A 47,914-nucleotide genomic window follows, 5' to 3' on the forward strand; every position below is an offset into this window, starting at 1 on the left:
TGCTCGGCTTCGGCTGGAGCGCCTTCGCCGCTGTCGTCTTCGGGCTGACCGCCTACAACATGGCCATCATCGCCGAGATCCTCCGGGCCGGTCTCGCGGCTCTGCCCGCGGGCCAGACCGAGGCGGCGTACGCCGTCGGCCTCACGCGCTTCCAGACGCTCTTCTCGATCCTGCTGCCACAAGCCGTGCGCACGATGCTGCCCAGCCTCATCGCCCAGCTCGTCGTCCTGCTCAAGGACTCCTCGCTCGGCTTCATCGTCGGCTACCCCGAGCTGCTGAAGGCCGTGCAGAACAACGCGCAGTACTTCGGCAACGCGTACTACGTCGCCCTGTTCGTCGTCGGTGCCGGCACCTACCTCGCTGTCAACATCTCGTTGTCACGGGTGGCGCTGCGCCTGCAGGGAACAACGGGTCGCACCTCCGCGCCGCCACCTCAGGTCCCGGGTGGGCCGCTGCTCCCCGCCGCGGCGACGCGAGCGCTGCCCGGCCACCCGTAGGTCTCAGCCGGCAGTCGCGCTGGCCCGCAGCTCGCGGACGACCGTCACCTTGATCTCACCGGGGTAGGTCAGGTCGGCCTCGATGTGCTTCGCGATCGCGACGGCCAGCTGCGGGAGGGCGAAGTCGTCCACCTCGGTCGGCTCGACCACGACCCGGACCTCGCGCCCCGCTGACATCGCGAGTGCGCGACGAACCCCCGGATGGGCTGCCACGAGCTGTTCGAGCTTGTCCATGCGCTCGACGTACTGGTCGAGCTCCTCGCGCCGGGCCCCTGGGCGCGCGGCCGACGCTGCGTCAGCCGCCTGCACCAGGACCGCCTCGACGGTGTCCGGCGGTACCTCGTCGTGATGAGAAGCGATCGCGTTCACGACGACCGCTGACTCGCCGAACCGCCGTGCGAGCTCACCACCGACCAGGGCGTGCGTCCCCGGCACGTCGGCGCTCATCGCCTTGCCGATGTCATGGAGGAAGGCCCCGCGACGCGCGACGTCGATGTCGGCTCCGACCTCCGCTGCCATGGCGGCCGCAAGCAGTGCGCTCTCGACCAGGTGCTCGAGGACGTTCTGACCGTAGGACGTCCGCAGGCGCAGTCGACCGATGGTGCGGACGAGCTCGGGGTGCAGGTTGGTGACGCCTGCACGTTCCGCCGCGTCGTGCCCCGCAGCGTCGGTGCGGTCGTCTGCCCCGGCGACCGCGTCGGCGTACGCCGCCTCGATCCGCTGCGGATGGATGCGACCGTCGGCCATGAGCGCCTCGAGTGCCGACTGCGCGATCTCACGACGCTCGGGGTCGAAGCACGAGAGGACCACTGCGTCGGGGGTGTCGTCGATGAGGACGTTCACACCGGTGAGGGCCTCGAACAGCCGGATGTTGCGCCCCTCCTTGCCGATGATCCGCCCCTTCATCTCGTCCGACGGCAGCGGCAGGATCGTCACGGCGGACTGCGAGCTCGTCGCGACGACCGTGCGCTGCACAGCGGTGACGACGATCCGCTTGGCACGCGCGTCGGCTGTCCGACGCGCCTGCACCTCGGCACGCCGCACCTGGGCTGCCCCCGCGTTGACCGCATCGGCCACCAGGCCGGCGATGAGCTGCGTCCGTGCCTCGTCGGCCGTCAGGCCCGCGAGGGCCTCGAGCCGGCCGCGGGCCTCGCGGTCGGCGGACGCGAGCCGCTCCGCTGCCTCCCGTTCGGCGTCGGCCGCACGACGGGCGACTGAGCGGTCGGTCTCGGCGACCGCGTCCTCCCGCGCACGCACCGCACGTTCGCGGTCGGTCAGGACGTGCTGCTCGGCGGAGAGCTCATCCTCACGCGCAGCGGCCCGTGCCTCGCGCCGCTGCGCGTCGGTGAGGAGCGAGCGTGCCTCGTCCTTGATTGACGCCACGTCGTCGGCAGCCCGCGCACGCTGCGCGTCGGCCTCGCGGCGGGCCACGAGCACCAGGAGCAGCGCGACCAGGCACGCCACGAGCAGGCCCACGATCGTTGCGATGTCGCCGACAGTCACATGCACCTCCCGCGCCAGGCTGTGAAGTGTTCGCGCGAAGCTGCGCCCCCGGTCACGTGCCGTGCCCATTCTGGCGCACCTGCGGTGGTTCGTCCGCCAGGGCGCGCACGTCGAGCTCGCCCGACGGCCGCGTCCTGGTCGTGCACCTCACAGGGAGTCGAGGCCGCTATCGAGGTCGTCCGCCTCGACGCCCTCGGCGGCCAGCTCCTCGCGCACCAGGCGGCTGATGAGCGTGCCGCCGTAGCCACGGCGGCCCAGTGCGGCGAAGATCCGCCGCGTCCGCGTCTGCGCGTCGAGCCCCCGTGTCGCCACGAGCCTGCGGCGCACGAGCGCCCGCGCCGCGCGCTCCTCGTCCTCGTCGTCGACCTCGCCCAGCGCCTCGCCTGCCACCTCGTCGTCGACACCGCGCCTGCGCAGCTCGGCGCCGATCGCGCGTCGGGCCAGACCTCGCTCACCCTGGCGGGTGCGCACGAGCATCCGGGCGTACTCGGCATCGTCCAGCAGCCCGACCTCGGTGAACCGGTCCAGCACGGCGTCCGACACCTCGGAGGGCACGTCCTTGCGCGCCATCGCCGCGGCGAGCTCAGCGCGGCTGCGCGGGGCGCCGGCCAGCATCCGCAGACCGATGGCGCGCGCGATCGACTCGTGATCGGGCTCGCGATCGGTCTCAGCCGAGGGACCAGGTGGCGGCTCCTGCCCGAAGCCGCCACCCGACCTTCCCCCCGCGCGCTTGGCCGGCGAGCTCCCGGTGCGCGACCGCGACTGCCCACCCGGGCGCCCGAAGGTCACGTCGCCGCCGCCACAGCGACCGCGGTGGCGACCACCACGTCGATCACCATGACGCGGCTCGCCCTCGTGCCGTCACCTGGTCGCCGGCTCAGAACTCGACCTTCGCTGCGTCCTCGGCAGGAGCGTCGACCACGGCTCCCACACCGAGCTTCTCCTTGACCCGCTTCTCGATCTCGTTGGCCAGATCCGGGTTGTCGCGCAGGAACCCGCGCGAGTTCTCCTTGCCCTGGCCCAGCTGGTCGCCCTCGTAGGTGAACCAGGAGCCCGACTTGCGGACGATCCCGTGCTCCACGCCCATGTCGATCAGGCTGCCCTCGCGGGAGATGCCGACGCCGTAGAGGATGTCGAACTCGGCCTGCTTGAAGGGCGGGGCCATCTTGTTCTTGACGACCTTCACGCGCGTGCGGTTGCCGACGGCCTCGGTGCCCTCCTTGAGGGTCTCGATGCGCCGGATGTCCAGACGGATCGACGCGTAGAACTTCAGCGCCTTGCCACCCGTCGTCGTCTCCGGGGAACCGAAGAACACACCGATCTTCTCGCGCAGCTGGTTGATGAAGATCGCTGTGGTGCCTGACGAGTTGAGCGCGCCGGTGATCTTGCGCAGCGCCTGCGACATCAGACGGGCCTGCAGACCGACGTGGCTGTCCCCCATCTCGCCCTCGATCTCGGCCTTGGGGACGAGCGCCGCGACGGAGTCGATGACGACGATGTCGATCGCGTTGGACCGGATCAGCATGTCCATGATCTCGAGCGCCTGCTCGCCGGTGTCGGGCTGCGACACGAGCAGGTTGTCGGTGTCGACGCCCAGCTTCTTCGCGTACTCCGGGTCCAGCGCGTGCTCCGCGTCGATGAACGCCGCGATGCCACCGGCACGCTGCGCGTTCGCGACGGCGTGCAGCGCGAGGGTCGTCTTGCCCGAGGACTCCGGGCCGTAGATCTCCACGACCCGGCCGCGCGGGAGCCCGCCGATGCCGAGCGCGATGTCGAGGGCGAGCGAGCCGGTCGGGATCACCGCGACAGGGGAACGACCCTCGTCGCCGAGTCGCATGATCGATCCCTTGCCGAACTGACGGTCGATCTGGCCGAGCGCGGCCTCGAGGGCCTTCGTACGGTCCTGCGGAGCTGCCATGTCACACCTCGTCGTCTCAGGCAGCGGATCGCTGCACGTTCTGGGGCTGGTCTCTGGTTTCGGGTGACGCTATGCCTGACCACCGACATCCGTCTGTGCTCTGTCCACAGGGCTCTGCCGCAGGGCGCTGCCCGTGGGCATGCGCTGATCCGACAGGTGCCTCGGACGTCCGCACCGAGGGCCACATTACCCGAACACGTGTTCGATCGCTGCGACACGCCGAACACCGCCCCCGTACGGTGCGGTCATCCGGCCGAGCCGCGCGCGACCACCTCGACGGCCTCGCCCGGCTCGAGCACCAGGGCCCGGCAGTCGGGGGCGAACCGCTCGAGCGCGACCTCGAACGCCGCTCCCGCCCGGTCCATCCACCCGGGCGGCAGGCGCCGCGACGCGGGGGCGTGGAGCGTCCCCCAGTGCACCGGGACCGCGGCCAGAGCGCCGGAGACGGCGCACGCGTGTGCCGCCTGCACGGGATCCATGTGCCCTCCCGACAGCCGCGGGCCCCAGCCACCCACAGGCACGAGGGCGAGATCGATCGGTCCGTCCGCGAGCTCGTGCAGGTGCGCCATCGCGGGGAACGGTGCCGTGTCTCCTGCGAACCAGATCCGCAGCCCTGGCGCCGCGACGACGAAGCCGTTGGCGGCGTTGGGACGCCGCCGCATCGGGCGGTCGCCGTGCACGGCGTGCGTCAGCCGCACCCGGACGTCGGAGCCCGGCACGGTCCACCACGCGTCTGCGTGCAGACCGACCGCGGCCTCGAACCCGCGCGTGTGCAGCCACCGGACGTTCGCCGGTGCCGACAGGACCGGGATGTGGTCGAGGAGCTCGAGCGAGCCGATCTCGGCGTGGTCGTAGTGCAGGTGCGAGATCAGCACCGCAGCTGCGCCCTGCCACGCCGCGACGTCGGGCGCGCCGCCGCGCCGCCGCAGCAGGCCGGCGTGGCGCTGCAGCAGAGGGTCCGTCAGCAGGCGGACGCCGCCGAGGTCGAGGACGACGCTCGCATGACCGAGCCACCGCACCGCGACGGAGCTCCGACGCGGGGTACTCATGGCCGCAGCCCCAGGGCGGCCGACCAGCGCAGGAGCTGGACGTGGAGCTGCTCCGCCCCGACGAGCATCGCGGTGCCGTCGACGTCGCCGAGCAGGTCGGCGTCGACCACGAGCCCGCTGGGGTGCAGCAGCAGGGCGCGGTTCTGGTCGCCGCCGAGCCCGCCGTGCGAGCCGACCTGTCCCTCGAACGCATGCACGTGACCTCCAGGTGTGATGGCAGAGATGACGAGCAGGTCGCCGGTGTGCTCGAGCCGGCCCGCCCGGGCGAGGTCGGCTCGCGCCTGCGAGCCCCATCCCGCGAGCGGATCCTCGCCCTCCGGTGCGACGTCGAGCTCGAGCAGCACGAGACCGCGCGCGCCGACGGCGACCAGTCCGCGCGACGCCGTGTCCACGACGACTGCTCCGACCCCGGGCCGCGCGGCCAGTCCCGCGACCAGTCCGGGCCACCGCTCCTGGAGGTCCTCGAGCGCGAGCCGGGCGGGGGCGGACGGGAACCACACGAGTCCGAGGTTGCCGGACGCGGTGACGACCACATCAGGAATGCCGACCCGCTCAGGTCGTCCGGCGCGCGACGGGGCGTCCGGACCGAGCAGCACGGTTCCACGCGGCCGTGAGATCGAGAAGGCGGAGGTCAGGAGCGAGTTGAGGGGCCCCCACTCCTCGCCCGCCACGGCCTGCACCCCGTCGACGTCCGGATCGGCCATGAGGGAGCGCACCACCTCGAGCAGGCTGCGGCCCTCGACCTGCTCGAACGTCGCGCCGAGCGACTGCCCGTGGTCCGACAGGACGACCACCTGATAGTCGCGCGCAGCGACCGGCAGGACCTCCTCGAGGACATGCAGCACGCCGTCGAGCCCCTCGAGGGCCCGCAGCGCCTCGGGACGGGTCGGGCCGGCGTGGTGCGCGATCTCGTCGTAGTCGACGAGATCGACGAAGATCATCGGGGTGCCGCGTACGAGGTGCTCGGCAACGAGCGAGGTCGTGAGGTCGCGCATCAGGGCGTTGGTCATGCCGCGCAGCACGACGAACCAGCCGCCGCGCGACACCCGGGGCTCGACCCCCCGCACCCGCTGCAGACGCGCCTGGTAGAGCTCCTTGGCCATCTCCGCGACGCTGCGCGCGACGGCGCGGGTGAAGACGAACGGGCTCGCGAAGAACCGCAGGTAGGCGGGACCGGGGCCGAAGCCGCCGCGCGAACCGTCGGGCGCCCGCACGCTCCGGCTCATGACGAGCAGGTTCGTTGCCGCACCGCCGCTGAACATGGTCGAGATGGCCGCACCGTCCGGCGCGAGCAGACCGTGCTCGGTGGGCAGCGTCGACTCCACGAAGGCTGCGTCGGTCGGGTGGTTCGTCACGACGAGGCGGCCGAGGTCGCGGTCCCACCAGCGGAACGCCGGGATCCCGCTCGAGTCGCCGTGCAGCAGGGCCGCCTGGCTCGACGGCGTCGTCGCGGGGACGCGCGACCACCACGGGTCCAGACGGTGGCTGCCCGACGCCAGCCAGCGCGCGACGGTGGGCGCGAGGCCGGCCTCCACGGCCATGGCGAGGACGGGAGCCGCCACCCCGTCGAGCTGGACGACGAGCAGTCCCGGTGGGCGCCCACCCTCGGCACGCGTCCCCGATGACGCCGCTGCACCCGGCACGGCTGACGCGCCTTCCGGCACGAGCCCCGCACGCCGCGCCCGGGACCGCGCGCGGCGGATCACGTCGCCCAGCACGTACTCCGTGTCGTTGACCCCCCAGAGCCACCGGCCGACCGCCATGACGACCGACGCGATGAGCAGGACGGCGAGGACCGAGACGCCGGAGTCGACGACGATCCCCGGCACGTGCGTCAGCGCGACCCACGCCACGAGGACCTGCGCCGCCAGGCCCGCGACGAGGGCGCCCATGGCACCGGCGGCGCGGGCGAACAGCCGCAGGGGCGCGCGCAGCACGAGGTCCCCGACGGCGACCACCAGGGCGGCGGCCAGGATCGCCGGCGGGTGGCTCGCGCGCGCCCCGTCGACGATCGCGATCCCCGCCCCGAGCCCGAGCGCCGTGGTCGCGAGCGAACCCGCGGCGTCCCACGCGTCGGCGAGGGTCGGCCGCCCGGCGCGCGCCCGACGGACGGTCGGGGCCAGGCTCGCGGGCACGCCTCCAGCCTGCCACGGGTCTATCGGCGGGGTGGTGCCTGCCGGTGGCTCGCGCCGAAACGTCGCGTGTCCGAGACGTCCATCGCATCGCACAGCGCGTGCCAGACGGTGCGCGGCTCCTCACCGTCCTCGAGCGCGGCCGCCGCCGTCCGGCCGTCGAGCGCGGTCAGGACGAGGTCGTTCGTCAGGGCGCGTCCGTGCACCCGGCCGAAGACCTCGTCGACCAGCTGCCAGAACTCGCGTAAGCGCACCCGCACAGCCTGCCATCCGTCGACGACGCGCTCAGCCATCGGCGCCGACCGCGAGCGGCGCGGTGTGGGTGCGGACGGCAACAATGGTCCGGTGGACGACGACGCGGAGGTGCTCGCGCGCTTCTCGGCGCCTACCCGGGACTGGTTCACGGGCGCCTTCGCCGGGCCGACGTCCGCACAGGCGGGCGCCTGGTCCGCGATCGCGTCAGGTGAGCATGCGCTGGTCGTCGCCCCGACCGGCTCGGGCAAGACCCTCGCGGCCTTCCTGTGGGCCATCGACAGCCTCCTGGCGCCCGGACGCGACGGCACGCCGGTCGCGTCCGTCCCCGCGATCGAGCGCTGCAGGGTGCTGTACGTCTCACCGCTCAAGGCCCTGGCGGCCGACGTGGAACGGAACCTGCGCTCTCCGCTCGTCGGGATCCGGCAGGCGGCGACGCGCGCCGGGCTCGAGCTCCCGGACGTGCAGGTGGGCGTGCGCACCGGCGACACCCCCCCGGCCGAGCGTCGAGCGTTTGCGACCCGCCCGCCCGACATCCTCATCACGACCCCCGAGTCGCTCTTCCTGATCCTGACGTCCGCGGCCCGCGCCGGCCTGGCGGGGGTCCGGACGGTCATCCTCGACGAGATCCACGCGGTCGCCGGCACGAAGCGCGGCGCGCACCTGGCCGTCTCGCTCGAACGGCTCGACGCGTTGCTCGACCACCCGGGTGGACCGGGTCCGGCGCAGCGGGTCGGCCTGTCCGCGACCGTCCGACCGGTCGACGCGGTCGCGCGATTCCTCGGTGGCGCACGGTCGACGGTCGACGGCGGGCGGCGTGTCGTCGTCGTGCAGCCCCCGTCGACCAAGCGGATCGAGGTGTCCGTCGTCGTCCCCGTGCCAGATCTCTCCGACCTCGGTGCCACCCCCGGGGTGCGCGGCGGTGGCCCGACCGGCGTCCCCCCGCTCCCACCGGGCGAGGTCGACCTCACCGGTCCGGCAGCGGGCCCCGTCGCACGCCCGTCGATCTGGCCGCACGTCGAGGAGCGCGTCGTCGACCTCGTCGCGGACCACCGCACGACGCTCGTCTTCACGAACTCGCGCCGCGGCGCCGAGCGGCTGACCGCACGGATGAACGAGGTGTGGGCCGAGCGCCGCGGGGAGCTCGTCCCCGACCCCGGCACGCTGCGCCCCGCGCAGTCGCCCGGCGAGTCCGGCACGTCGGTGGGCATCGACACGCGCGACGCGTCGACGATCCTCGCGCGCGCCCACCACGGGTCGATGAGCCGGGCGGAACGCACCCGCACCGAGACCGAGCTCAAGGCGGGGCGACTTCCCGCCGTCGTCGCGACGAGCTCGCTCGAGCTGGGCATCGACATGGGGGCGATCGACCTCGTCGTGCAGGTCGGTACGCCACCGTCGGTCGCGAGCGGTCTTCAGCGCGTCGGCCGCGCTGGTCACCAGGTCGGTGCGGTCTCCCGCGGCATCGTGTTCCCGACGTTCCGCGGCGAGCTCGTCCCCGCCGCCGTCACCGCGGCCCGCATGCGCAGCGGCGAGCTCGAGGAGCTGTCGGTCCTGTCGAACCCGCTCGACGTCCTCGCGCAGCAGGTCGTCGCGATGGTCGCCGTCGAGGACTGGTCGGTCGCCGAGCTCGCGACCCTCGTGCGCCGGTCCGCACCGTTCGCGACGGTCGGCGACGCGACCCTGCGCGCCGTGCTCGACATGCTCGCCGGTCGCTACCCGAGCGAGGAGTTCGCCGAGCTGCGGCCGCGCATCGTCTGGGAGCGCACGCTCGACGTGCTCTCGGCGCGGCCGGGCGCCCTGCGACTCGCGGTCACGAGCGGCGGCACGATCCCCGACCGCGGACTGTACGGCGTGTTCCTGGCCGGCGCGTCGGCCGCGAGCGACGTCGCCGCCGACGACGAGCGCGTCGCGGGGCGCCCGCGCGGCGGCAAGCGCGTGGGCGAGCTCGACGAGGAGATGGTCTACGAGTCGCGCGTCGGTGACACGTTCACGCTGGGGTCGAGCACGTGGCGCATCGAGGAGATCACGTCCGACCGCGTCGTGGTGACACCGGCACCGGGGCTCCCGGGCCGGTTGCCGTTCTGGAAGGGCGACTCCCCGGGCCGTCCCGCCGAGCTGGGCCGGGCGATGGGCGCCTGGGTCCGTGAGCTGCTGGCGCTGCCCGACGACGAGGCCCGCGCGACCGTCGAGCGCGCAGGGCTCGATGCGTGGGCGGCCGACAACCTGCTCGCCTACGTCCACGAGCAGCGCACCGCGACCGGCGAGGTGCCGACCGACGCCACGCTCGTCGTCGAGCGCTTCCGTGACGAGATCGGCGACTGGCGCATCGTCGTCCACTCGCCCTACGGCGCCCGCGTCCACGGTCCGTGGGCACTCGTCGTGGCCGCACGCCTGCGCGAACGGTTCGGGGTCGACGTCGCGGCCATGCACGCCGACGACGGCATCGTGCTGCGCCTCCCGGACCTGATGGCCACGGACGCCGCGGCAGGCGGTGACGCCGGAGCCCGATGGTCCGACGACGGGCCGGCCATCGAGGCCGCGGACCTGCTCATCGACGCGGACGACGTGGCTGACGCGGTCCGCGCCGAGCTCGGTGGCTCGGCGATGTTCGGGGCCCGCTTCCGGGAGGCGGCGGCCCGCGCGCTGCTGCTGCCGCGCCGCCGCCCGGACAAGCGACAGCCGCTGTGGCAGCAGCGCCAGAGGTCGGCACAGCTCCTGAGCGTCGCCGCGCAGTACCACGACTTCCCGATCCTTCTCGAGGCCGTCCGCGAGTGCCTCCAGGACGACTTCGACATCGCCGCACTGACCACCCTGATGCGTGACGTCGCCGCCCGCCGCGTGCGCGTCGTCGAGGTCACCACACCCACACCCTCGCCGTACGCGCAGTCGCTCCTGTTCGGGTACACCGCCCAGTTCCTGTACGACGGCGACGCCCCGCTCGCCGAGCGTCGCGCCGCCGCGCTCACTCTCGACCCGACGCTCCTCGCCGAGCTGCTCGGCAGCGGGCAGTCCCAGCTCGCCGACCTGCTCGACCCCGTCGCTGTCGTGCGGACCGAGGCGGAGATCGGCGGGTTCGCCCCGGACCGGCAGGCGCGCTCGCTCGAGCAGGTCGCGGACGTCGTGCGACGTCACGGTCCCCTGCCCGTCGCCGAGATCGAGCGCCGAACCCGCGAGGACGTGCGCCCACAGGTGGCGGGATGGCTCAGCGAGCTCGAGGACGCTCGACGCCTCATCCCCGTCCGCCTCGCCGGCGTCCAGGCGGCGTCGACGGAGCAGTGGGCGGCCGTCGAGGACGCCGGACGCCTCCGGGACGCCCTCGGCGTCGCACTCCCCGTGGGCGTCCCCGAGGTCTTCACCGACGTGCTGCCCGATCCGCTCGGGGACCTCGTGCGCCGGCACGCCCGCACGCACGGACCGTTCCCCGCGGCAGACGTCGCTGTGCGCTTCGGACTGGGGGTCGCGGTCGTGACCGACGTGCTGCGCCGCCTCGAGCAGTCCGGCGCCCTCGTCCAGGGACGGCTGCGGCCCGACGTGCTGGGCGGGGTCGGCGACGAGTTCTGCGACGCCGACGTCCTGCGGACGCTGCGCCGACGGTCGCTGGCAGCGCTCCGCTCCGAGGTCGAGCCGGTCGACCCCCGCGTGCTCGGGGTCTTCCTGCCGCGCTGGCAAGGCATCGATCCCGCACCGGTCACGGCAGGGGCCTCCCACAGGTCCGGCATGCTCCACGGCCTGGACGGCCTGGCTCGCGCGGTCGAGCAGCTCGCTGGTGCCGTCGTGCCCGCCTCCGCACTCGAGACCCTCGTCCTGCCCGCGCGGGTCGCGGACTACTCCCCCGCGCTGCTCGACGAGCTCACCGCGGCGGGCGAGGTGCTGTGGGCGGGCCACGGCGCGCTGGCGGGCAACGACGGGCTCGTGAGCCTCCACCCGGCCGCGGTCGCCGACCTGACCCTTCCGGCCGTCGACCCGGTCGAGCCGGGAGGCCCAGCGGACTCTCCCCTGCACCGCGCGGTCCTCGACGCGCTCGACGCTGGCGGCGCCTACTTCCTCGGCGGTCTCGTGGGACGCGTCGGGCAGCTCCTGGCCGGTCCCGACGACGACCCGGCCGAACCCCACCGGACCGCGACGCAGGCCGAGGTGACGGCCGCTCTGTGGGACCTGGTGTGGGCCGGTCTCGTGACGAACGACGGACTGGCGCCGCTGCGCGCCCGACTCGGTGCCGGACGGACGGCGCACCGGACACCTCCGGCACCCGGGCGCAGCCACTCGCTCGCGCGCGGCTCCCGCCTCGGTCTGCGCGGCGGCCTCGCGCGTCCGGACCGGCTGATGTCCACCGCCGTCGGCCAGGAGTCGGGCGGGCGCTGGTCGCTGCTGCCTGCGCGCGAACCGGACCCGACGCTGCGCGCGCACGCCCTCGCGGCCCAGCTCCTCGACCGCCACGGCGTGCTGACGCGGGCCGTGGCGCCGGCGGAGGGCATCGCGGGCCAGTTCGGTCCCGTCTACCGGGTCCTGGCGGCCCTCGAGCAGGCGGGCCAGGTGCGCCGCGGCTACTTCGTCGAGCATCTGGGCGGTTCCCAGTTCGCCCTTCCGGGGGCCGTCGACCGCCTGCGTGCGGACGCCCGCAGCGTCGAACGCGCAGTGGCGCGGTCCACCGACCCGGGAGGAGGCCCCCGGGGGGACGGGGCCATCGAGCCGTCCTTCGTCATCGCCCTCGCGGCGACGGACCCCGCCAACCCCTACGGCGCCGCCCTCGCGTGGCCGGCGCCGAGCAGCGCACCCGCCGCGGAGGCGTCGGCCGGTCACCACCGACCAGGTCGCAAGGCAGGGGCCGTCGTCGTGCTCGTGGACGGGGCGCTCGTCCTGTACGTCGAGCGCGGCGGCCGCACGGTGCTGACGTTCACGGCCGACGACGCGCTCCTCGCGCCCGCTGCCGCGCGGCTCGCCGAGATGATCCGGGCGGGCCGGCTCGGGCGGATGACGCTGGCCCGCGCCGACGGTGCCGAGCTGCTCGCAGGTGACGCGCTACGGGGACCCCTCGGTCGCGCACTCGCCGGTGCGGGCTTCGCCCCGACCCCCCGGGGTCTGCGACTCCGCGGTCAGCAGTGAGGCCGACCACGGTGGGAGCGGCCGATGCCCGAGGGTGACGTGCTGCGGCGCACGGCGGCCCGCCTGGACCAGGCGTTGGCCGGGCGCGTGCTGATCCGGTCAGAGCTGCGCTGGCCGACGGTTGCCGCCGTGGACCTCGTCGGCCGCACCGTCCTGCGCACCGCGCCGTACGGCAAGCACCTGCTGACCCGTTTCGACGACGGGCGCACCCTGCACACGCACCTGCGCATGGAGGGCTCGTGGCGTATCGAGCGGACCGGGGCACCCGGTGCGCGCGCCGGTGGGCAGCATGTCCGGGCGGTGCTGGGGGCGCAGACCTGGACCGCGATCGGCGACGGGCTCGGCATGGTCGACGTCGTCGCCACGCGCGACGAGCACACCCTGATCGGTCACCTCGGGCCCGACCTGCTGGCTGACGACTTCCCGGGACCGGGGCTCACGGAGGCGCTGCGACGGTGGGGCGCGGGGGGTGCGGAACCGGTGTGCGACGTCCTGCTCGACCAGGAGGTCGTGGCGGGGATCGGCACGATCTGGATGGCGGAGTCGCTCTTCGCACAGCGGCTGTGGCCGTGGACCCCGGCGGATCGCGTGGACGCCTCGGCGGTCCTCATGACGGCCCGGACCTTGATGGGCCGCTCAGCCGCGGCGTTCGCGACGGCCGGCGCGCACCGCGGCGTGGCCGACCTCAGCCGCCAGGTTCACGGCCGCCACCGTCAGCACTGCCGACGCTGCGGCACGCCCATCGCCGTGGGAACGGCGCGCAGACCCCCGCAGGAGCGGCCGGTGTTCTACTGCCCGACCTGCCAGCACGTCTGAGGACTGATCGCCGCACGGCCACGGACCAGCCGACGACCCAGGAGCGAACGGACCGGTACCGGTCAGCCGATGGGGGTGAGCTCCGCCCGGGCGCGCGCCCAGCCGGCGTCGACACCCCTGTCGAGCGACTCGGTCAGCTCGAACGGGATCGTGTCCGGGATCAGGAGACGCTCGGCGATGGCGATCCGGTCGCTGACCTCGCGGAGCACGAGCGACATCGGGACGTCGAGCGCGTCGCAGATGCTGCCCAGCAGCTCGGACGACGCCTCCTTCTGCCCGCGTTCGACCTCGCTCAGGTACCCGAGGGACACCCGCGCGGCGGACGACACCTCGCGCAGGGTGCGACGCTGGCGCTGGCGGGCATCCCGCAGCACATCACCGATCTCGCGGCGTAGTACGACCATCTGGCGTCCCCCTCTCGCGTCTCGTTCGACCTCGTGCCCGGTTCCGGTACGCGTCCCGATCGGCCTCGCGTGAACTGCGACCGATACGTCCGTTCGTCCCTTGACGGGGATAGCCCCACCGTACCGTGCACCGCTGACCCTCGCGGCGGCAGGACGTGTCGGGGGCCTGGTGCTCATCACGTCAGACCCAACGTCCGGCCTGGCCCCGGTGTTCCCGGACGCGTCCCGATGCGCCCGGCCGACGCTCAAAGATCACCCGTGCGCTCCCACGACCTCGAGCGCGAGCTCGAGCACGGCGGCGCGTGCGCCGGCCCGGACCTCGCCACGTCCGCCCGTGAGCAGCAGCGATCGCACCTCGGTCGTCGTCGGCGCGGCGACCGCAAGGTGCACCGTTCCCGGCACGTGGCCGCCCTGGGGGTCCGGACCGGCGACACCGGTCGTCGCGAGCCCGACGTCGGCGCCCAGCAGGTGTCGCACCCCCTGTGCCATCGCCATCGCGACGTCGGGGTCCACCGGTCCGCGCGCCGCCAGCAGCTCGGGGTCGACCCCCAGCAGCGTCGCCTTGAGATCCGTCGCGTAGGCGACCACGCCGCCGCGGACCACGCTCGAAGCGCCCGGGACGTCGACCAGGCACGCGATCACCAGTCCGCCCGTGAGCGACTCGGCCACAGCGACGCTCCACCCCCGCGCGGCGAGCGCATCGAGGAGCGCGGCGGCAGCGAAGGTCTCCGGGCCGAGACCCTCCGAGACCGTCGGTGCGTCGGTCATGCGGTCGCCGACGGCGGGCGGTGCTCCTCGCGACGGATCCTGGCGGCCGTCCTCACGTAGTCGGCACCCGTGACGAGCGTGACCACCACGGCCGCTGCCATCAGCACGCCCGCCACGACCGTGACGAACGCCGGCAGGTGGCTCAGCGGCAGCAGGTAGACACCGATCGCGACCGACTGAAGGACCGTCTTGACCTTGCCGCCGCGCGAGGCCGGCAGCACCAGGTAGCGCAGGAGGAAGAACCGCATCACGGTGATCCCCAGCTCGCGCACCAGGACGACGACCGTCACCCACCACCACAGGTCGCCCAGGACCGAGAGCAGCACGAGGGCTGTCCCGATGAGCAGCTTGTCGGCGATCGGGTCGAGCAGCTTGCCGAGGTCGGTGACCTGCCCGGACCGCCGCGCGATGAGCCCGTCGACCCGGTCGGTCGCGGCGGCGACGGCGAAGATCACCGTCGCGACGAGCCGCCACCGCACCGTGTGACCGCCGTCGGCCAGGAGCGCGACGGCGAAGAACGGGACCATGGCGATCCGTAGGACCGTGACGGCGTTGGCAAGATTCAGGCGGGACGGGACGGTGGGGACCACTCGGACAGCCTAGAGGCGCCCCGCAGCGTCGCTGTCCATCGCCGCCCGCCCGGCGCGCCTGGACCGTCGCACAGACCGCGTGCACGAGGGCCACATGCGAGGCGCTAAGGTCCGACGCGTGACCCGTCATGCCCGTGCCGACACCCCCGGCACCCGGCGTCGGGTCGTGGCACTGGCCATCGGCCTGCTGCTCACCGCGGCGGCCGCGCTCGCGCCCCTCGTCGCGCGCTCGCCCGGCGCCGAGGTCGCCGCGGCCGAGGGCCCGTCGGCTGCCGTCTCGCCTGTCGCCCAGGCGACCACTCCGACGCCCACGCCGACACCCGACCCCGACGCCCAGTTCACGATCGTGGCAGCCGGCGACGTCCTGCCACACCTCCCGGTGCTGTCCTCGGCGCGGGCCGCGGGCGGCGGCTACGACTTCTCCTCCGTGCTCGCGGGTCTCGACCCGTGGGTGCAGGGAGCCGACCTCGCGCTGTGCCACCTCGAGGTGCCGGTCGCCCCGCCCGGCACCGCGCCGAGCGGCTACCCGATGTTCGCCACCCCGGCCGAGATCGCGGCGGCGCTGCGGACCCAGGGCTGGGACGGCTGCTCCACCGCGTCCAACCACTCGGTCGACCGCGGCTTCAAGGGCGTCACGGCGACCCTCGACGCCCTCGATGCCGCAGGGATCGGACACGTGGGGACGGCGCGCTCCGCGATCGAGCAGAGCCAGCCGCAGCTCTACACGCTCGAACGCGCCGGCCAGCAGATCACGGTCGCCCAGATCGCGGCCGCGTACGGCACCAACGGGATGCCGATCGACGCCGACAAGCCGTGGTCGGTCAACCTCATCGACGTGCCCGCACTCGTGGCCCAGGCGACGGCTGCCCGGACGGCCGGCGCCGATCTCGTCGTCGCGAGCGTGCACTGCTGCGTCGAGTACGTCACCGAGCCGACCGCCGAACAGGTGGCGATCGACCAGCAGCTCGCCGACTCCGGCGTCATCGACCTCGTCATCGGGCACCATGCGCACGTCCCGCAGCCCGTCGCGAAGCTCACCGGTGGGCCGCGCGGGGAGGGCATGTGGGTCGCGTACGGGCTCGGCAACTACGTCTCGAACCAGGACGGCGCGTGCTGCTCCGTCAAGACCGACTCGGGACTGATGCTCACCGCACATGTCGAGGCCACCGGCGCGTTCGCCGCTGAGGGTCGCGCCGCAGGACCGGCACGGGTGACGGGTGTCGAGTGGACCCCGATCACCGTCGACCGGCGCAGCGGCCACCAGGTGCACGCGCTCGTGGACATCGCGGGCGGCACCGCCACGCTCTCGGCGGCCGACGTCGCCGCGCGCACCGCGCGCGTGGTCGAGGCAGCGGGGTCCGGCGCGCCCGAGCGCACGACGCCGCCGACACCCACCGGGACCGCCCCCGTCGTCGTCCCTCGCACGACCGGCTGACGCGGCCCTGCGGTCACCCGCGTGCGGCAGCCCCTGCGGCCGCACCCTCCGGCTGCGCGCTGCCGAACAGCCAGCCCTGCCCGTACCGCCAGCCGTTGCGGTGCAGGTACGCGGCCTGCTCCTCGCTCTCGATGCCCTCAGCGATGGTGACCATCGCGAGCTCGCGCGCGAGCGCACCCAGAGCCCGGGTGACCTTCGCAGCGACCGGGTCGTCCGGTATCCCGGACGTGAAGGACATGTCGAGCTTGACGCCGTTGACCGGCAGGTCCCGCAGGTAGGACAACGGCGAGATGCCCGTCCCGAAGTCGTCCAGCAGGATGGGGACGCCCGCGGCGCTCAGCTGGGTCAGCTCGTGGCGGATGCGGGTGCCCGAGGCCACCAGCGTCGTCTCGGTCAGCTCGACCACGAGGCGGCCCGGTGCGAGCCGATGACGGGAGATCTCGGCGAGCAGGCGGGCGGCGAACTCTCCGTCACCCAGCTGGTCGGCCGAGACGTTGATCGAGACCCATCGGCTCTGGTCGGCGCACCGGGCGAGGTAGCCGGCGGCCTCGGTCGCGACGAACGTCCCGAGGGCACCGGCGAGGCCGACCTCCTGGACGCTGCCCAGGAACGAGCCGGGCAGCAGCAGGCCGCGGTCCGGGTGCTGCCAGCGCACGAGCGCCTCATGCCCCATCACCCGGCCGTCCGACAGGTCGACGATCGGCTGGTAGTGCAGGACGAGCTGGTTCTTCGCCATGGCGTCGGCGAGCTCGGCCTGCAGGCTGCCCGCGGCGCCCTGGACGGCCATCGACGCGTCGTAGACCTCGGTCCGACCCCGTCCGGCGGCCTTCGCGCGGTACAGCGCCGCGTCCGCCGCGGCCAGGAGTGCGGGCGCGCCTCCCGCGATCGCGTCAGGGTCGGCCAGCGCGATCCCGATGGACGCGTTCACGGTGAGCCGGCGCCGTTGGACGCGGGCGGGCTCAGCCAGCATCGCCAGGATCGACGCGGCGATGTCGAACACGGCCTTGGCAGCGTCGGGATCCTGGACGACGACGACGAACTCGTCCCCGCCGAGTCGGGCGACGGTGCCGCGCCCGGCGGTCGCGGCACGCAGCACGCCCGCGACGTGGACCAGCACCTCGTCGCCCGCTGCGTGGCCGTAACGGTCGTTGATGGCCTTGAAACCGTCGAGGTCACACGCCAGCACCGCGACACGGTCTACGACACCGGGCTGCTCGAGGACGGACTGCAGGACCTCCTGGAGCAACGTGCGGTTGGCGAGACCCGTCAACGGGTCGTGCATCGCCCGGTGCGTGAGCATCTCGGCCTGCAGGCGTGACTCCGTGCTGTCGCGGACCTGGACGACGAAGTGGTCCGCGTCGCCGGACGGTCCTCGGACGAGGGCGACGTCGAGCACCGCCCACACGAGGTGACCGTCGGCGCGCTGGTAGCGCTTCTCGCGGGAGAACCTGTGCTGCTCCCCCGCGAGCAGCCGGTCGACGTCCGCGCGCTCGGCCTCCCGCTCGTCAGGCTGCGACAGCGCACCCAGGTCGTACCACCGCAGGGCCTCCACGGTGGTGCCGAGCAGCTCGGCGAACGCGACGTTGACCTCGACGATCCGCCAGTCGAGGTCGACGAGGGCCATGCCGATCGGTGCGTTCTCCATCGCGACGCGGAACTGCATCTCACTGCGCTCGAGCGCGGCCTCGACCTCGCGGCGACCCGTCACGTCCACGAGCGTCGTCAGGACGGCGGGCGCGGTCCCGTCACCGGCGGGGACCAGCTGGGTCGCGACCTGGACCATTCGGGCCTGGGTGCCGCGTTGGCCCGGCAGGACGATCCCCACGAGCTGAGAGTCCACGGAGTACCCCGCACCCGAGGTGCCGTACCGGTGGCTGAGGACCGCGGCCGGGTTCATCGACAGCCCCTGCTCGTTGACCACGACCACGGGAAGGTCGGTGATCGCCTTGCCGACGGTGGTGCGCGCGTCGACGCCGAGGATCGCGGCCGCCCGCTCGCTGATGTCGATCACGCGGCCGGAGAGCGAGAGGACGAGCACGCCCTCCTTCGTGACGGACTGGAGCGCGTCGTAGCGGTGCCGGAGCTCGCGCGCCAGGACCAGCAGCTCCCGCGCGCGGTGCACCTGGCCCCGCTCGCGTCCGAGCAGCACGAGCACGGCGACGAGCGCGGAGATCGCCACGACCGCCACGACGGCGCTCACCGCGCCCCACGGCTCGAGCAGGTCGCTGTTCACCGGCGGTCGCCCGACCAGGGGTCGGCGCTCTCCTCCGATTCGAGGTCGTCGTAGTAGTCCTGGGCGACGGGCGGCATGCCAGGCAGCACGTCGTCGTCGGTGTCGTCGGTGCCGACATGGTCCCCGCGCAGCAGGGCGAGGGTCGCGGGCAGGTCGTCGGCCAGCACGAGCACGTCGCGCGCCTTGGAGCCCTCGGACGGCCCGACGATCTCCCGCGACTCGAGGAGGTCCATCAGCCGACCTGCCTTGGCGAACCCCACCCGCAGCTTGCGCTGGAGCATCGACGTCGAGCCGAACTGGCTCGTGACGACGAGCTCCGCGGCCTGCAGCAGCAGGTCGAGGTCGTCGCCGATGTCGTCGTCGACCTGCTTCTTGACGACCGTCTGGACGATGTCGGTACGGTAGTTCGGCTTGTGCTGCCGCTTGACGAACTCGACGACCGCGCGGATCTCGCTCTCCGTGACCCAGGCACCCTGCGTACGCATCGGCTTGGCCGCGCCCATCGGCAGGAACAGGGCGTCACCCTGGCCGATGAGCTTCTCGGCCCCGGGCTGGTCGAGCACGACGCGCGAGTCGGTGAGCGACGACGTCGCGAAGGCCAGGCGGGACGGCACGTTGGCCTTGATCAGGCCGGTCACGACGTCGACGCTCGGTCGCTGCGTCGCGAGCACGAGGTGGATCCCGGCAGCTCGCGCGAGCTGGGTGATGCGCTGGATCGACGCCTCGACGTCGCGGGGCGCCACCATCATCAGGTCGGCGAGCTCGTCGACGATCACCAGCAGGTACGGGTACGTGGCGATCTTGCGCTCGGAGCCGGCGAGCGGCTTGACCTTGCCGGACCGCACCGCGGCGTTGAAGTCGTCGATGTGCTTGAACCCGAACATCGCCAGGTCGTCGTACCGGGCCTCCATCTCACGGACCACCCACTCGAGGGCCTCGGCGGCCTTCTTCGGGTTGGTGATGATGGGAGTGATGAGGTGCGGGATGCCCTCGTAGACCGTGAGCTCGACGCGCTTCGGGTCGACGAGCACCATCCGGACCTCGTCCGGGGTCGAGCGCATGAGGATCGAGACGATCATCGCGTTGACGAAGCCGGACTTGCCCGCGCCGGTCGCACCCGCGACGAGCAGGTGCGGCATCTTGGCGAGGTTCGCGGTGACGTAGCCACCCTCCACGTCCTTGCCGACGCCGACGATCATCGGGTGCTCGGTCCGACGCGCGGCGCTCGAGCGCAGGACGTCGCCGAGCGAGACGATCTCGCGGTCGGTGTTGGGGATCTCGATGCCGATCGCGGACTTCCCCGGGATCGGCGACAGGATCCGGACGTCGGCGCTCGCCACCGCATAGGCGATGTTGCGTGACAGGGCCGTGACGCGCTCGACCTTGACCGCCGGGCCGAGCTCGACCTCGTACCGCGTGACCGTCGGTCCGCGGGTGAATCCCGTGACCTGGGCGTCGACCTCGAACTGCTCGAGCACCGTCGTGAGGGCCTCGACGACGCGGTCGTTGGCCGCCGAGCGCACCTTGTGGGGCGGGCCCTTGACCAGGAGGTCCTCGGGCGGCAGCTCGTAGAGCACGTCGCCGCCGAGCATCTGCTGCTCGCCGCGCGGGACGCCGGTCGTGGCCGGTGCCGTGAGCGACTTGGCGGCGCTGCGGGTTGCGGCCGCCGAGGCTCCCCCGGCCTCGAGCACGGCCGTCGGGACGGTGTCCGGGGCCGGCTCCGCTGCCGCGTCGGCTGCGTCCGCCGCCACCAGGGCGGCACGCTCGAACGCCTCGTCGCCGTCGTACCCGTCGAGAAGCGCGGCATCGGAGAGGTCGGTGGCCGCACCCCGGGCCTTGCGTGCCAGGAGCCTGCGCCGCTTCGGTGGCGCCTCGATCTCGGGCACGGCGCTGTGGCCGGCGTTGATGACGAGCGGTGCGTCCTGGGGCTCGACCTCGACCCGACGGTTGCCCGTGAGGTGGTCGTAGCCCGCGCGCAGGCGGGGCAGCACCTGGTTCACGGGGGTCGCCGTGACGACGAGCAGGCCGAAGAAGGCGAGCAGGACCAGGAGCGGCACCGCGACGTACACGGTGAGCATCGTCTCCAGCGGCGTGCCGAGCAGGTAGCCGACCACGCCGCCCGCGTCGCGGACCGGGCCGAAACCGTCGGCTGGATCGGGGGCCCCCGCGGACACGTGCACGAGGGCGCAGACCGCGAGCGTGATCGCCGACAGGCCGATCCCGATGCGCGAGTTCGCGTGCCCCAGCTCTGGGTGCCGCATGAGCCGGATCGCCAGCCCGAGGAGCACGACGGGAACCACGACCCCGACCCGCCCGAACGTGCCCGCGACGACGTTGTGGACGAGGTCACCCGCCGTCCCGGACAACCCCCACCACTCGCGGGCCGCCACGACGATGACCAGTCCGAGCAGCGCGAAGGCGATGCCGTCGCGGCGGTGCGCCGGGTCCAGGTCGCGCGCGCCGCGCCCGACGCGTCGTGCCGTGCCGCCGATGACGTGAGCGACGCCCATCCACACGCCCCGGACGATCCGCAGCGGGAGGGCCGGACGTCGGGGCGGCTGGGGGGTCGCGGCCCGACCTGAGGGCCGCGACGAGCCGCCCTGCTTGGAGGCGTTCGCGCGGGGAGCGGGCCGGTGCGCCGACGCCGAACCGCTCGCGCTCGCGCGGGGGGTCGGGGAAGACGTGCGGGTCGCCATGGTCCTCACGGTAGCGGGCGAGGTGCGCCAGGGCGGGGAGCCCGAGCGGTGCGTGTCGGTCCGGGCCCCGCGACGGGCGTGGGATCGTGGTGCCCTGCGGGCGCACGCCACGCGATCAGGATGTCGGTGGCGGGTGGAAAGGTGACGCAGGTGGGTCGAGCTGTGAAGCGCGCAATGGCCGCGGTGGGTGCGCCGCCAGTCACGGGTGCGCCGCCAGTCACGGGCGAGGCGGCCCGATGACGCGGCGCGGCTGGCTCCTGCTCGGCGTCATGGGCTTCATCTGGGGCGTCCCGTACCTGCTCATCAAGGTTGCCGTCGCCGAGGTGTCGCCTGCGACCCTCGTGCTCGCCCGGACCGCGATCGGAGCGGTCGTCCTGATCCCGTTCGCTGCGCGCCAGGGCGGTCTGGGTGCCCTGCGCGGTCGGTGGCGACCGTTGCTTGCCTTCGCCGCGCTCGAGATCGTCGGGCCGTGGTTCCTCCTGTCGAACGCCGAGGTGACCCTCGCGAGCTCGACGACCGGTCTGCTGGTCGCGACGGTGCCCGTGTTCGCCGTGGTGCTCGGGCGGCTCGTCGGGGATCGCCGGCCGGTGGCCCCCGTGCGATGGTTCGGCCTCGTCGTCGGGCTGGCCGGCGTGGCACTCCTCACCGGACTCGGCTCGTCACCCGGGCACACGTGGCCCATCGTGCAGGTGCTGCTCGCCGCGCTCGGCTACGCGATCGCGCCGATCATCGCGGACCGCGCGCTGCAGGGCGTCCCACCGGTCGCGCTCACTGCCGCGTGCCTGTCCGTCGCGGCGCTCGTGTACGTGCCTGTCGTCGCACTGTCGGGTCCGCACCCGATGCCCGGTGCGCCGGCCATCGCGTCTCTGGCCGTGCTCGGGGTCGTGTGCACGGCGCTCGCCTTCGTGCTCTTCTTCACCCTGATCACCGAGGTCGGCGCGGCACGTTCCACGCTCGTCGCGTACCTGAACCCCCTGGTCGCCGTGACCCTCGGCGCGCTCGTGCTGTCCGAGCCCGTCACGGCCGCCGTCGCCGTCGGCGGTGCGCTCATCGTCGGCGGATCGGCCGCGGCCTCGTCGCGTCATCGCCCGGCGGCGGACGAGCTCGTCGACCTCCCGCTCGCCGGCACCCCCTCGCCGAGCTGAACGCGAGGGGATACCGGGCCTGTCGAGAGGTCAGGCCTCGACGACGACCGGGATGATCATCGGGCGGCGGCGCAGCCGGTTCGACGCCCAGCGCCCGACGACCCGCCGCACCACCTGCTGCAGCTGGTGCGTGTCGGACGTCCCCGCGCGTGCGGCCTCCTCGAGCGCTGCGGTGAGCTCGGGGAGGATGTCGCCGAACACCGCGTCGTCCTCGGCGAACCCCCGGGCGTGGATCTGCGGACCGACGAGCACCGTGCCGTCGGCCGAGCTGACGACCACGAAGATCGAGAGGAAGCCCTCCTCGCTGAGGATGACCCGGTCCTTGAGCTCAGCGTCGGTCAGCTCCCCGACGCTCGACCCGTCGACGTAGACGTAGCCGCAGGGCACGACGCCGACGACGCTGGCCTTGCCGTCGATGAGGTCGATGACGACCCCGTCCTCTGCCAGCACGACGCGCTCCGCGGGCACCCCGGTCGCGACGGCGATCGCGCCGTTGGCCACGAGATGGCGCACCTCGCCGTGCACGGGCATGACGTTGCGCGGCTTCAGGATGTTGTAGACGTACAGCAGCTCGCCGGCGCTCGCGTGCCCGGAGACATGCACCTTCGCGTTGCCGGAGTGGACGACGCGCGCTCCGAGCCGCGTCAGGCCGTTGATGACCCGGTAGACGGCGTTCTCGTTGCCGGGGATCAGGGAGGACGCGAGGATCACGGTGTCACCGGGGCCCACCGCGATCTTGTGGTCGTTGTTCGCGATGCGGGACAAGGCGGCCATCGGCTCGCCCTGAGATCCGGTGCACATGAGCACGATCTCGTCGTCGGGCAGCGTGTCGAGCTTCTTCTGGTCGATGAGCACGCCGTCGGGGACCGTGAGGTAGCCGAGGTCGGCGGCGATCGTCATGTTGCGGACCATGGACCGGCCGACGAAGGCGACGCGGCGCCCGTGCCGGTGGGCGGCATCGAGCACCTGCTGCACGCGGTGCACGTGGGAGGCGAACGAGGCGACGACGATGCGCTGCGGGGAGTCGGCGAAGACCGTGTCGAGGACGGGGCCGATCTCCCGCTCCGATGCGAGGAACCCGGGCACCTCGGCGTTGGTCGAGTCGACCATGAACAGGTCCACCCCGGCGGTGCCGAGCCGGGCGAACGCGCGCAGGTCGGTGACGCGGCCGTCGAGCGGAAGCTGGTCCATCTTGAAGTCGCCCGTGTGCAGCACCGTCCCCGCGCCGGTCGTGACGGCGACCGCGAGGGCGTCCGGGATCGAGTGGTTGACCGCGACGAACTCGCAGCCGAACGCGCCGAGCTGCTCGGTCTGGCCCTCCTTCACCGCGAGGGTCACCGGCGTGATGCGGTGCTCCTTGAGCTTGGCCTCGACGAACGCGAGCGTCAGCTGCGACCCCACGAGCGGGATGTCCGCGCGCAGTCTCAGCAGGTACGGGACGGCGCCGATGTGGTCCTCATGGCCGTGCGTGAGGATGACCGCCTCGATGTCGTCGAGGCGGTCCTTGATGTAGTCGAAGTCGGGCAGGATCAGGTCGACGCCGGGCTGGTTGTCCTCAGGGAACAGCACGCCGCAGTCGATGACGAGCAGCCGACCGGCGTACTCGAGGACCGCCATGTTGCGCCCGATCTCGCCGAGCCCGCCGAGGGCGACGACGCGCAGCGCGCCCTCCGCCAGGACGGGGGGGAGGGTCAGCTCGGGATGGGGATGGCTCATGAACTCTCCAGGTCTAGCTCGAGACGACGTCCAGCAGACCGGCGGCGCGCAGACCGGCGCGCAGCGTGACCACGTCGTCGTCCGACGCGGCCAGATACGGCAGCCGCATGTGTCGGTTGGGGATGAGGCCTAGCGCCTCGACGGCCGCCTTGGCGAAGACCGCCTGAAAACCTGCGCCGTTGAGCGCGTCGATCGCAGGGACGATCGAGAGGAAGATCTGCAGAGCCTGCGCGTGGTCGCCCGCGTCGAACGCTGCGGTGAGCTCGGCGAGCCTGCGCCCGGCGACGTGCCCGACGACGCTCACGACACCCGCGGCGCCGTGCGCGAGCAGCGCGAGGTAGGCCGAGTCGTCGCCGCTGTACCAGGCCAGCCCGGTCCGGGCCATCGAGCTCGCCGCGCCGTACAGGTCGCCCGAGGCGTCCTTCACCGCGACGACCCGGTCGTGCTCGGCGAGCCGTGCGACGGTCGCCGGAGCGATCCGCACCCCCGAGCGCCCGGGGACGTCGTAGAGCATCACCGGCAGCTCGGTCGAGTCCGCGACGGACCGGATGTGGCGGTAGACGCCGTCCTGCGAGGGGCGCGAGTAGTACGGGCTCACGACGAGCAGCCCGTGCGCGCCGGCCGCAGCGGCCTGCTCGGCCATCCGGACGGCGTGTGCCGTGTCGTTGGAGCCCGCTCCCGCGAGGACCCACGCGCGCTCACCCACGGCGCCGACGACCGCCTCGATGAGCGCAGCCTTCTCGGGAGCGTGGGTGGTCGGGGCCTCGCCCGTCGTCCCGTTGAGCACGAGCCCGTCATGACCGTTGTCGACGAGGTGCGTCGCGAGCCGCACGGCCGCGTCGAGGTCGACCTCGCCGTGGGCGGTCATCGGGGTGACCATCGCCGTGAGCACGGCGCCGAAGGGGCGTGCGGGCGAGGTGGCGCGAGGCATGGGGCCAAACTACCGTCCCGGCGCGAGCGAGGACGCACTCGTCCCGCAGGACGCGCGGGTGCGCCCCGACCCGGATCTCGCGGGACGTGTCCGGGAGGTGGCTGGTGGGTCGGCCCGGCGGCGGGCCGGGGACGCCGCATCGAACACCTCGTGAACTCCTGACGAATCTGCCCCCGACCTGCGGGCGGGACCTCCCGAGAGGTGTGAGATCGGCCGTGGCGGACGCACAGGTCCGCTGACGCCCACATCGTCCGGAGGCCGTTCGTGCTCGCAGCCGTCCATCCGCTCGCCATCGCCCACCGCGGCGACCCCGTCGCCCACCGCGAGAACACGGTGGCGGCCGTGGTCGCGGCGATCGAGCAGGGGGCGGACGCGATCGAGGTCGATGTCCAGCTAGCGGCCGACGGCACCGTCGTCGTGGTCCACGACGACACGTTCGCGCGGCTGTGGGACGACCCTCGGCCCGTCGCGGCACTGACCTGGCCGGAGATCGCCCTGCTGGGCGAGGGCGACCTGCGCGTCCCCCGCCTGGCAGAGCTCCTCGACATCGCGACAGGCGCCGGCGTGCCGCTCGTGCTCGACCAGAAGCATCCCGTGGCGGCGCTGCCGGCCCTCCGCGTCGTCCGGGGCGCGCGCGCCGACGGCACGGCGTTCTGCGGGTCGACCGAGGGGCTCCTCGAGCTCCGCGAGGCCTCCGCGGGCGCGACGATCTACTTCAACGACGCGGGCCTGGCGCTGCCGGACGTGCGCCTGCTCGCCCAGCTCCGCCCGCAGTACTACAACCCGTACTACCGGCTCCTGGCTCCCGCGACCGTCGACGCGATGGCCACGTTCGGCATCCGGACCTGCTGCTGGACGCCCAACACCGACGCTGAGCTCACCCTGGCCCTCGACCTGGGCGTCGACGCCGTCATGACCGACCGCGTCGGGCCGCTACGAGCGATCATCGCGGACCGCGTCGGACCTGTGCGCGGGATCCTCGCCGGCAGGCGCGGATGACCGTCGTCGAGGCCGCGCCACGGCGCCGCCACCCGCGCCGACGCGAGTACCTCACGTTCCTCGCGTTCGCCGGTCCGAACCTGCTCATGATCGCGCTGTTCACCTACCGACCGCTGCTCCTGAACATCCAGTACTCGACGCTCAGCTGGAACCTCGGCTCACGCACCGCAACGGTCGTCGGGCTGGGCAACTACACCAGGTGGTTCGCTGACCCCCGCAGCTGGGAGGTCCTGCGGGTCACGGGCGTGTTCACCCTGGCCACGGTCGGCGGGACGCTGGTGCTCGGGCTCCTGCTGGCGACCGCCCTCAACCAACGCGTCAAGGGGCGGACGGCGGCGCGCTCGATCATCTTCGCGCCGTACGTGCTCTCCGGCGTCGGCGTGGGGCTCGTCTGGCTCTTCATCTTCGACCCGATGTACGGCGCCCTGTCCGCGGTGCTGCGCTGGTGGGGAGCGACCGGGCCGGACTGGTACCTCGACCGCCACTGGGCCCTGGTGATGGTGGTCATCGTCTACGTCTGGAAGAACCTCGGGTATGCCGCGGTCGTCTATCTCGCGGCGCTGCAGTCGGTGCCGCAGGACCTGCTGGACGCCGCCGCGCTCGACGGCGCCGGGACGCTGCGCCGGTTCACGCACATCACCCTCCCGCTGCTGTCGCCGACGACGTTCTTCCTGCTCATCACCACGACGCTGAGCTCGCTCCAGTCGTTCGACCTCATCCACGTGATGACGAAGGGCGGGCCGATCGACGGCACGACGACGCTGATGTACCAGGTGTACGTCGAGGCGTTCGTCAACGGCCGCGCCGGGTACTCCGCGGCCATCGCGACGATCCTGTTCGCAATCCTCCTGGTCGTCACGGTGCTGCAGATGCGCTTCCTCGAGCGGAGGGTCCACTACTCGTGACCACGACCATCCACGCTCCGGACGTCACCGGGCGAGTCGCCGTCCCCGCCGCCATCCTCCGGCCCGACCGTCGACCCTCGTGGCTGCGCTCACTACTCGGCGGCTACCTCCCGGTCGCGGTCGCCACGGTCGCCGTCGTGCTCCCGCTGGCCTGGATGGCGCTCTCGTCGTTCAAGCGGCCCGGCGAGATCGTGCACCTGCCGATCCAGTGGTTGTCGTCGACCGCCTACCCGGGCAACTACGTCGAGGCGGCGCGCACCGTGTCGTTCGGCCGCCTGTTCCTCAACAGCGCGATCGTGACGGCGGTCGGCGCCGGCACGAAGGTCGTCCTCGCGCTCCTGACCGCCTACGCGCTCGTCTTCATCCGGTTCCCGGCGAAGCGGCTCGTGTTCACCCTCGTGCTCGTCGCGCTCATGGTGCCGCCGCACATCGCCCTCGTGCCGAACTACACGCTGATCGCCCAGCTCGGCGGCCGCAACACGCTCTGGGGCATCGTCCTGCCCGGCCTCGGGACGGCTTTCGGGACGTTCCTGCTGCGCCAGCAGTTCCTCTCGCTGCCCCGCTCGATCGTCGAGGCCGCCGAGATCGACGGGGCGGGTCACCTGCGCCGGCTCGTGAGCGTCGTCGCCCCGATCTCCGCTCCCTCGATCGCGACCGTCGCGCTGATCAGCATCGTGTTCGAGTGGAACGAGTACCTCTGGCCTCTGATCATCACCGACAACCCGCGCTACATGACCCTTCCGGTCGGGCTCACGCTGCTGCAGAACAGCGAGTCCGGGTCCGCCGCGTGGGGCGTGCTGATGGCGGGGACCGTCGTCGTCATCGTCCCGATCCTGCTCGTGTTCGCCGCCCTCCAGCGGTGGGTCGTCGCCGGTCTCACCCAGGGCGCCGTCACCGGCTGACCCTCGGCCCCGCTCGTCCACCTCCCCTGCGTCACCCTCCCCCGCATCACCCGTCCGAGAGGAAACCGTCATGTCCCCTGCCCTCTTCCGTCCGCGCCCGCAGTCCCGCAACGCCCGCACGCCCGGTGGGCTGCACGTGCCCGACCTCGCCCTGGACCGCCGGTCGTTCCTCAGCCTGTCGGCCGCCGGCGCCGGTGCGCTCGCGCTCGCCGCGTGCGCCGGGCCGTCGACCGCATCCGCCGGATCGTCGTCCACCCCGTCCGCGAGCGCCGCCGACTGGGCCGGGGTCAAGCCCGCCAAGGAGATCAGCTTCTGGTCGAACCACCCGGGCGGCTCGCAGGAGACCGAGCAGAAGCTCGTCGACGCGTACAACGCCGCCCAGTCCGACACCAAGGTCACCCTCGTGACCGCCGGCAAGAACTACGAGGAGGTCGCGCAGCGGTTCCAGACGGCCCTCGCCGGCGGCGGCCTGCCGGGGCTCGTGATCTTCTCCGACGTGTGGTGGTTCCGCTACTTCCTCAACGACTCGGTCATCCCGCTGGACTCGCTGCTCGCGGCGGTGGACATCGACACGACCGACTTCCGGCCGAGCTTCTTCGCGGACTACCAGTTCGACGGCCAGCAGTGGGCCGTCCCGTACGCGCGGTCGACGCCACTCTTCTACTACAACAAGGCCCACTGGGCCGCCGCGGGCCTGCCGGACCGCTCCCCGAAGACGTGGCAGGAGTTCGGCGACTGGGCACCGAAGCTCAAAGGCGCCTCGACCGGGGCCCAGAACGCGTTCCAGTACCCCGCGATCGCCGGCTACGCAGGCTGGACGTTCCAGAACAACGCGTGGGGTCAGGGTGGGTCGTACAGCGACGAGTGGGACATCACGATCGACGCCGACCCGGTCGTCGAGGCGCTCGAGTGGGTCCGCAAGGGCGTGCAGGACGACAAGTGGGCCGGTGTCACGGCCAACGACCAGGCGGCCGACCTGTCCTCGGGTGCGGTCAGCGCGACCGTCAGCTCGACCGGGAGCCTCGTCGGGATCCTCAAGGCCGCGAGCTTCGACGTCGGTGTCGGCTTCCTGCCCGGCGGTCCGGCCGCGACCGAGCCCGTCTGCCCCTCCGGCGGCGCCGGGCTCGGCATCCCCAAGGACATCACGCCCGAGGAGCAGCTCGCCGCCGCGTCCTTCCTGAAGTTCCTCACGCAGCCCGACAACGCCGTCACGTTCTCGGCCGCCACCGGCTACATCCCGACCCGCACCTCGGCGGACGTCAGCACCCTCGTCGCCGGCGCCCCGCAGATCCAGACGGCGATCGACCAGATCGCCGTGGTCCGTACCCAGGACTTCGCGCGCGCCTTCCTGCCCGGGGGTGACAAGGTGATCGCCGACGGCTTCGGGCGGGTCGTGACCCAGAACGAGGACGCCAAGACGGTGCTCACCGAGGTCAAGGCTCAGCTGACCGACATCTACACGACGGACGTCAAGCCGCACCTCGTCTGACACCGGCGGCGCCCGGCACCCACCGTCCGCGGTCTGCGGGCCGCTGGGGTGCCGGGCGCAGGAGGGCGGGGTCTACCGGCCGGACGGCTCCGGCCGGTCCGCGCCTGGGGCTGGGAGCGCGCGCCGGTACGAGCAGAACCGGTAGCGCACCCCGGTCGTGACCGACGTGTGCCAGCCGGCTGCGGGCTCGCGCGCGGCCAGCGCCCAGCCCGCGTCGATCACGGGGGCGTAGGTGTCGCCCGCAACCATGTCGTCGATCTCGGTGACCTCGAGCCTGTCGGCGTGCCCGATGGCGGCCTCATAGACGGCGCCACCGCCGATCACCCAGGCCTCTCGACCTGCGACCAGCTCGAGCGCGGCGGCCATCGTCGTCACGACCTGGGCGCCGTCGGCGTCGTACCCCGGCGTCCGGGACAGGATGATGTTCTCGCGACCTGGCAGCGGCCGGAAGCGCGGCGGGAGGGACTCCCACGTCGCGCGTCCCATGACGACGGGGTGACCGGACGTCAGCGCCCGGAAGTGCACCAGGTCCTCCGGGACGCTCCACGGCAGCGCGCCGTCGCGGCCGATGACGCCGTCGGGCGTCTGCGCCCACACGAGTGCGAGGCTCATCGCGCGACCCGTCAGACCGCGATCGGGGCGGTGATGGTCGGGTGGTGCTGGTACCCGACGACCTCGACGTCCTCGAACGCGTACTCGTCGATCGACGGCGCCGTGCGCAGCGACAGCGTCGGGTACGGGTACGGGGCTCGCGCAAGCTGCTCACGCACCTGGGCGACGTGGTTGTCGTAGATGTGGCAGTCGCCGCCGGTCCACACGAAGTCCCCGACCTCGAGACCTGTCTGCTGCGCCACCATGTGGGTGAGCAGGGCGTAGGACGCGATGTTGAACGGCACCCCGAGGAACATGTCGGCCGAGCGCTGGTAGAGCTGGCAGGAGAGCCGGCCGTCCGCGACGTAGAACTGGAACATCGTGTGGCAGGGCGCGAGCGCCATCGACGGGATCTCGCCGACGTTCCAGGCCGAGACGATGTGGCGACGCGAGTCCGGATCACGACGGATCGCCTCGATGACCTGCGCGATCTGGTCGACGTGCCGGCCGTCGGGCGTCGGCCACGACCGCCACTGCACGCCGTAGACCGGTCCGAGCTCGCCATTCTCGTCGGCCCACTCGTCCCAGATCTTCACGCCGTGCTCGCGCAGCCACGCGACGTTGGAGTCTCCGCGCAGGAACCAGAGCAGCTCGTAGACGATCGACTTGAGGTGCACGCGCTTGGTCGTGACGAGCGGGAACCCCGCCGACAGGTCGTAGCGCAGCTGGTGGCCGAACAGGCTCCTGGTCCCTGTGCCCGTCCGGTCGGACTTGGGGGTTCCGGTCTCGAGGACCAGCCGCAGGAGGTCCTCGTACGGGGTCGGGACCGGTGCACCCGCCGCAGTCGTCATGGCGGTCATCCTAAAGGCAGGCGCCTGGCGCGACCGCGGGCCCAGGTCGACACTGGGCACATGTCGACGCCCACGCTCCCCCCGACCGTCGCGGCCCATGTCCCGACGGAGCTGCTCATCGACGGCGTGTGGCGCCCCGCCGCGTCCGGCCGCAGGTTCGAGGTGGCGGACCCGGCGACCACCCAGGTGCTGTTCGAGGTCGCCGACGCCGGACCCGAGGACGCCCTGGCGGCGCTCACGGCGGCTGACTCCGCACGCGAGGAGTGGCGGGCGGTCTCGCCCCGCGCCCGCGCCGAGCTGTTGCGCGCGGTGTTCGAGGAGATGCGAGCCCACGCCGAGGACCTCGCCGCCCTCGTCACCGCCGAAGGGGGCAAGCCCCTCGCGGAGTCTCGCGCCGAGGTCGCCTACGCGGCCGACTACGTGCGGTGGTACTCCGAGCAGGCCGTACGGCTCGACGGGCTCGCGCGCCGGGCACCCGCCGGTGGCGCTCACCAGCTCGTCCTGCGCCGGCCGGTCGGCCCCGCGCTGCTGATCACCCCGTGGAACTTCCCGATCGCGATGATCGCGCGCAAGATGGCGCCCGCGCTCGCGGCCGGCTGCCCCGTCATCGTCAAGCCGGCCCAGCTCGCCCCGCTGACCACCGCCTACGTCGCCGAGATGGTGCGCGCCGAGCTCGAGGCGCGCGGACTGCCGGCCGGCGTCCTCGGCATCCTGCCGAGCTCGTCCGCCGGCGCTCTGACGACGCCGCTGCTCGCCGACCCGCGACTGCGCAAGCTGTCGTTCACCGGCTCGACGGAGGTCGGCAGGATCCTGCTGCGCAGTGCCGCGCAGAGTGTCCTGCGCACGTCGATGGAGCTCGGGGGCAACGCGCCCTTCCTGGTGTTCGACGACGCGGACATCCCCGCCGCCGTCGAGGGCGCGCTCGCAGCGAAGATGCGGAACTCCGGGCAGACGTGCGTCGCGGCGAACCGCTTCCTCGTGCACGAGTCTGTCGCCGCCGAGTTCACGGACGGGCTCACCGCCGCGTTCGACCGTCTGGTCATGGGCCACGGCGCGACGCCCGGCACGACGGCGGGCCCGCTGATCGAGGCGGCCGCCGTCGAGCGTGTCGCGGCCGCGGTCGCCGCCGCGGTCGACGGTGGCGCCCGTGTGCGGTCGGGCGGCCACCGCCCGCGGGGTGCGGGGTACTTCTACGCGCCCACCGTGCTCGAGAACGTGTCCCCCGACGACCTCGTGGTCACCGAGGAGGTGTTCGGCCCGGTCGCCCCCGTCATGACCTTCGCGACCGAGGGCGAGGCCGTCGCGCTCGCGAACGGCACCGAGTTCGGGCTCGTGGCCTACGCGTACACGCGGGACGTCGGGCGTGTCATGCGCCTCGTCGAGAGCGTCGAGACGGGGATGCTCGGCATCAACCGGGGCATGGTCTCGGACGCGAGCGCGCCCTTCGGAGGCGTGAAGTCCTCGGGGCTGGGACGTGAGGGTGGCGAGGCAGGGATCGAGGAGTACCTCGAGACCGTGTACGTCGCGTTGTAGGACGCGGAGGGGCCCGCCCGGCGTGGACCGCGCCGCCGCGCCGCCAGGGCGGTGTGCGACAGTGTCGACGTGAGCCCCGATCGCAGCCCCGCGGTCCGGGAGGCGATCCGCCAGGCCGTGTCGGTCTCGCTCGCGACGGGCCTGTACGGCGTGTCGTTCGGGGCGCTCGCGGTCGCCGCCGGCCTCGACCTCCCGCAGACCGCAGCCCTCAGCCTCCTGATGTTCTCGGGGGGCTCGCAGTTCGCCTTCATCGGCGTGCTCGGCCCGGGCGGCGCCGTCGCCGCTGTCGCGACCGCGGGGCTGCTCGGCACCCGGAACGGCCTGTACGGTCCGCAGGTCGCTCCCCTGCTGGGCGCCCACGGCTGGCGGCGGCCCGTCGCCGCGCAGCTGACGATCGACGAGTCGACCGCCGTCGCCGCCGCGCAGCACGACCGGGCCGCGTCGCGCGCCGGGTTCTGGTGGACCGGCATCGGGGTCTTCGTGCTCTGGAACGTCTTCACGCTCGTCGGTGCGCTGCTCGGCGACGCCCTCGGCGACCCGCGGCGCTACGGGCTGGATGCGGCCGCGGCCGCGGCGTTCCTCGGACTGGTGTGGCCCCGCCTCGGCACCCGTGTCACGCAGACGGCGGCAGGGCTCGCCATCGTCGTCGCCCTCGGCCTGACACCGTTCGTCCTCGCCGGGCTGCGCTCGTGGGCGTGCAGACATTCACTTCCGGTCACTCCCTCGTGGTGGACGCCCGGCTGCCCGCGGTCGTCGTCGCCGCGATCGCGCTCGCGCTGCGCGCGCCGTTCATCGTCGTGGTGATCGTCGCCGCGGCGACGGCGGCGGTCCTGCGCGCACTGGGGATGCCCTGAGGACCGGCCCGTGCGACGTTGCCGCGGAGCCTCGGTGCGGCCCGGGTTGCTAGCCTCGACGTTCACCACGCCGCCCCACCGTGCGGCGCCCGTCGTCGCCCGTCGACCACTCCCGGAGGTCCCGTTGGCCACCTGCTGCAGACTGCCCGGCCGGAGCCCCGCCACGGGCCCCAGCGCCCTGGTCGGTCCCTGATGGCGCTCTTCAGCGAGCAGGCCGACGTCTCGGTCCGCCCCGCCGTTCCCGGAGACGAGCTCGCGATCGCTGCCACGCAGCTCGCCGCGTGGCGCGACGCGCACCGGGTCTCGCTCGGCGAGACCGCCCTGGCGGAGCTCGACGGTGCGGTGTTCGCCGAACGCTGGGCGGTCGCGATCACGTCGCCACCGACGCGGGGCCACCGCGTGCTCGTCGCGTGCGAGGGAGCAGACGTCGTCGGCTTCGTCGCGGTCGGCCCGCTCCCGGCGCCGGAGGACTCGCCGCTCGACGCACCCGGGGGCGAGATCCTCGCGCTCGAGGTCGCCCCCAGGGCGCAGCGCGCCGGGCACGGCTCGCGGCTGCTCGCGGCCGCGGTCGACCTCATGCGCGAGGACGGTGCCGACCACGTGCAGACCTGGGTGCTCGACGGGGACTCCGCGCGCGCGCAGTTCCTGGCCTCGGCCGGGCTCGGAGCCGACGACGCGATCCGGACCCTGGCGAGCGGCACGATGGCCGACGGCACGGAGCGTCAGGTGGCCGAGCACCGCTGGTCCGCCGCGATCTGACCGCTCAGGCGGCGCGGTGCAGCCGTGAAGCCGTGCGCAGGGACTCGCGCGCCCGACGCCGGTCCCCCGCGGCGTCGTACGCGAACGCGAGTCGATACCAGGAGCCCCAGTCCTCCGGGGCGGCCTCGATCTCGGCGCGGCTCGTCTCGAACTGGGCCCCTGCCGCGGCGCGGTCGATCCGGCCGCCCGGCGAGCGCGGCAGGTCGTCGACCTGCAGGGCGCCGACGGCGGCGAGCTCGTCGGCCATGCGCTGCACGTCGACGGCCAGGCGCCACTCGCGCACGATCGACCAGACTCCGAGCAGCGGGAGCAGGAGCACGCCCGCGCCCAGCACGATCCCGACGGGCTCCGCGGTACCCAGCAGCGCGACCGCGCGATCGGCGACGAGCCACAGGTACAGGCCCAGCAACGCCGTCAGCGCGACCGCGCCGATGAGCGAGGCATGGGGCAGCCGTGAGCGGAGAGTCGACGTCATGGCCGTCATCCGAGGTCGAGCAGGTGCTCGAGCCCGACCGTCAGCCCCGGCCGCGCACCGACGCGGCGCACCGCATGCAGCACGCCAGGCATGAAGCTCACGCGATCGAACGAGTCGTGCTTGATGGTCAGCAGCTCGCCCGGGTTGCCGAGAAGGATCTCCTCGTGCGCGACGAGCCCGCGCAACCGCACCGAGTGCACCCGGATGCCGTCCACGTCCGCGCCCCGCGCCCCGTCGAGCGCCGTGGTCGTCGCATCCGGGCTCGGCCCCACGCCCGCCTGCGCACGCGCCGCGGCGATCGCGGCCGCCGTGTGCCGGGCTGTGCCGGACGGCGCGTCGACCTTGTCCGGGTGGTGCAGCTCGATCACCTCGACCGACTCGAAGTAGCACGCCGCCCGCGCCGCGAACGTCATCGCGAGCACAGCCCCGAGCGCGAAGTTCGGCGCGATCACCACGCCGACCCCCGGGCGGTCCGCGAGGTGGTCGCGCACCCGCCCGAGCGAGTCCTCGGTCCAGCCCGTGGTTCCGACCACGACATGGATGCCGGCATCGATGAGGGCGTGGACGTTGCCCTCGGTCGCGGACGGAACGGTGAAGTCGACGGCCACCTGGGCTCCGGCATCGGTCAGCAGGGACAGGTCGTCGCCCGCGTCGACCGTGGCCACGACCTCCAGGTCGGATGCCGCGCGGACCGCCTCGACAACGGTCGCACCCATGCGTCCGGCGGCACCCAGGACAGCAACCTTGATCTGCTCGCTCACGGAGAGCCACCCTAGTCGAACGCGTCGCGCCGGTCGGAGGCGGGCCTCGGGCCGCTCCCACCGCGGGTCGCCTCAAGGCCGACCCCACGGCCGCCGATGGAGCCACCATGAGCACTGCGACATTCGCGACATCGGCGCGGCACCCCGCGGCAGGGGTCGCGGTGCTCGTGCTCGGCGTCGCGACCGCGTCGTGGGCTCTGGTCCACGCCTCGGAGTCCTCGGCACGCGCGGCGTGGGAGGTCCCCCACCTGACGGCGCCGGACGGGTCGCCGCTCGTCCTCGCTCCGATGCCACCGGTCCTCGCGAGCGACAGCCTGCGGACGTCGCTCGGCTGGACGCTGACCGTTCTGGCCTGGGTGGCCGTCTGCTGGGTCGCCACCGCACACCAGGCACGCACCGGACGCCCGTGGCTTCCCGTCGTCGTCGGCGCGGCGGCGCTCGGCGCCCAGTGCTCACTGGCGTTCGTGCCCGCGAGCCCCCTGGTCTCCCCGCTCTCGTGGCCCGGACCGGCGCAGCCGATCGACTGGTCCGTCGACGGCTGGGCTCTCACGCTGGCCGATCCCGCCGCGCTCGCTCCGGTGGTGGTCCTGATCGCCCTCGTGGGTGCCCGGTGGTGGGCGCTGCGGGCGGCTCGAGAGTCGAACGATGCGACGCGTGCGGACCGTGTGAGCCGTCCAGCGGCCCGCCGCGCCCTCCTGGCAGTCGGCGTCCCTGCGCTCGCTCTGTGGCTCGGCGCCGTCGCGGTGCTCGTCGGGACCGAGGCCTACGGGTGGGGCACGGCGGAGGCGGCGCTGCTCCCGACGGCAGCGGTCGAGCCTGGCGGCTCACTCCTCCTGCTGGTCGTCGCGGCGGCCCTCGTCTCGGGCGCGGGCCGCGTCGGGGCGCTGGCGCTGCTGGCGGCCCAGGTCGCGACGACTGCCCCCATCGCCTCGATGTGGTCGGGTGGCAGCTCCGACCTGCTCCTGCTCGCCTGCGCGCTGTCCGCCGGAGCCATGGCGTGCGCCGCGTGCTGGTATCCCGTCGCGCGAGCCCTCGCGGATCTCTCGTCGGACGCGCCCGAGATCACAGCTGCTCCCAGCTGGACGGCCTGACGGCCGGTGGCCCGAGCGTCCCGCGGCGTCAGTCGCCGAACGGCCCGATCCGCACGAACGACCGCGGGCGCGACGCGAGCTCGGCGGCGAGCTCCTGCACCCCGGCCGCTGTGACCGACTGGACCGCCTCGAGCGTCTCGTCGAGCGACATGAGCTCGCCGAGCACGAGCTCGGCCTTGCCGAGCCGGTTCATGCGCGAGCCGGTGTCCTCCATGCCGAGCACGAGCCCGCCCGAGAGCTGCCCGATGGACCGTCGCAGCTCACCGTCGGTGATCCCGCTGTCGGCGAGGCGCTCCCACTCGGAGACGAGCAGCTCGGTGACCTGGTCGACCTTGCCCGGCGCGCACCCGGCATAGACCCCGAAGATCCCGGTGTCGGCGTGGCCCGACGCGAACGAGTAGGTCGAGTACGCGAGCCCGCGCTTCTCCCGGATCTCCTGGAACAGCCGGGAGGACATCCCACCGCCGAGGACGGCGTTCAGCACGGAGAGCGTGAACCGCCGCGGGTCGGTCGCCGTCAGGCCGGTACCGCCGACGATGACGTTCGCCTGCTCGGTGACGCGGTGCGTCGTCATCTCGACGCCGGCGGTGGGGATGCCACCTTCGACGTCGTCGGCCCCGCGCCTGCCGAGGGGCGTCGCGTCAGGCGTGAGGTCCCAGCCGCCGTCGGCCAGGGCCGTCGCGACCTGCTTGCACAGCGCGTCGTGGTCGACGCCGCCGGCCGCGGTCACGACGAGGCCCGCGGAGCGGTAGTGCTCGCGGTAGTGCTCCCAGACGGCGGAGCGCGGCACGGCCCGGATCGTGTCCGGGGTGCCGCCGATCGGCCGTCCGAGCGGGTGCGCTCCGAGGACGGCGGTCGCGAACTGCTCATGGACGACGTCGCTCGGGTCGTCGTCGTTCATCGCGAGCTCTTCGAGGATCACACCGCGCTCGGTCTCGAGCTCGTCGACGTCCAGTCGCGCGGACGTGACCATGTCCGCGATGACGTCGACCGCCATCGGCAGGTCGGTGTCGAGCACGCGTGCGTAGTAGCAGGTGTGCTCCTTGCCGGTCGCCGCGTTGGCCTCGCCGCCGACCTCGTCGAAGGCCTCCGCGATGTCCATCGCCGTGCGCCGCGTCGTGCCCTTGAACAGCAGGTGCTCGAGGAAGTGCGTCGAGCCGTGATGGCCGTCGCTCTCGTCCCGTGACCCGACCCCGACCCACGCCCCGACCGTGGCCGAGCGCAGACCGGGCATGTGCTCCGTGAGCACGCGGACCCCGCCGGGCAGGACGGAACGGCGCACATGTGCGCCGCCGTCCTGCCCGGCGGTCAGCTCGCTGCCCGGCTGACCGGGCGCGACGAGCGGGAGGTCCAAGGGCACGTCAGTCGTCGGCTCCGGCGTCGACCGCGGCAGCAGCGCCCTCGGCCTCGTCGACGACCGCGTGCAGCGACAGCTTGCCGCGCGGGTCGATCTCGCCGATCTCGACCTGGACCTTCTGGCCCACCGAGAGGACGTCCTCGACGTTGTCCACGCGCTTGCCGCCGACGAGCTTGCGGATCTGCGAGATGTGGAGCAGACCGTCCTTGCCCGGCGAGAGCGACACGAACGCGCCGAAGGTCGTGGTCTTGACCACGGTGCCCACGAAGCGCTCGCCGATCTCGGGCATGTGCGGGTTCGCGATGGCGTTGATCGCGGCCCGTGCAGCCTCGGCCGACGGTCCGTCGGTGGCGCCGATGTAGACGGTGCCGTCGTCCTCGATCGAGATGTCGGCGCCCGTCTCAGCCTGGATCTGGTTGATCATCTTGCCCTTCGGGCCGATGACCTCGCCGATCTTGTCGACCGGGACCTGCACCGTGATGACGCGAGGCGCGTACGGGCTCATCTCGTCGGGCGTGTCGATGGCCTCGTTGATGACGTCGAGGATCGCGAGACGCGCCTCCTTCGCCTGCGTCAGCGCGCTGGCGAGGACCGAGGCGGGGATGCCGTTGAGCTTCGTGTCCAGCTGGATCGCCGTGACGAACTCGCGCGTGCCGGCGACCTTGAAGTCCATGTCACCGAACGCGTCCTCGGCACCCAGGATGTCGGTGAGCGCCGCGTAGCGGGTCTCACCGTTCACGGTGTCGGAGACGAGACCCATCGCGATGCCCGCGACCGCTGCGCGCAGCGGCACACCGGCGTTGAGCAGCGAGAGCGTCGAGGCGCAGACCGAGCCCATCGACGTCGAGCCGTTCGAGCTGAGCGCCTCGGAGACCTGGCGGATCGCGTAGGGGAACTCCTCGCGGCTCGGCAGGACGGGCAGGAGCGCGCGCTCGGCGAGCGCCCCGTGACCGATCTCGCGGCGCTTCGGCGAGCCGACGCGGCCCGTCTCACCCGTCGAGTAGGGCGGGAAGTTGTAGTTGTGCATGTAGCGCTTGCGCGTCTCCGGGGAGAGCGTGTCGAGCTGCTGCTCCATGCGGAGCATGTTGAGCGTCGTGACCCCGAGGATCTGGGTCTCGCCACGCTCGAACAGCGCCGAGCCGTGGACGCGGGGCAGGACCTCGACCTCGGCCGAGAGCGTGCGGATGTCCCGCAGCCCGCGCCCGTCGATCCGGAAGCCGTCCGTGAGGATGCGCTGGCGGATGAGCTTCTTGGTGACCGCGCGGACGGCTGCGGACAGCTCCTTCTCGCGACCGGCGAACACGTCGGCGAGCGACGCCAGGACCTCAGCCTTGACCTCGTCGAGGCGGTTCTCGCGGTCCTGCTTGTCAGCGATCGACAGCGCCTGACCGAGCGGGCCCTCGACTGCCGCCTCGACAGCCGCGTAGGCGTCGGGCTGGTACTCGGGGAACACCGGGAAGGCCTGCGTCGGCTTGGCGGCGCGCGCGGCCAGGTCGGCCTGCGCGGCGCACAGGACACGGAGGAACGGCTTGGCGGCCTCGATGCCCTGCGACACGACCTCCTCGGTCGGCGCGGTGGCACCCTCGAACTTGATGAGGTTCCACGACTTCTCGGGGGCCTCGGCCTCGATCATCGCGATCGCGACGTCGTCACCGACGACGCGGCCGGCGACGACCATGTCGAACGTCGCGCGCTCGCGCTCGGAGTAGCGCGGGAACGCGACCCACTGGCCGTCGATCAACGCGACGCGCACGCCGGCGACAGGGCCCGAGAACGGCAGGCCGGACAGCTGCGTCGAGATCGACGCGGCGTTGATGGCGAGGACGTCGTAGGAGTCGTCCGGGTGGATCGTCAGGACGGTGATGACGACCTGGACCTCGTTGCGCAGGCCCTTGACGAACAGGGGGCGCAGCGGGCGGTCGACCAGGCGGCACGCCAGGATCGCCTCGGTGGACGGGCGACCCTCACGGCGGAAGAACGAGCCGGGGATCTTGCCCGCGGCGTACTGCCGCTCCTCGACGTCGATCGTCAGGGGGAAGAAGTCGAACTGGTCCTTCGGGTGCTTCCCGGCGGTCGTCGCTGCCAGCAGCGTCGTCTCACCGTCCAGGTAGGCGACGGCCGAGCCGGCGGCCTGGCGCGCGATGCGGCCGGTCTCGAAGCGGACGGTGCGTGTTCCGAAGCGACCGTTGTCGATCACTGCCTCGGCGAACTGAATCTCGGGACCCTCCATGGGTGCCCTCCTCTTTTGTGAAGGCGTCGCCCTGACCACGACGGTCTTCGATCGAGGCGCTCGGAGCTCGAGAGCTCCGGATGCCACTACCGAGGACCAGACGGGCGGGTCGGCGCGAGTGGTGTCACGGTGGTGCGGCCGGGTCCGACGACGATGCCGGGCCCAGCGTGGAACCAGCCCGGACCCGTGCGGGTCCGGGCTGGTTGCGAACAGCTAGCGGCGCAGGCCGAGCCGCTCGATCAAGCTGCGGTAGCGGTTGATGTCAACCTTCTGGAGGTAACCCAGGAGGCGACGGCGCTGGCCGACCAGCAGCAGCAGGCCGCGCCGGCTGTGGTGGTCGTGCTTGTGGACCTTGAGGTGCTCGGTGAGGTCCTTGATGCGCTGCGTGAGCATCGCGATCTGGACCTCGGGAGAACCGGTGTCACCCTCGTGGGTGGCGAACTCGGTCATGATGGACTGCTTGACGGCACTTTCGAGGGGCACAGCTCTCCAGGTGTACTCGTTGCGCGGTGCTCCGGGGCATGTCCACCCGAGCGCTCTCGTTCCGCGGCCGATCTGACGGCTCTTAGATGCTACCAGGGACGACGCCCCGGCCCGACCCGACCGGGGGGAGCGTTCAGGCCCGCGGCGGCGCGGTCGCCAGTGCGGCCCGGACGTGCTCCACGTCGAGGCGCATCTGCACGACGAGCTCCTCGATCGAGTCGAACCGCACGGTCGGGCGCAGGGTGGCGCCGAACTCGAGGACGACCTCCCGGTCGTACAGCTCGAGGTCGGTGCGGTCCAGGACGTACGCCTCGACCCGGCGCTGGACGCCCTCGAACGTCGGGTTGGTGCCCACCGAGATCGCGGCGGGCAGGACGTCCGACGCCTCGGAGGCCGGGTCGCCAGGTGCCCGGAGCGGCCGCAGCCAGCCCGCGTACACGCCGTCCGCCGGCACCATGCCCGTCGCGTCCTGCGCGAGGTTGGCCGTGGGGAACCCGAGCTCGCGCCCGCGCGCGTCGCCGTGCACGACGATGCCACGCATGCGGTGCGGCCGACCCAGGACCCGGGCCGCCCCGGCCACGTCTCCGGCCTCGAGCAGCTCGCGGACCCACGTCGAGGACCAGCGTCGGTGCGGAGCGGCGCCCGGGGCGGGCTCCGCGACAGCGCCGGAGGGGGCGACGTCGTCGATGACCTCGACCGTGAACCCGTGGGTGCGGCCGAGCTCGATCATCGTCGTCAGGTCACCGGCGTTGTCCCGGCCGAACCGCACGTCGTGACCCACGACCACGGTGCGGGCCGCGAGCCCCTCGACGAGGTAGCGCACGACGAACTCCTCGGCCGTCTGGCGAGCGAAGTCGAGCGTGTACTCGAGCAGGAGCACGGCGTCGAGGCCGGTCTGGGCGAGCAGCTCGAGACGGTCGGCGTCGCCGGTCAGGAGCGGCGGCGCCGTGTCCGGCCGGTGCACCTGGGAGGGGTGCGGGGAGAACGTCACCGCGACCGCTCGGGCGTCCACGGCCCGCGCGTCCCTCACCATGCGCTCCAGCACCCCGACGTGCCCGCGGTGCACACCGTCGAAGTTCCCGATCGTCACGACCGAGGGACCGTAGCCGCTCGGCACGTCCGCCAGATCGGTCCAGCACTGCACGCGTACTCCTCGAAGCTCGGACGGGGACCGTGCCTGCGCGCGGCAGGATCAGCCGGGACAAGACTGCCACGCTCGGCGCACGCTCCCGAACGCGGGCCGTAGGGTCGGGGCATGCGGTGGCAGACCTTCGGTGAACGGACCATCTACGACAGCCCGTGGGTGCGGCTCGCGCTCGTCGACGTCGACGTGCCCGGGCACGGCCGCATCGACCACCACGTCGTGCGGATGCCGATGCATGCGGCCAGCACCGTCGTCCACGACCCCGGCCGCGGCCTCCTGCTGCTGTGGCGGCACCGGTTCATCACCGACACGTGGGGCTGGGAGATCCCGGCGGGACGTGTCGACCCGGGCGAGACACCGGCGCAGGCGGCGGCCCGGGAGGTGCTCGAGGAGACCGGCTGGCGTCCGGGTCCGGTCCGCCCGCTCCAGACGTACCACCCGGCGAACGGCACGTCGGACCAGACGTTCCACGTGTTCGTCGCCGACGGCGCGACCCACGTCGGGCCGCCGTCGGACCCGAGCGAGTCCGAACGCATCGCGTGGGTCCCCTTGGAGGAGGTGCGCGACCTCGTCCTTGCCGGGGAGCTGCGCGACGGGCTGTCGCTCACCGGGGTCCTTCGGTACCTGCTCGCCCCCACCTGAGGGCCGTCCCGCCGGCTCAGGGCCGAGCGCTCAGGCAGGGGCGAAGACCAGCACCGGCCGGGCGTGCTCGCCGCTCGTCTCGAGCAGCGCCACGAGCTCCCCCGCGGGCGACAGCGCTGCGACCGGCTCGCTCGGGGTCGGCGGACCGGCCTCGATCCGCTTCCCGTAGGACAGCGCGGCGGCCTCGTTCGCGGTCAGCTCACGGACCGGGAAGGTCGCGCGCGCGGCGTCGGCCAGCGGGAGGACGTCGAGGGGGACGTCCTGCGGCCACGCCTCGAGCTCGTCGAGGGTGCGCGCCATCGCCAGCGGGTAGCCACCGACCCGCGTCCGGCGCAGCGCCGTGAGGTGCCCGCCGACGCCCAGGCTCGCCCCGAGGTCGCGCGCGAGCGCCCTGATGTAGGTGCCCGACGAGCACACGACGCGCACGTCGACGTCCAGCCCTGGCACTCCCCCCGCAGCAGCGCCGACCGGCCGCACGTCGCCGACAGCGAACTCGCTGACGGTGACCCACCGGGCGGCGAGCTCGACGTCCTCGCCGGCGCGCACGCGCGCGTAGGCCCGCTGCCCGTCGACCTTGATCGCGCTCACCGAGCTCGGGACCTGCAGGATCGGGCCCGTCAGGAGCGCGATCTCGCGATCGATGTCGCCGCGGGTCACTCCCGAGGCGTCGCCCGACGTGAGCAGCTCGCCCTCGGCGTCGTCGGTCGTCGTGGACGCGCCGAGGCGGATCGTCGCGAGGTACTCCTTGTCGGCGCCGACGACGTAGGTCAGCAGCCGCGTCGCCCGTCCGATGCCGAGCACGAGCACGCCGGTCGCCATCGGGTCGAGCGTGCCGGCATGCCCGACCTTGCGGGTCCCGGCGAGGCGACGCATCCGCGCGACGACGTCATGGCTCGTGCAGCCCGCGGGCTTGTCGACGACGACGAGCCCGTCCGGCGCGGTGGGCCGCCGGACGCGGTCAGGCACCGGCGCGGTCGTCGTCGTCCTCGTCCGACTCCTCCGCCGGCTTGCGGTACGGGTCGGCGTCACCGGCGAACTGGGCTGTCGCCGCGAGTGCCGCGACCTCCGCGTCGCGACGGGCGGCCTCCGAGAGCGCCGCGGTCAGGTGGGCGGCGGTCTCCGGGACCGCGTCGAGGTGGAAGTCCAGCGACGGAGTGAGCCGCATGCCGGTCTGCTTGCCGACCTCGGAACGGATGAGGCCCTTGGCGCTCTCGAGCGCGGCCGCGGAACCAGCCCGCGCCTCGTCGTCGCCGTAGACGGTGTAGAAGACGTCCGCGTGCTGCAGGTCCCCGGTCACCCGGACATCGGTGACGGTGACGAACCCGAGCCTCGGGTCCTTGATCCGCGTGTCGAGCATCTGCGCGACGATCTGTTGGATCCGCTCGGCGAGCTTCCTCGCACGACCCTGGTCTGCCATGTTCTCCGGCCTTCTGGAAGGTCCGTCCCGGCCTGCGGGACGGGTGATCGACGTCGACGCCTGCGGGGCTCTCGACACTGACGGTCGCACGACGGGCAGTGGCCCGCGCCGAACGGCGCGGGCCACCCCTCGTCACGTCGTCACTTGCGAGGCTTCTCGCGCAGCTCCCACGTCTCGATGACGTCACCGATCTCGACGTCGTTGAACGACCCGAGCCCGATACCGCACTCGAACCCTTCGCGGACCTCGGTCGCGTCGTCCTTGAACCGCTTGAGCGACTCGATGGTGAGGTTGTCCCCGACCACGGCACCGTTGCGCTTGACGCGCGCCTTGGTGTTGCGGCGGATCTCCCCGGACCGGACGATCGACCCGGCGATGTTGCCGAACTTCGACGAGCGGAACACCTCGCGCACCTCCGCGGTGCCGAGCTGGGCCTCCTCGTACTCCGGCTTGAGCATGCCCTTGAGGGCCGCCTCGACGTCGTCGATCGCCTGGTAGATGACCGAGTAGAACCGGACGTCCACGCCCTCGCGATCGGCGAGGTCCTCGACGCGCTCACCGAACTTCACGTTGAAGCCGATGATGATCGCGTTGTCGACCGTGGCGAGGTTGACATCGTTCTGCGTGATGGCACCCACACCGCGGTGGATGACCCGCAGCTCGACCTCTTCGCCGACGTCGATCTTGAGCAGCGCGTCCTCGAGCGCCTCGACGGCACCCGACACGTCGCCCTTGAGGACGAGGTTGAGCGTCTCGACCTTGCCCATCTGGAGCGCCTGCGTGAAGTCCTCGAGGCTGATGCGCTTGCGACGCTTCGCCAGGAGTGCGGCACGCTCGGCCGACTCGCGCTTCTCGGCGATCTGCCGCGCGGTCCGCTCGTCCGGCGCCACCAGGAAGGTGTCGCCGGCCCGCGGGACCGAGGCCAGACCGAGGACGACCACCGGACGAGCCGGACCGGCCTCGTCGAGCGTGTTGCCGTGCTCGTCGAACATCGCCCGGACCCGTCCGTGGGCGGTGCCCGCGACGATCGCGTCACCGACGTGGAGCGTGCCGGACTGCACGAGCACGGTCGCCATGGGGCCGCGACCCTTGTCGAGGTTGGCCTCGATGGCGACGCCGCGAGCGTCCTTGTTCGGGTTGGCCCGCAGGTCCAGAGCAGCGTCTGCGGTGAGCAGCACGGCCTCGAGCAGCTGGTCGATCCCCTGGTTGAGCTTCGCCGACACGTCGACGAACATCGTGTCGCCGCCGTACTCCTCGGCCACCAGGTTGTACTCGGTGAGCTGCTGGCGGATCTTGGCGGAGTTCGCCCCCTCCTTGTCCACCTTGTTCACCGCGACCACGATCGGGACACCGGCGGCCTGGGCGTGGTTGAGCGCCTCGATCGTCTGAGGCATCACGCCGTCGTCGGCCGCGACCACGAGGATCGCGATGTCGGTGACCTGCGCGCCACGCGCACGCATCGCCGTGAAGGCCTCGTGACCCGGGGTGTCGATGAACGTCACCGCACGGTCGACGCCCTCATGGACGGTCCGGACCTGGTAGGCCCCGATGTGCTGGGTGATCCCGCCGGCCTCGCCTGCGACGACGTCCGTCTGGCGGATGGCGTCGAGGAGCTTGGTCTTGCCGTGGTCGACGTGACCCATGACGGTGACCACGGGCGGGCGGGCGAGCAGCTGCTCGTCCTCCTCGTCCGCGAGCTCCGCGTCCAGGTCGATGTCGAAGGACCCGAGCAGCTCGCGGTCCTCCTCCTCGGCCGAGACCATCTCGATGACGTAGCCGAGCTCCTGCGCGAGCGTGCCGAACGTGTCCTCGTCGAGCGACTGCGTCGCGGTCGCCATCTCACCGAGGTGGAACAGCACCGTGACGAGGCTCGCCGGGTTCGCGTCGATCTTGTCCGCGAAGTCGTTGAGCGACGAGCCGCGACGCAGGCGCACGACGGTCTTGCCGTTGCCGCGAGGGACCTGCACGCCACCCAGCGAGGGGGCCTGCATCTGCTCGAACTCCTGGCGCTTCGCCCGCTTGGACTTGCGTCCCCGGACAGGGCGGCCTCCGGCGCGACCGAACGCACCCTGGGTCGAACCGCGACCCGCACCACCCGGACGGCCACCGCCGCCACCGGGACGACCGGCGAAACCACCGCCGCCGCCGGGCGCGCCACCGGGACCGCCAGCACCACCAGGGCCGCCGGCACCGCCGGGACGACCGGCGTAACCGCCGCCGCCACCACCGGGACGCGCGCCGCCACCGGCACGAGCAGGACCCGGACGCTCACCCGGACGGCTGACGCCGCTCGCGTTGCGCCCAGGCATCATGCCGGGGTTGGGACGAGGACCGCCGGGGCGAGGACCGCCGGGGCGCTCCGTCGCTCCTGCAGGCGCGCCGCTCGCAGCCGGCGCCTCGGTCCGGCGCTCGCCGGGTCGGGGCATGCCCTGAGACGGGGCGAACGGGTTGTTGCCCGGACGCGGACCACCGGAGCGCGGGCCCGCGGACCCGCCGGGTCCAGCCGGGCGTTCGCGTCCCATGCCCTGCGACGGCGCGAAGGGGTTGTTGCCCGGACGCGAGCCGCTGGTGCGGGCAGGCGCCGGAGCAGGCGCGGGTCGCGGACCGGGACGGCCGGCGTCGGCGGCCGGTGCGGCCACTGGTGCCGAGCCGGCTGCGGGTGCAGCTGCGCCCGGCGTGGCGACGGTCGGCGTGGGAGCCGGTGCCGCGGGGGCCGGGGCGCTGGGGGCGCTCGCGGCAGCAGCGACCGCAGGGGTCGAGACCACCGGAGCGGGTGCCACGGGCGCGGGTGCCACAGGCGCCGGAGCCGCCGGGGCGGGTGCCGCGGCAGCCTTCGGGGCGGGCCGGGGCGCGGGTGCGGGCGCCGGAGCGGCGCCTGCCGGGTAGAGGTCGCGCAGCTTGCGCACGACGGGCGGCTCGATGGTCGAGGACGCCGAACGGACGAACTCTCCGAGCTCGCCGAGCTTGGTCATCATGGTCTTGCTTTCAATGCCGAGCTCTTTTGCGAGCTCGTAGACGCGGACCTTGGCCACATCTCTCCTGTCTCGGTCCGCCCAGGAGAGGGTCGGACCGTCGTTAGTTCTGGGTACTCATCGCTGGGTACTCATCGGTGCGTGCTCATCGGGCAGCCATCGGCTTGTCAAACCCGCTTCCCATGTCGACGGTTCGACGCTGCCGGGTACGGACCCGGCAACGGTGGTGCTCCTCACGGTGCTCCGAGGTGTGCCTCGACCGCTGCGAGATCCAACGGCCCTGCATGACGCAAGGCCCGCGGGAAAGCACGGCGGCGTTCGGCAAGCTCGAGACAGCGAGGTTCGGGGTGCAGCCACGCACCCCTGCCCGGCATGCAGCGACCTTCGTCCACGACCAGCACGGGGAGACCCGCACCGTCCGTACTGACGACGATCCTCAGCAGTGCCGACCTTCGATCGGTCGACCGGCACCCCACGCACGTGCGCACCGGGCCCATGACGACGACAGCGAGGTCATCGGGGGTCCGCCTGCTCGGCGAGGAGAGCCGGGTGTCCGACCCAGCCTCGCCAAGTCTAGCGCGCCGCGTCACCGGCTGTGACCGGGCGCGGCCCCCTGACCGCTCCGCCCGCTCGGACGGTCGGCCGACGGCTCGGCGACGTCCTCGGCCATGTCGGACCGGATGTCGATCCGCCAGCCCGTGAGCTTGGCCGCCAGGCGGGCGTTCTGCCCCTCCTTGCCGATCGCGAGGGACAGCTGGTAGTCCGGGACGACGACGCGGGCGGCACGCGCCACCGGATCCACGATCGTGACCGACAGGACGCGCGCCGGCGACAGCGCGTGCGCCACCATCTCGGCGGGGTCGTCGGAGTAGTCGACGATGTCGATCTTCTCGCCGTGCAGCTCCGCCATGACGGCCCGCACGCGCGCGCCCATGGGTCCGATGCATGCACCCTTCGCGTTGAGCCCCGGCACGTTCGCCCGGACCGAGAGCTTGGTGCGGTGCCCCGCCTCGCGGGCGATCGACATGATCTCGACGGTTCCGTCCGCGACCTCGGGGACCTCGAGCGCGAACAGTCGGCGCACGAGGTTGGGGTGGGTCCGGGACAGCGTGACCTGCGGGCCCTTCATGCCGCGGGCGACCTCGAGCACGAGGGCGCGCAGCCGCTCCCCGTGCACGTAGCGCTCCGTGGGCACCTGCTCGTGCGCCGGGAGCACCGCCTCGGTCCCGCCGACGTCGACGAGGACGACGCGGCTGTCACGGCCCTGC

The 47,914-nt window shown here is 72.9% G+C and carries 41 protein-coding genes (1 of these 41 only partly in view); 15 read left to right on the top strand and 26 right to left on the bottom strand.

Annotation, left to right across the window (positions count from 1 at the left end; genetic code table 11):
* Nucleotides 1-497 carry the 3' portion of an ABC transporter permease subunit gene (locus DDP54_RS15175; RefSeq protein ID WP_109132836.1) on the top strand. It extends 388 nt beyond the left edge of the window, so only the last 497 of its 885 coding nucleotides appear in the window; the start codon falls outside the window, past its left edge; its stop codon occupies nt 495-497.
* A gap of 3 nt (nt 498-500) precedes the next feature.
* Here DDP54_RS15175 and rny read toward each other — a convergent pair whose 3' ends face one another.
* The 6 genes from rny to DDP54_RS15205 form a co-directional block, all read right to left on the bottom strand.
* Entirely contained in the window at nt 501-2,000 is a 1,500-nt protein-coding gene (rny, locus tag DDP54_RS15180; protein ID WP_109132837.1) for a ribonuclease Y, read from the bottom strand.
* 147 nt (nt 2,001-2,147) lie between these two features.
* A complete protein-coding gene (locus DDP54_RS15185; RefSeq protein WP_242448515.1) occupies nt 2,148-2,789 on the bottom strand; it encodes a regulatory protein RecX in 642 nt (213 codons plus the stop codon).
* 88 nt (nt 2,790-2,877) lie between these two features.
* Nucleotides 2,878-3,918 carry a recombinase RecA gene (recA, locus tag DDP54_RS15190; protein ID WP_109132838.1) on the bottom strand — a complete coding sequence of 347 codons (1,041 nt, stop codon included), beginning with the start codon at nt 3,916-3,918 and terminating at the stop codon, nt 2,878-2,880.
* 245 nt (nt 3,919-4,163) lie between these two features.
* Nucleotides 4,164-4,967 (bottom strand): MBL fold metallo-hydrolase, encoded by an 804-nt coding sequence (locus DDP54_RS15195; RefSeq protein WP_109132839.1) that lies wholly within the window; start codon nt 4,965-4,967, stop codon nt 4,164-4,166.
* Complete coding sequence (locus DDP54_RS15200) at nt 4,964-7,102, bottom strand: alkaline phosphatase family protein (protein WP_242448516.1); 2,139 nt, start codon at nt 7,100-7,102, stop codon at nt 4,964-4,966. Before DDP54_RS15200 ends, DDP54_RS15195 begins: the two co-directional genes overlap by 4 nt.
* A gap of 20 nt (nt 7,103-7,122) precedes the next feature.
* Nucleotides 7,123-7,392: a DUF3046 domain-containing protein gene (locus DDP54_RS15205; protein WP_109132885.1), complete on the bottom strand. Its 270-nt coding sequence runs from the start codon at nt 7,390-7,392 to the stop codon at nt 7,123-7,125.
* A 52-nt stretch (nt 7,393-7,444) separates the two neighbouring features.
* Between DDP54_RS15205 and DDP54_RS15210 the strand changes: the two genes are divergently transcribed.
* Together DDP54_RS15210 and DDP54_RS15215 are read left to right on the top strand one after the other, a co-directional pair.
* On the top strand, nt 7,445-12,457 hold the full coding sequence (locus tag DDP54_RS15210) for an ATP-dependent helicase (protein ID WP_197711460.1): 5,013 nt from the start codon (nt 7,445-7,447) through the stop codon (nt 12,455-12,457).
* A gap of 24 nt (nt 12,458-12,481) precedes the next feature.
* Entirely contained in the window at nt 12,482-13,273 is a 792-nt protein-coding gene (locus tag DDP54_RS15215; RefSeq protein WP_109132840.1) for a DNA-formamidopyrimidine glycosylase family protein, read from the top strand.
* Between the two features lie 62 nt (nt 13,274-13,335).
* On the opposite strand, the gene DDP54_RS15220 is transcribed toward DDP54_RS15215, so the two are convergent.
* From DDP54_RS15220 to pgsA, 3 genes are all read right to left on the bottom strand, one after another.
* Nucleotides 13,336-13,677 carry a helix-turn-helix transcriptional regulator gene (locus DDP54_RS15220; RefSeq protein WP_109132841.1) on the bottom strand — a complete coding sequence of 114 codons (342 nt, stop codon included), beginning with the start codon at nt 13,675-13,677 and terminating at the stop codon, nt 13,336-13,338.
* Nucleotides 13,678-13,929: 252 nt separating this feature from the next.
* Nucleotides 13,930-14,445, bottom strand: a complete 516-nt coding sequence (locus tag DDP54_RS15225; RefSeq protein WP_109132842.1) for a CinA family protein — start codon at nt 14,443-14,445, stop codon at nt 13,930-13,932.
* Nucleotides 14,442-15,035: a CDP-diacylglycerol--glycerol-3-phosphate 3-phosphatidyltransferase gene (pgsA, locus tag DDP54_RS15230; protein WP_109132843.1), complete on the bottom strand. Its 594-nt coding sequence runs from the start codon at nt 15,033-15,035 to the stop codon at nt 14,442-14,444. The genes DDP54_RS15225 and pgsA overlap by 4 nt, the downstream gene beginning before the upstream one ends.
* A gap of 118 nt (nt 15,036-15,153) precedes the next feature.
* Here pgsA and DDP54_RS15235 point away from each other — a divergent pair, with 118 nt between their 5' ends.
* Complete coding sequence (locus DDP54_RS15235; RefSeq protein ID WP_242448517.1) at nt 15,154-16,470, top strand: CapA family protein; 1,317 nt, start codon at nt 15,154-15,156, stop codon at nt 16,468-16,470.
* A gap of 13 nt (nt 16,471-16,483) precedes the next feature.
* On the opposite strand, the gene DDP54_RS15240 is transcribed toward DDP54_RS15235, so the two are convergent.
* A complete protein-coding gene (locus tag DDP54_RS15240; RefSeq protein ID WP_109132845.1) occupies nt 16,484-18,703 on the bottom strand; it encodes an EAL domain-containing protein in 2,220 nt (739 codons plus the stop codon).
* A complete protein-coding gene (locus DDP54_RS15245) occupies nt 18,700-21,399 on the bottom strand; it encodes a DNA translocase FtsK (RefSeq protein ID WP_109132846.1) in 2,700 nt (899 codons plus the stop codon). The genes DDP54_RS15240 and DDP54_RS15245 overlap by 4 nt, the downstream gene beginning before the upstream one ends.
* Before the next feature lie 236 nt (nt 21,400-21,635).
* On the opposite strand from DDP54_RS15245, the gene DDP54_RS15250 reads away from it, so the two are divergent.
* Nucleotides 21,636-22,544, top strand: a complete 909-nt coding sequence (locus DDP54_RS15250; protein WP_109132847.1) for a DMT family transporter — start codon at nt 21,636-21,638, stop codon at nt 22,542-22,544.
* A 30-nt stretch (nt 22,545-22,574) separates the two neighbouring features.
* Here the strand turns inward: DDP54_RS15250 and DDP54_RS15255 are convergent, their stop codons facing one another.
* Together DDP54_RS15255 and dapA are read right to left on the bottom strand one after the other, a co-directional pair.
* Nucleotides 22,575-24,260, bottom strand: a complete 1,686-nt coding sequence (locus tag DDP54_RS15255; protein WP_109132848.1) for a ribonuclease J — start codon at nt 24,258-24,260, stop codon at nt 22,575-22,577.
* Between the two features lie 13 nt (nt 24,261-24,273).
* Nucleotides 24,274-25,191, bottom strand: a complete 918-nt coding sequence (gene dapA / locus DDP54_RS15260) for a 4-hydroxy-tetrahydrodipicolinate synthase (protein ID WP_109132849.1) — start codon at nt 25,189-25,191, stop codon at nt 24,274-24,276.
* Here dapA and DDP54_RS18230 point away from each other — a divergent pair.
* The 5 genes from DDP54_RS18230 (at nt 25,190) to DDP54_RS15280 (ending at nt 29,486) form a co-directional block, all read left to right on the top strand.
* Nucleotides 25,190-25,345, top strand: coding sequence for a hypothetical protein (locus DDP54_RS18230; RefSeq protein ID WP_158274540.1), 156 nt, complete (start codon nt 25,190-25,192; stop codon nt 25,343-25,345). The two genes, dapA and DDP54_RS18230, sit on opposite strands and share 2 nt — an antisense overlap.
* 110 nt (nt 25,346-25,455) lie before the next feature.
* Nucleotides 25,456-26,190, top strand: coding sequence for a glycerophosphodiester phosphodiesterase (locus DDP54_RS15265; RefSeq protein ID WP_109132850.1), 735 nt, complete (start codon nt 25,456-25,458; stop codon nt 26,188-26,190).
* Nucleotides 26,187-27,095, top strand: coding sequence for a sugar ABC transporter permease (locus tag DDP54_RS15270; protein ID WP_109132851.1), 909 nt, complete (start codon nt 26,187-26,189; stop codon nt 27,093-27,095). The genes DDP54_RS15265 and DDP54_RS15270 overlap by 4 nt, the downstream gene beginning before the upstream one ends.
* Nucleotides 27,096-27,148: 53 nt before the next feature.
* Nucleotides 27,149-27,997 carry a carbohydrate ABC transporter permease gene (locus tag DDP54_RS15275; RefSeq protein WP_242448523.1) on the top strand — a complete coding sequence of 283 codons (849 nt, stop codon included), beginning with the start codon at nt 27,149-27,151 and terminating at the stop codon, nt 27,995-27,997.
* Between the two features lie 70 nt (nt 27,998-28,067).
* Nucleotides 28,068-29,486 (top strand): ABC transporter substrate-binding protein, encoded by a 1,419-nt coding sequence (locus tag DDP54_RS15280; protein ID WP_109132852.1) that lies wholly within the window; start codon nt 28,068-28,070, stop codon nt 29,484-29,486.
* 72 nt (nt 29,487-29,558) lie between these two features.
* Here the strand turns inward: DDP54_RS15280 and DDP54_RS15285 are convergent, their stop codons facing one another.
* Nucleotides 29,559-30,098, bottom strand: a complete 540-nt coding sequence (locus DDP54_RS15285; protein WP_109132853.1) for a dihydrofolate reductase — start codon at nt 30,096-30,098, stop codon at nt 29,559-29,561.
* An 11-nt stretch (nt 30,099-30,109) separates the two neighbouring features.
* Nucleotides 30,110-30,928, bottom strand: a complete 819-nt coding sequence (locus DDP54_RS15290; protein WP_109132854.1) for a thymidylate synthase — start codon at nt 30,926-30,928, stop codon at nt 30,110-30,112.
* A gap of 60 nt (nt 30,929-30,988) precedes the next feature.
* Between DDP54_RS15290 and DDP54_RS15295 the strand changes: the two genes are divergently transcribed.
* From DDP54_RS15295 to DDP54_RS15305, 3 genes are all read left to right on the top strand, one after another.
* Complete coding sequence (locus tag DDP54_RS15295; protein ID WP_109132855.1) at nt 30,989-32,461, top strand: NAD-dependent succinate-semialdehyde dehydrogenase; 1,473 nt, start codon at nt 30,989-30,991, stop codon at nt 32,459-32,461.
* A gap of 69 nt (nt 32,462-32,530) precedes the next feature.
* Nucleotides 32,531-33,265, top strand: coding sequence for an AzlC family ABC transporter permease (locus DDP54_RS15300; protein WP_242448518.1), 735 nt, complete (start codon nt 32,531-32,533; stop codon nt 33,263-33,265).
* A 242-nt stretch (nt 33,266-33,507) separates the two neighbouring features.
* Nucleotides 33,508-34,074 carry a GNAT family N-acetyltransferase gene (locus DDP54_RS15305; RefSeq protein WP_109132857.1) on the top strand — a complete coding sequence of 189 codons (567 nt, stop codon included), beginning with the start codon at nt 33,508-33,510 and terminating at the stop codon, nt 34,072-34,074.
* Between the two features lie 4 nt (nt 34,075-34,078).
* Here the strand turns inward: DDP54_RS15305 and DDP54_RS15310 are convergent, their stop codons facing one another.
* Nucleotides 34,079-34,549, bottom strand: coding sequence for a hypothetical protein (locus tag DDP54_RS15310; RefSeq protein ID WP_109132888.1), 471 nt, complete (start codon nt 34,547-34,549; stop codon nt 34,079-34,081).
* Nucleotides 34,550-34,554: 5 nt separating this feature from the next.
* Nucleotides 34,555-35,310, bottom strand: coding sequence for a 4-hydroxy-tetrahydrodipicolinate reductase (dapB, locus tag DDP54_RS15315; RefSeq protein ID WP_109132858.1), 756 nt, complete (start codon nt 35,308-35,310; stop codon nt 34,555-34,557).
* Between the two features lie 107 nt (nt 35,311-35,417).
* Here dapB and DDP54_RS15320 point away from each other — a divergent pair, with 107 nt between their 5' ends.
* Complete coding sequence (locus tag DDP54_RS15320; protein ID WP_109132859.1) at nt 35,418-36,401, top strand: hypothetical protein; 984 nt, start codon at nt 35,418-35,420, stop codon at nt 36,399-36,401.
* Nucleotides 36,402-36,429: 28 nt separating this feature from the next.
* On the opposite strand, the gene DDP54_RS15325 is transcribed toward DDP54_RS15320, so the two are convergent.
* From DDP54_RS15325 to DDP54_RS15340, 4 genes are all read right to left on the bottom strand, one after another.
* Nucleotides 36,430-37,761, bottom strand: coding sequence for a pitrilysin family protein (locus DDP54_RS15325; RefSeq protein WP_109132860.1), 1,332 nt, complete (start codon nt 37,759-37,761; stop codon nt 36,430-36,432).
* Between the two features lies 1 nt (nt 37,762).
* Nucleotides 37,763-39,988, bottom strand: a complete 2,226-nt coding sequence (locus DDP54_RS15330; protein ID WP_109132861.1) for a polyribonucleotide nucleotidyltransferase — start codon at nt 39,986-39,988, stop codon at nt 37,763-37,765.
* A gap of 213 nt (nt 39,989-40,201) precedes the next feature.
* A complete protein-coding gene (gene rpsO / locus DDP54_RS15335) occupies nt 40,202-40,471 on the bottom strand; it encodes a 30S ribosomal protein S15 (RefSeq protein WP_109132862.1) in 270 nt (89 codons plus the stop codon).
* Between the two features lie 133 nt (nt 40,472-40,604).
* The gene (locus DDP54_RS15340) at nt 40,605-41,615 is read right to left on the bottom strand and encodes a bifunctional riboflavin kinase/FAD synthetase (RefSeq protein WP_109132863.1); all 1,011 of its coding nucleotides are present in this window, start codon (nt 41,613-41,615) and stop codon (nt 40,605-40,607) included.
* A gap of 111 nt (nt 41,616-41,726) precedes the next feature.
* Here DDP54_RS15340 and DDP54_RS15345 point away from each other — a divergent pair, with 111 nt between their 5' ends.
* Nucleotides 41,727-42,257, top strand: a complete 531-nt coding sequence (locus DDP54_RS15345; RefSeq protein WP_109132864.1) for an NUDIX hydrolase — start codon at nt 41,727-41,729, stop codon at nt 42,255-42,257.
* A 30-nt stretch (nt 42,258-42,287) separates the two neighbouring features.
* On the opposite strand, the gene truB is transcribed toward DDP54_RS15345, so the two are convergent.
* The 5 genes from truB to nusA form a co-directional block, all read right to left on the bottom strand.
* Nucleotides 42,288-43,223 (bottom strand): tRNA pseudouridine(55) synthase TruB, encoded by a 936-nt coding sequence (gene truB, locus DDP54_RS15350; protein ID WP_109132865.1) that lies wholly within the window; start codon nt 43,221-43,223, stop codon nt 42,288-42,290.
* Nucleotides 43,216-43,674: a 30S ribosome-binding factor RbfA gene (gene rbfA, locus DDP54_RS15355; RefSeq protein WP_109132866.1), complete on the bottom strand. Its 459-nt coding sequence runs from the start codon at nt 43,672-43,674 to the stop codon at nt 43,216-43,218. Before rbfA ends, truB begins: the two co-directional genes overlap by 8 nt.
* Nucleotides 43,675-43,814: 140 nt before the next feature.
* Entirely contained in the window at nt 43,815-46,706 is a 2,892-nt protein-coding gene (gene infB / locus DDP54_RS15360; protein WP_109132867.1) for a translation initiation factor IF-2, read from the bottom strand.
* Nucleotides 46,707-46,879: 173 nt separating this feature from the next.
* Nucleotides 46,880-47,143 (bottom strand): YlxR family protein, encoded by a 264-nt coding sequence (locus tag DDP54_RS15365; protein WP_109132889.1) that lies wholly within the window; start codon nt 47,141-47,143, stop codon nt 46,880-46,882.
* Nucleotides 47,144-47,232: 89 nt separating this feature from the next.
* Nucleotides 47,233-47,914, bottom strand: a 682-nt coding sequence (gene nusA / locus DDP54_RS15370) for a transcription termination factor NusA (protein WP_146192446.1), incomplete at its 5' end; no start/stop codon positions are given.

This window comes from Cellulomonas sp. WB94, assembly GCF_003115775.1.
Taxonomy (GTDB): domain Bacteria; phylum Actinomycetota; class Actinomycetes; order Actinomycetales; family Cellulomonadaceae; genus Cellulomonas_A.

Coding starts and splice junctions, on each gene's coding strand:
- dapA (WP_109132849.1), bottom strand. CDS start 25,191: ATGCCTCGCGCCACCTCGCCCGCACGCCCCTTCGGCGCCGTGCTCACG.
- DDP54_RS15310 (WP_109132888.1), bottom strand. CDS start 34,549: ATGACGTCGACTCTCCGCTCACGGCTGCCCCATGCCTCGCTCATCGGC.
- DDP54_RS15280 (WP_109132852.1), top strand. CDS start 28,068: ATGTCCCCTGCCCTCTTCCGTCCGCGCCCGCAGTCCCGCAACGCCCGC.
- DDP54_RS15285 (WP_109132853.1), bottom strand. CDS start 30,098: ATGAGCCTCGCACTCGTGTGGGCGCAGACGCCCGACGGCGTCATCGGC.
- DDP54_RS15365 (WP_109132889.1), bottom strand. CDS start 47,143: ATGGGCCCGGTGCGCACGTGCGTGGGGTGCCGGTCGACCGATCGAAGG.
- DDP54_RS15215 (WP_109132840.1), top strand. CDS start 12,482: ATGCCCGAGGGTGACGTGCTGCGGCGCACGGCGGCCCGCCTGGACCAG.
- recA (WP_109132838.1), bottom strand. CDS start 3,918: ATGGCAGCTCCGCAGGACCGTACGAAGGCCCTCGAGGCCGCGCTCGGC.
- DDP54_RS15250 (WP_109132847.1), top strand. CDS start 21,636: ATGACGCGGCGCGGCTGGCTCCTGCTCGGCGTCATGGGCTTCATCTGG.
- DDP54_RS15305 (WP_109132857.1), top strand. CDS start 33,508: ATGGCGCTCTTCAGCGAGCAGGCCGACGTCTCGGTCCGCCCCGCCGTT.
- DDP54_RS15270 (WP_109132851.1), top strand. CDS start 26,187: ATGACCGTCGTCGAGGCCGCGCCACGGCGCCGCCACCCGCGCCGACGC.
- DDP54_RS18230 (WP_158274540.1), top strand. CDS start 25,190: ATGGGGCCAAACTACCGTCCCGGCGCGAGCGAGGACGCACTCGTCCCG.
- DDP54_RS15205 (WP_109132885.1), bottom strand. CDS start 7,392: ATGGCTGAGCGCGTCGTCGACGGATGGCAGGCTGTGCGGGTGCGCTTA.
- DDP54_RS15225 (WP_109132842.1), bottom strand. CDS start 14,445: ATGACCGACGCACCGACGGTCTCGGAGGGTCTCGGCCCGGAGACCTTC.
- DDP54_RS15255 (WP_109132848.1), bottom strand. CDS start 24,260: ATGAGCCATCCCCATCCCGAGCTGACCCTCCCCCCCGTCCTGGCGGAG.
- DDP54_RS15320 (WP_109132859.1), top strand. CDS start 35,418: ATGAGCACTGCGACATTCGCGACATCGGCGCGGCACCCCGCGGCAGGG.
- DDP54_RS15295 (WP_109132855.1), top strand. CDS start 30,989: ATGTCGACGCCCACGCTCCCCCCGACCGTCGCGGCCCATGTCCCGACG.
- DDP54_RS15345 (WP_109132864.1), top strand. CDS start 41,727: ATGCGGTGGCAGACCTTCGGTGAACGGACCATCTACGACAGCCCGTGG.
- DDP54_RS15220 (WP_109132841.1), bottom strand. CDS start 13,677: ATGGTCGTACTACGCCGCGAGATCGGTGATGTGCTGCGGGATGCCCGC.
- DDP54_RS15245 (WP_109132846.1), bottom strand. CDS start 21,399: ATGGCGACCCGCACGTCTTCCCCGACCCCCCGCGCGAGCGCGAGCGGT.
- rbfA (WP_109132866.1), bottom strand. CDS start 43,674: ATGGCAGACCAGGGTCGTGCGAGGAAGCTCGCCGAGCGGATCCAACAG.
- DDP54_RS15195 (WP_109132839.1), bottom strand. CDS start 4,967: ATGAGTACCCCGCGTCGGAGCTCCGTCGCGGTGCGGTGGCTCGGTCAT.
- DDP54_RS15330 (WP_109132861.1), bottom strand. CDS start 39,988: ATGGAGGGTCCCGAGATTCAGTTCGCCGAGGCAGTGATCGACAACGGT.
- DDP54_RS15290 (WP_109132854.1), bottom strand. CDS start 30,928: ATGACGACTGCGGCGGGTGCACCGGTCCCGACCCCGTACGAGGACCTC.